Genomic DNA, 57,671 nt, shown 5'->3' with positions numbered 1-57,671 from the left:
GAGCCGGTCCGCCTGGAGGCCGAACTCAGACGGGGTGGGCAGCGCCTCATAGCTGTTGCCGCCGCACTCACCCGAATCACACACCGTGTCGAAGAGCCGCTGCACGTTGAAGGCCGCGATGCGCACGCTGCCTTCGACCGCGGTGTCGGGCGGTTGCGGCGGCACACAGGCCGCCCCGACACACGGCTCCTCCAGCCCAGGCCCCGGTGGCGTCTCACGCCCCTCGCAGGCGGACAGCGAGAGGAGGCCGGCCAGCAGGGCAGCGGCACGGAGGCGCTTGCGGTCCCGCGACGGAGGAGGGAAGGGGCGTGACATGGGGCCGCGAGATTACCGCATCGCGGGCCAGCAGGCGGGGCGTCGTGCTGCTGGCAGGCGTCCTGTCCTTCCGCGCATTGCTTCCCGTGGGGTGTTGCGGCATGACAGCGCGTGGCGGTGGGTTTCGGGCCTACCGCACGGACTGTGATCGGAGGGGAGTGCGCGACATGGTGTTCGAGATTCTGATTGGCGCCGCGGTGATGACACTCATCACCGTGCTCTTCACCGGGCCCGGCATGTGGAGCTCCACCTGGGGCTACCGGAAGCGGGAGGGCCAGGACGCGCCGAAGTCCCCCGACGAGGAGCGCAAGAAGCCGTAGTCCCCCCGCGCCCAGCGTCACTGGCAGATGCCGGGGCAGTCCGTCGCCCCCGAGCCAGGCGAGCATGCATCCAGCGGGTCATCCACGCACCGCGTCCCCGCCGACACGCAGTCGCCGTAGAACCCACCGCAGCATCCGACGTACCCCTGGGGCACGTCGCACGGCGTCGCGAAGCTCCGGCACTCGGCGTCGCCCGAGGCGGGCCTGGCGAACACCCGCACCTGTGTGCAGGCCTCGCCGTCAGCGTCGGAGCCTCCGCTGCAAGCCGTGAGCAGCAGCGGGGTCATGATTGCGAGCGCGGCCTTCATTCGTCGGTCCATGCCCGCTATCTGGCCAGGACTGGCGCGCGCGTCCAGTCCCCCGCACCGGAGGTGTCGGGGGATGAAACGTGGGGCGCGCGTCACTCCACCAGCAGCCGCTTCACCGGTGCGGGGTCCACCGCGACCATCAGCGGCCGGGTGAAGTTGCTGAACGACACCAGCGCCTGCCCGGGTGCCAGCCGCGACACCCGGCTCCAGAGGCTCTCGTCGATGCTGCCCACCGACTTCTGCATGCGGGCGATGACGGAGCTGTCGGCGATCTTGTGGATGACGAAGTTGTTGATGAGCCCCAGCACCTCGTTGGGCAGGTGCTGCGGAAGCTGGGTGACGAAGACGAGCCCCATCCACCGCTTGCGGCCCCGCTTGGCGATCTTCGCCACCTGCTCGAAGAGCACGGGCATCTGGGCGATGCGGCTGGCGGAGAGGAATTCGTGGGCCTCTTCGATGATGATGAGGACCGGCGTGACGGATTGGTCCTTCGCGTTGGCCCGCTCGTAGCGTCGCTCCTGCGCTTCCTGGAGGCCGCGCAGGATGTCGGCGATGACCAGGTTGTTGAGCTGCGGCGAGTCCGTGTCCGACAGGTCGATGACGGAGACACGCCCGGGCGTGAGCATGGACTCATAGGCCACGCCTTGCTCGTTGCCCACGTCGAAGATGCCCAGGCGTCGGAGGCGGTGGAGCTTGCTGGCCAGGGCCTTCCAGCTGATTTCGTGCCGACTGCTCTGGGCCATGACGCGCGCCATGACCCGGCCGAAGTTGCTCCTGAATTCGGTGCGGAGCATCAGTCCGCGCGAAGGCGCCTTGGCGGTGATGTCCGGGTCGGCCTCCGCGTCGTCGCTCTCTTCGAGGAGGGACGCCTGCTTCCGAGGCGTGGCACGTGATTTACCGCGCGTCTCCGACTTGCCTTCGTCACTGAGGCTGTAGATGTACGCGCTGACCACGTCCAGTACGTGGTCGATGGTCATGTTGGGGTAGCCCGTGGACAATTCGTCCACGTCGAGGACCTGGCGGCGCTCTTCTTCCGTCTGCGGGTAGATGTTGAAGTCTTCGAGCAGGAGCTTGGTGACGTCGTAGGCCTTGAGGAACCGCTCCTGCTGCGCGTCCGACATGTCGAGAATCTCGGCGAGCGCGTAAGGAGACAGGCTGGAGAACTTGAGCGAGAACGCGTGCTTGTTCCGGTGTCGCGGATTGAGGCTGTCGCGCCCGGTGAGGTGGTGGATGTGCAAGTCCTTGACGCCCTGCGGCCGCTGGCCTCGTCGTTTGAGCGCCTCCAGCATGGCGGCATGGTCGGTGGGCTGGTCCACGTGCGTGTATTCACCCTCCACGTCGAAGACGATGGTTGCGATGCCCTCCGCCTGGGCTCGGTGGATGAGCGTGGCCACTGTGGTGGATTTGCCGCCGCCCGTTGTTCCGATGATGCCCGTGTGGCGTGGAAGAATGGACTTGTCCCGGGGATTGAGCCGGGCCTCCATCTTCTCGTAACCGACCACCAGCCCCAGGCACATGTCTCCGCCGACGCCCAGCACGCGCGCGCTCTCCTCTTCGTCGAGCAGGAAGACGGGGCTCTGCGGCCGGGGACGGAAGCGCGGAGGTTTCAGCATGCCTTCGACTTCCTCTCCGACAATCTCGATTTCCGCACGCCCGTGATAGTCGAATGTGTACGCCAGCTTCTTGCCGTGGGTGACCACGCCAATGGCCATGGTGGAGTTGGCGGGCACCGCGTTCGGCTCCGCGAAGGGCCCCCGCACGACGACGCCCAGGTACGCGCGGTCGTCCTCCCTCGATTTCACCCGGACCAGTGTCTGGGACGCGAGGAGGTGCAAATCCTCACGCGTGAGCAGCACAGTGATGAGGTTGTCCTGGCTGGACGTGACGTCGAAATGGGTGAACCCCACCGCCGCTGCCAGCTCTGGATCCACCTGCGGACCGGTCTGGGCCTGGCTCCTGAGCGCGTCGAGCTCGTTCAGGGTCTTCGTGGGCGTCGGTTGAACGACCTCCCTGTCAGGCGCCCTCGGAGGCACGGGCCCAGGGGCCCTGCCATTCATGACAGGCGCTGCCGCCGTGGTGGGGACAGCGCGATGCTGACCATTCTTCCCGGGAGGCGGCCGAGCAGTTCCGTTGGGAGGACCGTGCATCGGTGGCGACGGAGGCGGCCGGCCAACGCCCATGCCCGGCATGGGGACGGGGCGCGTGGGAGCGTTGATGGGCCTGCCCGTGTCAGAACCGGCCTGGGGCCTCGCTCCTGGGCTGAAAGCGCCATTGCCTGCCTCGCGGTGGCCGGGCGGTGGGTCGCCCCAGTTACCTGGATCCTCCGACACCTCAGCCGACCGGGTCACTGCCTGTCCTGCCGCGGTGGGTTGCCCCCGGAACGTCCCGGCGCCCGGCGCGCGTTGCCCCCTGCCGTCGTCAGCCATGTTCATGGTCCCCCTGGCCTAATGGCGCTTGGTGTGCTCGTTGAAGAACTGAAGGTTCGCTCCGGCCTGGGCATAGGCGTCATGAACGAGACCCATGAACCCATCCTCACCGAAAGCGCTCCGGCACGAGGCTTCCGCGACGTCGAGCAGCATGGGGAAGCCCCGCTCGGGTCGGAGGATGCTATCCGCCATGGCGACTCGTGCCGCGAGGTGGACGTGGTCGCGATGCGCATAGAACGAGCGGGGAGGGGTCCGCTCAGATGCGCGAAACACACCGGAGATGACCTCGGGGCAGCATTCCCGCACGAACTTCGCCGCGAAATCCTGGCTGCGGTCCCCGTACTTCCAGTGCTCGATGACCCGCTTCCCATAGCGCTCGAGCGTTTCGAAGATGACGTACTCGCCAGCCTGGAGCGCATGACCAATGGTCAGAATGCCCCGCTCCTCGAGGGTGCTTGGCACGAACACGAACTTCTTCTGCTGGAGAATGAGGCGCCTGAGCACATGGATGGAGGCGCGCAGGAGGCTCATGTAGCCCGAACCCGTTATCAGCTCGAAGGAGCATGGATTGCCATGCCCGATACGCCACTCCGCTTCGGACTTGTCCACGAGCACGGCCCGTTCGGCGTAGGTCTTGATGCCGCGGCGAGCAAGCTTGGAAAGCGACTCCTTACGAGGATTGGCTGACCTGTCCATCCGCTGGTCGATGCACGCAAGTGCCTCTTGAACTGGATTGGAGCTCTGGTCCGACATCTCCTTCCGGAACAGGCGCTGGGAGAATGTGCCGCTCGTCCCTCCATAACCAACGGCGGCGATTCCAATCTGGGTGATTCCAATGGGCAGGCTCTCGTGGCTCGTCGAGATGCTGTTGACGGCCTCCACCTTCCCAGAGAAAAGCAGGCTTTGATGGACGGTGGCCAACTCTTCGGGGGTGGCTCTGTAGACTCCTGCCTCTCTTGCGCCACCGCTAGAGTTCGCGGAAATCTTCGGAAGGACTTGTTGCCGGATGATTTTCTTCACGACGCCCTCCTTGTCCACGGCATTTGCGATCTCCTTTCGGAACCGTGCCATGACGCTTGCCAGGTCGAGCCCTTGCGACCATGAGTCGAGATTGAGCGTCGTGAGCAGATCCTCTCCAAACGCGTCGAAGAAGTCGTCGTCACCGAAGAGATCTGCTCCGTCTTCGGCGTGAAAACCACCCGCCATGCCTAGCTCCTGTCTTCGCCAAGAAATTTGATGATGGAGAAACGCTGGGCGCGCTCCTGCCGCAGGAGCGAGCGGGCATATCCCCGGGCCTTGTCTTCAGGAAGACCGAAGCGGCTGGCCACTCGCAGCACGCCGTCTTCCTCGGGGGTCGAACGCAGAATCCGACGCACGAGTTCTGCTGGAGCCAGAAGCTCGAGTGCGAGTCGGTCGGCGCGCCGTTCGGCCTCCGCAATGGCTCCGGAGGCAAGGTGCCCGGACGGGTTTCTATCCATGAGCTTGACCTGGACTCCCAGCGGGACCTGTCCGAAAACCGAGGAGAGTTTTTCCTCCAGGCTCGCGTTTCGCTTTCCGTCGAGGACGGGGAGGATTCCTTCTCCAAAATAACGGAGGGCTCGCTCGCGGGGAATCACGTGGTCGAGCACGAAGTGCGCGACCTCGTGTGCCACGGTGAATCGCTGTTCGGCTTCGGAGTCACTCGTGTCGTGGAAGAGCAGGGCACTCCCTTTCCAGGCGACCATGCACCCGTATATTTCCCGGTTGGTGTCAGCAATGGAGTGCCGAATCTTTCGCTTCGACGTCCACTCCGCCACATGCGCGGTCGTGAGCCTGGGGATGGGCACCAGCTCCACGGACAGTTGGAATGGCGCTTCTTCGGCCAGGTCACGCGGATAGGAGGTGCATTCTCGCAGCCCACTGGCCGTCATGGCCTCGTCCAGCCAGTGTCCCATCATGGGCCGTCCTCGTCGTCGTGAAAGCGGTCTCTGGCCGCCACTTGGATGTGACTGGCACCGGGAGCCGTCACGCCGTCGGCGTCTTGGGCCAGGGCGGTAATGACCTCGACGTGTCGAAGCACGTGGACCAGGGCGCGTGGGTCGACCGCGAAGCGATGAGCGACCTCTATTGTCTGCTTGGCAAACGAGGCGCCGAGGGGGCGACGGCAGAGGGACATCCACTGGAGTTCTGCCCGCGAGCAACCCAGTTGGTTCGCGAGGTCAGTGGTGGTGATGCCTTCAATCTCGCGGTAGCGCTCGAACGTGTAGCCGAGCATCCAGGCTTTCTCCGTGCTCCGCCTGGCCGCAGTCTCAAGCCAATCAGGATTCGTCACCGAAAACCTCCCTTCCAAAGCGCACCAGCCACTTCATGATGCGGTCACGGTTGCGCTTCACTTCGCGCTGGATGTCGGCCGCGGGGAGTGCGCCCAGGCCGAGAACCTCGGCAAACTCCTGGGTCGACCGTTCTCCCTGGAGCACGAGTCCGAGGAACGCGCGGTCCACCCGGCAGAGGTCGGATTTCTCGATGCGTTCCACGATGCGCTTCACCTCCGCGGATTGCTCCAAACTGACTTTCGGAGACCACCCCGGAAGTTCGACAAGGGCGCCGAATTTTTCTTCACGCATCTGGCGCCTCGTCGCCGAGCGCTGCCAGTCAGTGACCGTATTCTTCGCTGACTGGGTCAGGTAGGAGAACAGGCGACCCCGTTGAGGATCGAAGCGCTCGGGCGCCTCGAAGTAGTCGAGCAACACGTCGATGGTGGCGTCACGGGCATCTTCGTAGGTGCAGCCGCGAGCGCGCTTCACGGCCCCGATGATGGGGTCGGCGAGGGCCGCGAACGCTTCCGCGGTCGCCACTGACTCTCGTTGGAGGATGCGCGCATGCAATGCGATTTCCTCGTCTCGTGTCGGATTTTCCATCCTGACTCCTCATCAGAAGGTTCCATTGGCGCGCCCAATACGTACGCGCATGTGCTCATTCGGAGCCGCACTGGCGAGTTCGACGGAAACATGCACCTGCGCCACCCAAATGGTCCCTGGCAGGCGCGTCGCGTGTCTGTACCTCCCGGGTGGTATGTTCATGGACGATAATGCAGACAGTAGAGCCAGTGCACCTGGGCTCCGTTCGCGTGCCTGGGCGAGTCAGATTTGCCAACGGCGCAGGTCGTCGCGGACTCGGCGTCTGTCAAGACACCTGCTTCAGCGACTGATGGTGTGATGCACTGCGTGGTCTCCTGTCATTCCGGTCGGTAGCGCGAGAGCTTCGCGAGACACGGGCTGTTCAGGCGTTCTGACGCGTTGCCCATACCACCCAGGTGGTAAAGACAGACCCATCCCTCCACTGCATCCTTCAGGGCGGATGCAGGCGTTGAGTGGCGCCACCCAGGGCGGCTCGGGGGGGACGTTCCGGGGGTGCCACCGACGCGGGGAGCGCCATCAGGCGCGGCAGCGCGCTTCTTCGGGAGACGGGGCAGGGGGCTGCCCGGTTCCGGACGCGGGTGCTGCCGGGGCGAGGTGCTGGCGCCGGGCGGCCTGGAGCATGAGGCCGCCCGGCGTTCAGCGTTCGGCGCGAGGTGGAGGTGCGATCAATCCCCACCTCGGTGAAGCGTCTCAGCAGCCCAGGTTGGCGCCTGGGCTCACGCCCAGCATGCTGGTGAAGCGCTGATAGTTGTCGATGCGGCTCTGCACCTGGCCCGGGTTGCCACCGTTGCACTCCAGCGAGCCATTGATGGTGCGGATGGTTTCTCCGAAGCCGCGGCCGTCGACCATGGCGCGGTGCGCGGACATGGTTCCAGCGCCGGCCTGCGTGGTCCAGAACCAGAACGCGGAGCGCCACGCGGCGTTGGGGTCCTGGGCCAGCAGGTCCGGGTTGGTGTGGAGCGGCAGCCCCAGCGCGGTGCCCGCGGCGCAGTAGTTGCCGTTCCAGGACAGCTGGATGGGCCCACGTCCGTAGTACTTCTTGCCAGCGACGCAGTTGCAGCCCGGCGGGCCCCATGAGCCGCAGTAGTCACCGCGGTTGATTTCCTCGACGTACACGTAGTGCCCCGTCTCATGGGCCGTGTTGGCGAAGAAGGCCGCCACCTCGCGCTTGCGCGTCTCCAGCGAGCCCGTGTTGGCGAAGGCCGGGAAGCTGTTCGCGGCGGCGATGAGGCTGCTGTACGTGTAGAAGGGGTTCCGGTTCGGGAACATGGCGTTGAACGTGGACTCGCTCAGGATGGCCGCCAGACCCGTGCCGGGGTTGCCTCCGCCTCCGTCGACGCGGTCAAACGTCCAGCGCTGGTTCGTGCGCTGCTCGTAGGGGTACTGCACCAGCTCCGTGCCGTTGGCCGTGCTGCCCCAGTACACGTCAATGGCCATGTCCGTGTGGCGCGCGCGGATGCTGAACTCGCTGCCCACCTCCTTCACGAAGCGGAACTGTTGGTTCGCTCCGCCGCCATAGCTCCACTGGTGGACCAGCGCGTTCGCCGCGGTGCTGACCTCCTTGATGTCCAGCGCCTTGTTGCTGTTCACGTTGATGATGCTGAAGTAGCCCCCGGACGTGGGCGTGACCCGGAAGCGCTGCGCGTTGGTGCCGTTGCAGTCCCATTGCTGCACCTTGGCGCCGTCCGCCGTGCTCGACGAGGCGACGTCGATGCACTTGCTCGTCATCACCGAACGGATGACGTAGGTGCCTTCGGTGATGGTGTCGACGATGGCGGCGGCTTCCACCTGGCCCACCGGTTCGAGGGCGGCGGGCGCTGGCTCGGCGCCACCACAGCCTCCCAGGGCGCTCAGGCCCCCACAGATTCCCAGCAGCGCCAGACTGCGTGACACGAACTTGCCGGACATGCTTGTGCTCCTTGCGGTCGAGGGGTTCTCGGGCGCTCCACGCCTGGGGCGGGCGGAGGCCTTGGCTCCGGGGGACCGGAGCCGCAAGGACTGTACGGCAAGCCGTAAAGCATGAATAACTAGACAAAGACGCGGGGCGCGAAGCGTTGAGCAGCGGACGCGCCGCGGCGGCTCAGGCTTGCGGTTGCGCGGCGGGGACGGCCTGGGGCAGCAGCGCGTCCGGGAGCTCGTCTTCCACGCCGCGCACGCGCGGAGAGGACCAGGTCAGCACGACGCTGCCCGCCAGCATGATGCCCAGGACGACGTAGAGCAGGGCGATGCCGCGGCCCGGACCGGTGCCCAGCACCTGGCCGAAGGTGCTGGCCAGGGCGCCGTCCCGCGCCATCCAGGGGTCGAAGAGCTGGTCCGTCAACGGGCCCGCGAGCAGCGCCGCGATGGGCGGGGCAATCAGGGCGAGCATCCGGCGCGTGGAGAACACGCGCCCCTGGATTGGGGGCGGCACCTTGCTCTGCCAGATGGCCTGCGAGCAGCCCATGGCCACCGGGGCGGTGAACATGAACACGAAGGCGGCGCACGCGACGACGAACACGCTGGCGGGGAGCGCCGCGGCCAGCAAGGCCAGGCCCGCGACGAGCTCCGCGCCCAGCACGCCGAAGATGCGCCGCTTCGGGCCTCCCCAGACGCCCATGGTGATTCCGCCCGCCACCATGCCGACGCCGGAGCAGGACACCACCAGGCCCAGCGTCGCCGGATCCGTGAAGCTCAGCACCAACGGGGTGATGAGCACCGTCACCAGCACGGAGACCAGGTTGACGGCGGAGCTGAAGGCCAGCAGGCCCAGCAGGCCGGGGCGCTCACGGATGAAGCGCCAGCCCAGGGCGATGTCCGTCCACAGCGACTTGCGGGCCTCGAGCTGGCCGGCCTCCTGTTCGGGCTGGGGGATGCGCACGCTCAGCAGCGTGGCCAACGCGAAGAGGAAGGTCGCCAGGTCGATGAGCAGCACGCCTTGCAAGCCAATGTTCACCACCAGCACGCCCGCCATCGCGGGGCCCAGGAGCTGGCCCGCGCTCATGGCCAGCTCCACCATGCCGTTGGCCCGGCCCAGGTTCTGCTTGGAGACCAGCAGGGGCGTGGTCGTGGAGAAGGCCAGGATGCGGAAGGTGCTGAAGGCGGCGCTCAGCGCCAGGGGCGGATAGAAGTGCCAGTTTTGAAGGGCCCACAGCCCGGCGCGATCCGCCGCGACCAGGCACCACATCAACCCAATGGCCGTCATCGCGCCCAGGTCCGCCAGCAACATCACCCGCTGGCGGTTGCGGCGGTCCACCATGGAGCCCGCGACGGGGGCGAGCAGCACCATCGGGAGGAACCCGAAGAAGGACGCCAGCGAGTACTCCGTGACGGAGTCGCTGTTCTGGTAGACGAAGACGCCCACCGAGAACTGGGTGAGCCCCGTCCCCAGCGACGAGACGAGCTGACCCAACCAGATGAGACTGAAGACCCGGGCAGGGTGTGTGACGACGTTCCTGCTTGAGAATGCCATGCCGTCAGCGGGCCTTCCGCGGACGTGTGCCGCTCGGTGTCAGATGCATCGCTAGAGTCTTCGTGAGCACGGCCAGGACGTCCATCCGGATGCCGCGTTCTTTTTATCGGGAACCGCCATCACTGTAATAATCGTTCTTATCGTTTATATGGACAAGCTGGCAACGGCGGTGGCACAAGCTGCGCTGTATCGAGGGGGCGGGCTCAAGCGTGGTGCGAGCGTGCTCCCTCTTCCGGGCGAAGCGGCATGCTGTCTCGGGGAGCCTTGGCCGGAAGCTGTCTACCGGGGGTTCTCCGTGCGCAGTCGGGTGTCGTGGCCGCGTATCAGCCCGGTCCGTGTCCAGCGCAGGAGAAGACATGACCGAGCACATCGAGCCGCGAGCTCACCGTTTCCCCACCCTGGTGGACGTGTTGTGTCAACGCGCCGAGTCCCAAGGCGACGCGCTGCTGTATCGCTTCCTGGAGACAGGAGACGTGGACGGCCCGGTGGAGGAGTGGACCTACCGGCGGCTGGACTCACGGGCGCGGTCGCTGGGGGCTCGGCTGCGCGCCCTGGGCGCGCAGGGAGAGCGGGCGCTGCTGCTCTACCCGCCAGGCCTGGAGTTCGTCGCGGGCTTCATGGGCTGTTTGTATGGCGGCGTCATCGCCGTGCCCTGTTATCCGCCGGACCCCACGCGGTTGGACCGCACGCTGCCCCGCCTTCGCGCCATCGCCCGGGACTGTGGCGCGCGCTACGTGCTCACGACGAGCACCATCCAGGAGATGGCGGAGTTCCTCACGCCGCAGGCGCCCGAGCTGGGGGAGCTGCAGTGGATTGCCAGTGACGCGGTGCCGGAGTCCGAGGCCACGGACTGGAAGCGCCCGGACCTGACGTCCGAGTCGCTGGCCTTCCTGCAATACACGTCGGGGTCCACGGGCAACCCGAAGGGCGTCAAGGTCAGCCACGCCAACATCCTCCACAACGAGTCGTTGATTACACGCGGCTTCGGGTTGCAGGAGGAGCGCTCGGTGGGCGTGGGCTGGTTGCCCATGTTCCATGACATGGGGCTCATCGGAAAGGTGTTGCAGCCGCTCTACCTGGGCTTCCCGTGCGTGCTGATGTCTCCCATCGCGTTCCTTCAGCGGCCCCTGCGCTGGCTGGAGGCCGTCTCCCACTTCAAGGGGACGTGCAGCGGTGGACCCAACTTCGCGTATGACCTGTGCGCGCGAAAGGCCCGCGCCGAGGACGTGGCCCGCCTGGACTTGAGCCACTGGGACCTGGCCTTCAACGGCGCGGAGCCCGTGCGGCGCGAGACGATGGAGCGCTTCGCGGAGACGTTCGCGCCCGCCGGCTTCCGGCGCGAGGCCTTCTATCCCTGCTACGGCCTTGCCGAGGCGACGCTCATCGTCAGCGGCGGCGTGAAGGGGACGCCCTGCGTGCAGGAGCGCTACGACACCCGCTCGCTGGAGCTGGGACGGGCGAATCCGTCGTCGGACGCGGAGGAGGGACCCACGGCGCGCACGCTGGTGTCCTCCGGTCAGGGCGCGCAGGGCCTGCGGCTGCTCATCGTGGACCCGGAGACGCGGGTGCCCCGGGCCGCGCACGAGGTGGGCGAGGTCTGGGTGTCCGGCCCCAGCGTGGCGGGCGGATATTGGGACCGCCCGGAGGAGACGGCGCATGCCTTCGGCGCGCGGCTCGCCAGCGGCGAGGGGCCCTTCCTCCGCACCGGTGACCTGGCCTTCCTGTCGCCGGCGGGCGAGCTCTTCATCACCGGCCGCCTCAAGGACCTGCTCATCGTCCGGGGCCGGAACCTGTATCCGCAGGACCTGGAGCTGACCGCGGAGCGCGCGCACCGCGCGGTGCGTCCCGGCTGCAGCGCCGCCTTCTCCGTGGAAGTGGAGGGGGAGGAGCGGCTGGTGGTGGTCTCCGAGGTGGACGTGCGCGAGGGCTTCGACGGCGCGGCGGTGGTGGGCGCCCTGCGCCGCGCGCTCGCGGACGAGCACCAGGTGCATGCGCAGACGGTGGTGCTGCTACAGGCCCGGAGCATTCCGAAGACGTCGAGCGGGAAGATTCAGCGCCGCGCCTGCCGTGAGGGCTTCCTGGCGGGCACGCTGGAGGTGGTGGAGGTGTCGGGCGAGGAGGCCGCTTTGGCGCCGGAGGCCGCGTCTTCCGCGCCGACCGCGCCCCTTCGCGAGCGCCTGGCCCTGGCGGCCGAGGAGGCCCGTCCCGCGCTGCTGGTGGACTTCCTCCGCGTGGAGGCCGCGCGGGTGCTGCGCACGGCGCCCGCGTCCCTGGCGCCGGACACGTCGCTGGCCAGCCTGGGCCTCGACTCGCTGATGGCGCTGGAACTGCACGGCCGGCTGGAAGAGGAGCTCGGTGTGTCGCTGCCCGTGGCCTTCCTCTGGCAGCACCCGACGCTGGGGGCCGCCGCCGCGCACCTGGTGGACGCGTGGAAGGGCTCCGCCGCGGCCGCCGCGCCGCCGCTGAAGGCCGGCTCGCTGGAGGGAGAGTTGCCGCTGTCTCCCGGCCAGCAGCGCCTGTGGTTCCTGGACCGGCTGGTGCCGCAGAGCGCGCTGTACAACGTCCACTTCCAGCTCCGGCTCTCCGGCGCGCTGGACGTGCCCGCGCTGGAGCGTGCGCTGCAAGGGCTCCTGTCGCGTCACGCGGTGCTTCGCGCGGCCTTCCCGGAAGTGGAGGGCCAGCCGCGCCAGCTCCTGCCGCCCGCGCGTCCGTTGGACGTGGCCCGCGAGGACCTGCGGGCGCTGTCCGCCGCCGACCGCGAGGCGCGGCTCAATCAACTGGCGCGGGCCCAGGGTGAGGCGCCCTTCAACCTGTCGGAGGACCTGCTGGTACGCGCGGCGCTGGTGGCGCTGGAGGACCAGGAGCACGTGCTCCTGATGACCCAGCACCACATCGTCACGGACGGCTGGTCCATTGGCGTGCTGGCCCGGGAGCTGGCCGCGCTGTACCGCGCGGAGGTGGCCGGCGCCGCCGCGCCGCTGGGCGCGCCCGCCTTGCAGTACGTGGACTACGCGCGCTGGCAGCGCGGGCTGGACGGCGCGCTGGATGGGCCGCGCGCCTACTGGGCGCGGAAGCTTCAGAACCTGCCGCGCCTGGAGCTGCCAACGGACTTCCCGCGTCCCCGGGAGCCGGGCTTCCGCGGCGCGCTCCACCGCTTCGCGCTGCCGGCCGAGCTGGTGGACTCGCTCAAGGCGGTGGGCCGGAGCGAGGGCTGCACCTTCTTCGTCACGCTCGCGGCGGCCTGGGCGGCGCTGCTGCACCGCTACAGCGGCCAGGACGACTTCGGCCTGGGCACCATCTTCGCGCAGCGGGACCGGGCCGAGCTGCGGGACGTGGTGGGGTTCTTCGCCAGCACGCTGGTGCTCCGCGCGGACGTGTCCGGCGCGCCTCGCTTCCGGGAGCTGCTGGGCCGCATGCGGCACACGTTCCATGAGGCCCTGGCACACGCGGACCTGCCCTTCGAGGAGGTGGTGGGCGCGTCGCGCGCGGTCCGTGGCGGCGACAACCCGCTGTTCCAGGCGAACCTGGTGCTGGAGAGCCTGCCGCCGGTGGACCTGGACGTGCCGGGCATGCAGTGGCGCCCGGTGCTGCCCGTGCCGGACGGCGCCGTGGAGGGCACGGCGAAGTTCGACCTGCAGCTCGCCGTCGTGGAGACGCCGCGGGGGCTGGAGGGCGCGCTGGAGTACCGCTCGGACCTCTTCTCGGCCGAGACGATGGCGCGGCTGGCGGGACACCTGGAGGCGCTGCTGCGGGGCATCGTCGCTGCGCCGGACGCGCGCGTGGAGGACCTGCCGCTGCTCGACGAGGCGGAGCGCCGCTCGCTGCTGGAGACCTGGAACGACTTCACGGCGCCGCTCTCCCAGGCGCCGTCGCATTGCATCCACGCGCAGTTCCGTGAGCAGGCCGCCCGCACGCCCGACGCGGTGGCGGTGGCCGCCGAGGATGGGACGCTCACCTACGCGGAGCTGGCGGGCCGTGCATCCGCGCTGGCCTTGCACCTGCGCGGCCTGGGCGTGGGCCCCGAGGTGCGCGTGGGCCTGTGCGCCGAGCGCTCGGCGGAGATGGTGGTGGGGATGCTCGGCATCCTCGAGGCCGGTGGTGCCTACGTGCCCCTGGACCCGGACTATCCCCGGGAGCGGCTCACGTACATGCTGGAGGACTCGGGCGCGCGCGTGCTCGTCACGCAGTCCCACCTGGCGGGGACGCTGCCCGTGGCCGGCCTGCACACCGTGCTGCTGGACACGGCGGAGCCCTACGCCGCGGCGCCCGCGTCACCGCTGGCACTGGAGACCACGCCCGGCAACGCGGCGTATGTCATCTACACCTCGGGCTCCACGGGCCGACCCAAGGGCGTGGTGGTGCCGCACGGGGGCGTGGCCAACTTCTTCGCGGCCATGGACGTGCGCGTGGGGCACTCGCCCGCGGGGGCCTGGCTGGCCGTCACCAGCATCTCCTTCGACATCTCCGTCCTGGAGTTGCTGTGGACGCTCACGCGCGGCTTCAAGGTGGTGGTGCAAGGGGAGGGGGCCTCGCTCAAGGCTCCAGCTCGCGCCTCGGGGGCCCGGAAGCGCCCCATGGACTTCAGCCTGTTCTATTTCGCGGACGACGCGGAGGCGTCGCGCGGGGAGAGCAGCTACCGGCTGTTGCTGGAGGGCGCGAAGTTCGCCGACGCCCACGGCTTCGCGGCGGTGTGGACGCCGGAGCGCCACTTCCATGCCTTCGGCGGCCTGTACCCCAACCCCTCCGTGGTGGGCGCGGCCGTCGCCACCGTCACGAAGCGCGTGGCCATCCGCGCAGGCAGCGTGGTGCTTCCGCTCCACCATCCGGTGCGCGTGGCGGAGGAGTGGTCCCTGGTGGACAACCTGTCCGGCGGGCGCGTGGGCATCTCCGTCGCCTCCGGCTGGCACGCCAATGACTTCGTCTTCGCGCCGGAGAAGTACGAGAAGCGCCGCGAGCTGATGATGGAGGGCATCGACACCGTGCGCCGGCTGTGGCGTGGGGAGACGGTGCGCTTCCCGGGCGGCGGCGGCGCCCAGGTGGACGTGAAGCTGCGCCCCCGGCCCGTGCAGGCGGAGCTGCCCGTGTGGCTCACCGCCGCGGGCAACCCGGAGACGTTCATCACCGCGGGCCGGCTGGGGTGCAACATCCTCACGCACCTGCTGGGGCAGACGTGGGAGGACCTGGAGAAGAAGCTGTCCCTCTACCGTCAGGCCTGGCGAGACGCGGGCCACGCGGGCGAGGGCCACGTCACCCTCATGCTGCACACCTTCATCGGCGAGGACATGGCGAAGGTGCGCGCGGTGGTGGAGCAGCCCTTCCGCAACTACCTCAAGAGCTCGGCCGACCTGATGCGGGGCCTGGGGAGCACGCTGGGCATCGACATGGATTCGGCCACGGAGGCGGACCTGGACCGGCTCGCCGGCCACGCCTTCGACCGCTACTTCGAGACGAGCGGCCTGTTCGGCACGCCGCGCTCGGTGCGAGAGCGCATCGGGCAGCTTCAGGCCCTGGGCGTGGACGAGGTGGGGTGCCTCATCGACTTCGGCATCCCCGCCGACACGGTGCTGGCCAGCCTGCCGCTGCTGGACGAGGTGCGGCAGCGCTGCGTGCGGGACAGCCGCCGCGCGGGCACGGCGAAGACGATTCCCGAGCAGCTCCGCGAGCACGGCGTGACGCACCTGCAGTGCACGCCGTCCCTGGCGCGCGCGCTGCTGTCGGAGCCCGAGTCCGTCGAGGCGCTGGGCGGCCTGCGCCGGCTGATGGTGGGCGGCGAGGCCCTGCCGGGCGCGCTGGCCGCGTCCCTGCGCGAGGCGCTGCCGGAGTCCGCCGAGCTGCTCAACATGTACGGCCCCACGGAGACGACCATCTGGTCCTCCACGGCGCGCGTGGCCACGGAGGAGACAGCGGCGGTCGTCTCCATCGGCACGCCGCTGCTGCGCACGAGCTTGTACGTCCTGGATGCACGGCTACAGCCGGCGCCGGTGGGCGTGGCGGGTGAGCTGTACATCGGCGGCGCGGGCGTGGTGCGCGGCTACCTGGGTCGACCCGAGCTGACGGCGGAGCGCTTCATTCCGGATGCCTGGGCGCGCGAGCCCGGGGCCCGGCTGTACCGCACGGGTGACCGCGCGCGGTGGCGGCCCGACGGCACCATGGAGTTCCTCGGCCGCGTGGATTACCAGCTCAAGGTGCGTGGCTTCCGCATCGAGGCGGGGGAAATCGAGGCGGCGCTCACCGCCCAGCCCGTGGTGCGCGAGGCGGTGGTGGTGGCGCGCGAGGACGTGCCCGGCGACGTGCGGCTCGTGGCCTACGTGGTGCCCGCGCAGGGCACGGCGGTGGACGCGGCCACGCTGCGCGACGCCCTGGCGCAGCGGCTGCCGGAGCACATGGTCCCCTCGCTCGTCATGGAGCTGCCGGCGCTCCCGCTGACGCCCAATGGCAAGGTGGACCGCAAGGCCCTGCCCGCGCCCAGCGTGGCGCGCGCCGCGAAGGCGGCCTTCGTGGCGCCGCAGGGGCAGTTGGAGGAGCAGATTGCCCAGGTGTGGCGCAGCGTCCTCCGCGTGGAGTCGGTGGGCGTGCACGACAACTTCTTCGACCTGGGCGGCCACTCGCTGCTGATGGTGCAGGTGCACACACAGCTCAAGTCGGTGCTGGGGCAGGAGCTCCCCCTGCTGAAGCTGCTGGAGCACCCCACCATCAGCACCCTGGCGCGCTTCGCCCGGCAGGAGCCCGCGGCGGCGCAGTCCCAGGTGGAGGCCGCGCAGGACCGGGCCAGGCGGCAGTTGGAGAGCCTCAAGCGTCAGCGTCAGCGCGGCAGGAAGTAGCGGCGCGAGGAGCGCGCGGACTACCCGCGCGTTTCAGTCAGCGCCAGCCGGATGGCGCGTGCCACGGGCGAGGCGTCATCCTCCTGCCCCTGAACCGCGAAGGGGGCGCGGGACAGCAGCGGCGGCTGGGCCATGAAGCGCGGCCGGGCTCCCCGGTGCGGCTGGGCGGAATGGACCAGGAAGGGGTGGCACAGGTACACGGTGCCGGCCTCTCCCGTGGCGAGCGTGAGCGGCCGGTGGGCCGACACGCCCAGCTTCCCGGCGAGCGCCATGAACGTCAGCCCAGCGTCTCCCTCGGGGGCCAGCACGCGGGCGATGTCCCGGTGGGAGCCCACGCGGATGCGGGTGGGGGCGTCGTCCTCGCCCACGTCGGAGAAGAGGAAGAGCATCAGCAGGGCGCGGCCTTTCGAGGCCACGTTCACCCGCCAGGAGAAAAACGAACCCGGGTCGTCACCTGGGAAGCTGGCGTCGACATGCCAGCCGTCGTCTCCGGGCGCGTCCGGGCTGGGGAAGCGGACGGGGAAGGTGCCCAGGCTGCCTCGGGGGAGCCAGCGTCCGGGCCCCACCAACTGGTCGAACGCGCCTCGCAGCCGGGGGGTGTTCGCCGCCTGCCGGAAGGGCTCCTGCGCATAGTCCCCAAGCCGGATGACCGGCTGCTTCCAGGTGGCCGGATTGTCCGGAGCACAGCCTGTGTCGCGCCAGAGCAGCTCGCGGCACGTATCCGCCAGCTCGCGGGGGAAGGCCTGGTCCAGTCGGACGAATCCACTCTCGATAAATTGCGCCACTTCCCTAGGGGAAAGTTCCACTCGGGTTGCCTCCTCGCGGTCCAGGCCCGTGGACGTCCGGCAGCGGATTCCCTGACAGATTTGCCTGTGCGGGGCCGGTCGCCCGCGGCGCGGTGCTGTATCGATTTATCATAAGAATTCATGCGCCAGATGATTGCTTCGGGGGGCGGGGTACGTGGCCCTGCTGTCCGTCAGGTGGAGCTGGCTGGCGTGTGAAGGAAACATCCAGGTTATTGCGTTTGCTGTTGGACTCCCCTGGGTATCGTCCCCGCGGACGCTGGGCCACGGATAGATTTTATGTGTATGAGTCCTCGCTTCCCCCCGGAATGAAGGTGGCGCGTGCTCCGTCCAATGGGTGCGCCATGCCTTGGGAGCGCCCTATCTGGAATTAGTTTCGCTGAGGCATTCCATGTGATTGGTTTGTTGATTCTTGAGTCAAAAGACGCTGTTCGAAGTCTTGATGATTGAGAGATTCCAGAGGCTCCGTTTGGAGTGTCCGGTTCTCGTGAGGTTGCACGAAGTGATTTTGTGATGATTGGCTTGCGCCAATACTGTTAATTGGGCATTGATCTGTTTTTCCTTGTATCGGGTCTATCGTGCTCGTTCGTCGAGGCAATGCCCGGCTTTCGCGCGTGCCAGTCAGAGGTCCGGGTGTCGTCACAAAGTGGGTTGTCGAAGGCGGGTTTTGCCGAAGTGCGTGCTCGTTTGACAGCGGTCCTTGCTCAGCGGTTGGGAGTCGAGGCGCACACCCTGGATGTCAGAGAGCGTTTCAGTCTGTATGGGCTTGATTCGCTGAAGGCCACCGGCTTCATCGCAGAGGTGGGGGCGATGCTGGGCCGTTCATTGTCTCCCACGCTTGCCTGGGAACACCCCACGTTGGATGCGTTGGCTCGCTACCTCGCGGGTGAGCAGGATGGCGCGCCTTCACATTCCCTGGCACCTTTCGCCCGGGCCCACGAGCCCATCGCCATTGTTGGATTGGCCTGCCGCTATCCCCAGGCGCCGGATCCGGAGGCCTTCTGGCGTCTGCTCGTGGGGGGGACGGATGCCATTACGGAAGTGCCGCCGGACCGGTGGGACGTCAACCGCCTCTATGACCGAGACCCCGCGGCGCCTGGCAAGGTGGTCTCCCGCTGGGGCGGCTACCTGGACCGCGTGGATAGCTTTGACCCGCTCTTCTTCGGCATTTCGCCGAAGGAGGCGCTCCACATGGACCCGCAGCAGCGGCTCATGCTGGAGCTGAGCTGGGAGGCGCTGGAGGACGCGGGTATCGCCGCGGACCGGCTGCAGGGCTCACCCACGGCGGTCTGCTTCGGCGCCGCGTGGATGGACTACGAGATGATGCTGCAGCGCTTCGGCATGAAGCGCATCTCCTCGTATACGTCCACGGGCTATCACCACAGCGTCCTGGCCAACCGGGTCTCCTACGTCCTGGGGCTGCGGGGGCCGAGCTTCTCCATCGACTCGGCCTGCTCGTCCTCGCTCACGGCGGTGCACCTGGCCTGTGAGAGCCTGCGCAGGGGCGAGTCGACGCTGGCCCTGGTGGGTGGTGTGAATCTCACCATCGCCCCCGAGAGCACGGTGTCCCTGTCCAAGCTGGGGGCCCTCTCTCCAGACGGGCGCTGCTACACGTTCGATGCACGGGCCAACGGCTTCGTGCGTGGCGAGGGGGCGGGCGTGGCGGTGCTCAAGCCGCTCTCCCTGGCGCTCGCGGACGGGGACGCCATCTACTGCGTCATCCGCGGCAGTGCCATCAACAACAATGGTGGCAGCAACGGCCTCACCGCGCCCAACCCCAAGGCGCAGGCGGAGGTCATCCGCCAGGCGTGCGTCAGCGCAGGGATCGAGCCGGCGGAGGTGCAGTACGTCGAGGCGCATGGCACGGGCACGCAGCTGGGAGATCCGCTGGAGGCGCAGGCCCTGGGCGAGGTGCTCGGCGCGGGACGGCCCGAGGGCAAGCCCCTGCTCATCGGGTCCTGCAAGACGAACATCGGGCACCTGGAGGCCGCGGCGGGCATCACCGGGCTCATCAAGACCGCGCTGTGCATCAAGCACCGCGTGCTACCGGCCAGCCTCCACTACGAGAAGCCCAATCCGCTCATTCCCTTCGAGGCGCTGGGCCTGTCGGTCCACCACACCCTGGGGGACTGGCCGGAGCCCGACCGGAAGCTCCTCGCGGGCGTCAGCTCCTTTGGTTTCGGGGGCGCGAACTGCCACGTGGTGCTGGAGGAGGCCCGCCTCCCGGAGGCGCGGCTCCTCCACCTGTCAGGTGAGACGGCGGAGGCGCTGCGGGGCGCCGCGCGGGGGCTGCTCGACCGCGTGACGGCCCGGGAGCACCTGCCGCTGGGCGAGGTGCTCGGCGCGGCCGAAGCGGACGCGGGCGCGCATGCGCACCGCCTGACGGTGACGGTCCGGACCCGGAAGGACCTTCGGGTGGGCCTGGAGCGCTTCCTGGAGGGAGCGCCGCGGCCGGGTGTGTCCGTGGGGATGGTGGCGAAGGACGCGGTCCGCAAGCCGGTGTTCGTCTATTCGGGGCACGGCTGCCAGTGGCCCCGCATGGGCCTGCCGCTGCTGGACGCCGAGCCGGTGTTCCGGGAGACCTTGCTGCGCTGCGACGCGCTCATCCGGGAGTACGAAGGTTGGTCGCTGCTGGAAGTGCTGGCCGCTGATGACGCGGCGGCGCGGCTGAGCCGGCTCGATATCGGGCTGCCCGCGATTGTGTCTGTGGAGGTGGCCCTGACGGACCTCTGGCGCTCGTGGGGCATCGAGCCCGGCGCAGTGGTGGGGCACAGCATCGGTGAGGTGTCGGCGGCGTATGCGGCGGGCGCCCTGGACCTCGAGGACACCCTCCGCGTCGTCTGCGCCGAGAGCAGGCTGATGCACACGCAGGCGGGCAAGGGCAGCCTGGCCGTCGTCGGCGTGCCCTGGACGGAGGCCGCCGAGCTGCTCGTGGGCTACGAGGGGCGGTTGTTCCGCGCCATCGACTCGGGCGCGGGCTCCACGGTGTTGTCGGGGGATGTGGACGCGCTGGTGGAGGTGCTCGCGTCGCTGCAGCAGCGCGGAGTCTTCTGCCGGCAGGTGGACATCGACGTTCCGGTGCACAGCCCCCGCATGGACGTGCTGGCGGACGCCCTCTCCGAGGAGCTTCGGGGCATCCGCCCCCGCCCGACGCGTGTTCCCCTGATTTCGTCCATCACCGGCGCGGAGTTCGACGGCAAGCGCGCGGACGCCTCCCACTGGGTGCGGAACATCTCGTGGCCCACGCTCTTCACTGGCGCGCTCTCCCACGCCATCCAGGAGGGCTACGACACCTTCCTGGAGGTCAGTCCGCACGCGATTCTGCGGCACCCCATCGACGCGACGCTGAAGCACCTGGGGCGGCAGGGCCGCGTGGTGCCCTCCCTGCGGCGGCAGGAGGATGAGCGGGCCACGCTGTTCGACTCGCTGGGTGTCCTCTACGTATCGGGACAGTCGGTCCAATGGGACGTGGTCGCAGCGCATGCGGCTGACGGTGAGGGGGACGCGGTGCACCTGCTGCCCCTGTCGGCGCGGAGCCCGGAGGCGCTCAAGGCGCTGGCCGCGGAGTGGCGCGACTTCCTGGGCAAGGAGTCGGGCGCGCCGCTTGACGACGTCACCTACACCGCGAGCGTGCGCCGGGGCCACCTGTCCCATCGGCTGTCGGTGGTGGGCGGCTCGCGACGGGAGCTGGCGGAGGCGCTGGACGCCGTCACGCGGGGGGCGCTCCCGCCAGGCGTGAGTGAGGGACGGGTGAGTCCCGAGGGCCGGGCCAAGGTGGCCTTCGTCTTCCCGGGGCAGGGCTCCCAGTGGCTGGGCATGGGGCGTCTGCTCCTGCGCGAGGAGCCGGTGTTCAAGTCCGCCATCGAGGCGTGCGAGCAGGCCATGCGGCCGCACGTGGACTGGTCGCTCACGGCGGAGCTGCTGGCGGACGAGCAGCACTCGCGTCTGCAGGACATCGACGTGGTGCAGCCGGTGCTCTTCGCGATGCAGGTGGCGCTGGCGGCGCTGTGGCGCTCCTGGGGCGTGGAGCCGGACGCGGTGGTGGGGCACAGCATGGGCGAGGTGGCCGCCGCGCACGTCGCGGGCGCGCTCTGCCTGGAGGACGCGGCGGCCGTCATCTGCCTGCGCAGCCAGCTCCTGCGCCGCAAGAGCGGGCAGGGGGCCATGGCGGTGGTGGAGCTGGGGCTGGAGCACGCCCGCGAGGCGCTGGCTGGCTACGAGACGCGGCTCTCTGTCGCGGTCAGCAACAGCGCGCGCTCCACGGTGCTCTCGGGTGACACGGACGCGCTGGAGTCGCTGCTGCCGAAGCTCGAAGGCCAGGGGGTGTTCTGCCGCCGGGTGAAGGTCAACGTCGCCTCTCACAGTCCGCAGATGGACTCGCTGAAGGACGACCTCTTGCGGGTGCTCGACGGTGTCGCGCCGCGGAGCGCGCCCGTGCCCATCTACTCCACCGTGACGGGGCGGACGAGCGACGGCGCGGGCTTCCACCCGGCCTACTGGGTCAGCAACCTGCGCGAGCCGGTGCTGTTCCACGGCGCCGTCGAGCAGCTCCTGTCGGATGGCTTCACGGTGCTGGTCGAGGTGAGCCCGCACCCGGTGCTGCTCGCGCCCATCGAGGAGACGCTGCGCGAGTCGAAGCAGGGCGCCATCGCGCTCGCGTCCTTGCGGCGACAGACGCCCGAGCGCCGCAGCCTGCTGGAGTCTCTGGCGGCGCTGTACGCCTGGGGCTGCGCGGTGGACTGGAAGGCGCTGCATCCGGCGAAGGGCCGTGTCGTCGCGCTCCCAAGGTATCCGTGGCAGCGAGAGCGCTTCTGGCTCCCGGACGAGGTGGAGGTGGAGTCGCAGCCGGGGGGCAAGACTGCCGCGGACGGGAAGGGACATCCCCTCATCGGTGGTTCGCTCTCTTCGTCCGTGCAGCCCGGGACTCACTTCTGGGAGCGGACCGTGAGCACGGCGGCGTTCCCATATCTGGCTGACCACTGCGTGTGGGGGGACGTCGTCTTCCCGGGCGCGGGTTACGTGGAGATGGCGCTGAGCGCCGGCGCGGAGGTGCTGGGCGAGGCGGGGCTCGTGCTGGAGGACGTCTCGTTCAACGAGATGCTCGCGCTGGAGCCGGGCCAGTCGAGGCGCGTGCAGGTGGTGCTGAGCGAGGAGGAGGCGGGTCGCGCCACCTTCCAGATTGCCAGCCGCGCGGAGGGCGAGACGGCCTGGCGCAAGCACGCGGCGGGCACGGTGCGGCGGGAGGCACGCGCGGACGCGGCCGTTGAAGCACCGGAGGCGATCCGAGCGCGCGTCACGGTAGAGGTCTCCGCCGAAGCGCACTACCAGCGTCGGCGGGCGCAGGGCCTCATGTATGGCCCGACGTTCCAGGGCCTGCGGGGTATCTGGCGCGGCGAGCAGGAGGCGCTGGGACGCCTGGAGGTCTCCGACACGGTGGCCTCGGAGGCGGGGGCGTACCGGCTCCACCCCGCGTTGCTGGATGCGGGGCTGCAGGTGGCGGTGGAGCTCCTTGCCCCGCTGACCGCGACGTCCGCGCCAGCGACGCACGTGCCGGTGGGCATCGGGCGGATGCGCTTCTTCCAGCGCCCCGGGCGCGCGGCCTGGGCGCGGGTGAAGGCCCGTGAGGAGGGGGCCGCGAGCGAGCGCGAGCGCACCTTCGACTTCTGGTTGCTGGATGCGCAGGGCCAGGTGCTGCTGGAGCTTGAAGCGCTGCGCCTGTACCGCCTGGATGCGGGCGCCTCCGCCCGCGGGGAGCTTGGCGCGTGGCTCTACCAGGTGGCCTGGGAGGAGCGTCCGCTGCCGACGGAGCTGGCGTGGCCCGAGCGCACGGCGGGGAGCTGGTTGATTCTCCAGGACGGCGGCGGCGTGGGGCAGCGGCTGTCCGCGCAGCTCCGGAGTCGGGGTGAGACGTGCGTGCTCGTCGCGCCCGGTGATGCGTACCGACTGACCGGGCCGGGGAGCGCCGAGGTGGAGCCCCGGAGTCCGGAGCACTGGCGCAGGCTGCTGACCGAGCTGTTGGGCGCGGGCGTGCCGCCATGCCGCGGCGTGGTGCACCTGTGGAGCCTGGACATGGCCTCCACGGAGACCCTGACGCCACAGGCGCTGGAGGACTCGCGGCGGCTGGGGACCACCAGCGTGCTGCACCTGGTGCAGGCGCTTTCGGATGCGGGCTGGCGGGATGCGCCCCGGCTCTGGCTGGCCACACGCGGGGCACGCTCCGCGGGCAAGGCGGCGGAACGTGTCGCGGTGGCGCAGGCGCCGCTGCTGGGGCTGGGGCAGGTGTTGGCGGTGGAGCAGCCGGAGCTGCGCTGCACCCGCGTGGACCTGGAAGGCGGCGCGGACGTCGCCGCGGATGCGCTGCTGCGGGAGCTGTCATCGACCTCGTTCGAGGACCAGACCGCGTGGCGGGGCGGCACGCGACTGACCGCGCGGCTGTCTCGGGCGGCGGAGGCGTTGTCCGCACACGAGCCGGCGACGCTGGTGCGCGAGGAGGGCACCTGCCTCATCACGGGTGGCCTGGGCGGGCTGGGGCTGGAGCTCGCGCGCTGGCTCGTTTCCCTGGGCGCACGTCACCTGCTGCTGATGGGCCGCCGCGCTCCCTCCGCGGAGGCGGAGCAGGCGCTGGCGGCGCTTCGTGAGGCCGGCGCTCGGGTGGAGTTCTTCCAGGGCGACGTCGCGCGGCCGGAGGACGTGGCGGGCGCGCTGGCTCGGGTCGCTGAAGTGATGCCCCCGCTGCGTGGCGTGTTCCATGCGGCGGGGCTCCTCGAGGACGGCCTGTTGCTCAACCTCACCGAGGCGCGCTTCGCCTCGGTGTCGGCACCGAAGGTCCTGGGCAGTTGGAACCTGCACGCGCAGACGCGGCACCTGCCGCTGGAGCACTTCGTGCTGTTCTCCAGCGTGGCCGCCTCGCTGGGCACGCCGGGGCAGTCGAACTACGCGTCGGCGAATGCCTTCATGGACGCGCTGGCCCAGGCTCGCCGGGCGGAGGGGCTGCCCGCGTTGAGCATCAACTGGGGCACCTGGACACAGGTGGGCCTCGCGGCGGCGCAGTCCATCCGCGGTGACCGCCTGGAGGCTCGTGGCCTGGGCGGCATGGCTCCGGACAAGGCGCTGGCGGTGCTCGGCATGCTGCTGGGACAGGCGCGGCCGCAGCTCAGCGTCATGGCCTTCGAGCCGCGCCAGTGGCTGGGCTTCTATCTGGCCGCGGCGCAGTCGCCCTACTTCACGAAGCTGGCGCAGGAGCCGTCCAGCCAGCCCGCCGTGAGCGCGGGCAAGCGCCGGATTCGAGAGCAGCTCGAAGCGGCCCGGGCGTCCGAGCGGCGCGGCCTGCTGGATACGCACCTGCGCGAGCTGATTGGCGGGGTGCTGCGGATGGCGCCCGCGCGCATCGAGCCACGGACACCGCTGGTGACCTTCGGGCTCGATTCGCTGATGAGCATGGAGATTCGCAACCGCCTGGAGGCGGCGCTCGGGCTGAAGCTCAGCGCGACGGTGGTGTGGACCTATCCGACGGTGGCCGCGCTGGCGCCTTTCCTGGCGGAGAAGTTGTCGCTCCCGCTGGAGGACGCCCCCTCCGCGCCCGAGCCCGCGCCGGAGGTGGCGGCGGCGAAGGCCCCGGCGGCGGACGCGACGGCCAGCGAGATTGACGACCTGTCGGAAGAAGAAGTCGAGCGGCTGTTCGCTCAGAGGATGGCGCAAGGCTCATGACGACGTTCGCGGAGAAGATCGCGCAGTACTCCCCCAAGCGGCTCGCGCTGCTGGCCATGGACCTCAAGTCCCGGCTCGACGCGGTGGAGGGCAGCCGGTCGGAGCCCGTGGCCATCATCGGCATGGGCTGCCGCTTCCCGGGCGGAGGGAACGACCCGGCTTCGTACTGGAACCTCCTGTGCAACGGCGTGGACGCCGTCACCGAGGTGCCGTCCTCGCGGTGGACCCGCGAGGACATGGCGCGGATGGACCCCGAGGCCCAGGAGAAGCTGGGCGCGAAGTGGGGCGCCTTCATCAACGCGGTGGACCAGTTCGACGCGGACTTCTTCGGCATCTCTCCGCACGAAGCGCACCGGATGGACCCGCAGCAGCGCATCCTCCTGGAGGTGGCGTGGGAGGCGTTGGAGAACGCGGGCCAGGACATGGCTCGGCTGGCGGGGAGCCGCACGGGCGTGTTCGTGGGCGTGTACAGTGACGACTACGCGCTGTTGCAGGTGGGCAACCCGTCCGCCCGCGACTCCAGCAGCGTGACGGGCGCCATCAACTGCGTGGTGCCGGGGCGGCTGTCGTACCTCCTGGACTTCCAGGGCCCCAGCCTGTCCGTGGACACCGCGTGCTCGTCCTCGCTGGTGGCGCTGCACCTGGCCGCGCAGAGCCTCCGCCAGCAGGAGTGCTCCATGGCGCTGGCGTGTGGCGTCAACCTCATCCTGTCGCCGCTGTCGTCGAGCCGGGTGTCTCGCGCGCAGGCGCTCGCGCCGGATGGACGCTGCAAGACCTTTGATGCCCGCGCCAACGGCTTCGTGCGGGGCGAGGGCTGCGGGGTGGTCGTCCTCAAGCGGCTGTCGGATGCGCTGGCGGCGGGGGACACCGTCCTCGCGCTCATCCGGGGCTCCGCCGTCAACCAGGACGGCAAGTCAGCGGGGCTGACGGCGCCCAACGTGCTCGCGCAGAAGGCGCTCATCCGCCAGGCGCTCCAGAGCGCGAACCTGGAGCCCGCCGACATCGACTGCGTCGAGGCCCACGGCACCGGGACGTCGCTGGGGGACCCCATTGAGATGGAGGCGCTCCACGAGGTGTATGCCCAGGGGCGCACCGCGGAGCAGTCGCTGGTGGTGGGCGCGGCGAAGACGAGCATTGGCCACCTCGAGTCGGCCGCGGGCATCGCGGGCATCATCAAGATGGTCCTGTCGATGCAGCACGGGGCCGTCCCGCCGCTCGCGCACTTCCAGCGGCTCAACCCGCGCATCGACTTCGGGGGTGAGGCCCTCACGGTTCCCACGAAGCTGCACCTCTGGCCCGCGCGGGAGACGCGCAAGCGCAGGGGCGCGGTCAGCTCGTTTGGAATCAGCGGCACGAATGCCCATGTGATTCTCGAAGAGGCCCCCGTGGCCGCGCCCGCTGCGCCTTCTCGTGGGGCGTATCTGCTGCCGCTGTCCGCGCGCTCACCCGCCGCGCTTCAGGCGTTGGCCCGGAAGTACGCGGACGTCCTCGCGTCGTCCCCGGAGGTGTCGCTCCGGGATGTCTGCTTCACCGCGGCGCTGCGGCGGACCCACCACGAGTACCGGACGGCGGTCGCGGGGGACTCGGCGGAGGCGGTGGCGCGGCGGCTCCGTGAGTTCGCCTCGGAGGGGCCTGCTCCGGCGGCGACGGACACGGACACCCGGCGCAAGGCGGTCTTCGTGTTCCCGGGGCAGGGCTCGCAGTGGGTTGGCATGGGGCGGCAGCTCCTCGAGCAGGAGCCTGTCTTCCGTGAGGCCGTGGAGCGCATCGACGCGGCAATGCGGCCCCACGTCACGTGGCGTCTGGTCGACGTGCTGCGCGCACCCGCCGAGGACTCCCGTCTCCAGGACATCGACGTCGTGCAGCCGGTGTTGTTCGCCATGGCGGTGGCGCTGGCGGCGCTGTGGCGCTCCTGGGGCGTGGAGCCGGACGCGGTGGTGGGGCACAGCATGGGCGAGGTGGCCGCGGCGCACGTCGCGGGCGCGCTCCGCCTGGAGGACGCGGCGGCCATCATCTGCCTGCGCAGCAAGCTGCTGCGGCGCATCAGCGGCCAGGGCGCCATGCTCGCGACGGAGCTGGCCCTGGAGGACGCGCGCAAGACGCTGGCGGGGCGCGATGACCGCGTGGCCATCGCGGTGAGCAACAGTCCAACCTCCACGGTGCTGTCGGGGGAGCCCGCCGCGCTCGAAGCGATTCGCGCCGAGCTGGAGTCGCGCAACGTCTTCTGCCGCTGGGTGAAGGTCGACGTGGCCTCGCACAGCCCGCAAGTGGACCCGCTGCGTGACGAGCTGCTCTCCGTGCTCTCCGCGGTGCGGCCCGGACGCGCCAGCGTGCCCATCCTCTCCACGGTGACCGGCGCCACCAGCGACGGCTCCGGCTTCGATGCCGCCTACTGGGTCCGCAACCTGCGCGACCCGGTGCTCTTCTCCTCGGCGGTGCTGCGACTCGCCGAGGCTGGACACTCCGTCTTCCTGGAGATGAGCCCGCACCCGATTCTGCTGCCCGCCGTGGAGCGGTGCCTGCAGCACGCGGGCCGCGAGGGCGTGACGCTTCCGTCACTGCGCCGCGACGAGGCCGAGCGGACGGCGCTGCTGGAGTCCGTGGGCGCGCTGTACCGCGCCGGGGGCCCCGTGCAGTGGAAGCGCCTCTTTCCGGAAGGCGGGACGTCGCTCCCGCTGCCGACCTATCCCTGGCAGCACAAGCGGTACTGGCTGGACGCGGTGGTCACGCCCGTGGCCGCGATGGTCGAACCCGTGACGTCCCTCAAGGGTCGGCCGGTGAACGTGGCTCACGGCGTCGATGGCCAGGTCTTCGAGCTTGAGCTGGGGAGCGACTCGCTGCCGTGGCTGGGCGCGCACCGGTTGGGCGGCGTCGCGGTCGTTCCTGCCTCGGCGCTGGTGGAGCTTGGGCTGAGCGCCGCGGCCGACGCGCTGGGCACAGGGGGCAGGGCGCTGTCCGGCGTCGAGTTCGAGCGGGCGCTGGTGCTGACGGAGGCCACGCGGCGGCTCGTGCAGGTCCACCTCTCTTCGGAGGCAGGGGGCCGGCACGAGTTCCACGTCCACAGCCGCGCGGTGGGAGGGGCCTCGTCCGAGGCGGGATGGGTGAGGCACTGCCGGGGCCACGTCCAGGTGCTCGGTGCCTCGATAGGCGCGTTGGCGTCTATCGACGCAATCCGCGCGCGCTGCGGGGAGCATGTCCCGGGCGCGGCGGTCTACGGTGAGCTGGAGCACTGCAACGTCCAGTACGACGAGGCGCTGCGGACGCTGGGCGAGGCGTGGCGGCGGCCGGGGGAGGCGCTGGGCCGGGTGGTGCTGGGGGCGGAGCGAACCCAGGAGGCGTCCCAGTATCAGCTTCATCCCGCGTTGTTGGACGCCGGCCTCCAGACGTTGGCGCTCGCGCTGGCGGCCGAACCGGGGCAGGCGGCGCTCTTCATGCCCCTGGGCATCGAGTCGTTCGAGTGCGCCCCTGGCGGTGCGGACGTCTGGTGGGCTCACGTGTCGATTTCCCCCGCGTCTCGCCCCGAGGAGCGGCTGGGCACGCTGTCCCTGCTCGACGCGGATGGCCGCCCGGTCGCGGTGGCGCGCGGCGTCCGGTTGCGGCACGTGGCCGCGGAGCGGCTGCTCGAGGTGTTGGGGGAGGTCCGCGCGCAGGACTGGTTCCACGATGTGACGTGGGAGCCGCGGCCGGTGGGGACCGCCCAGCCGGTGCCTGCCGACTGGCTCGTGTTCGCCGACCGGGGTGGCTGGGGCGCGGCATTCGCCGAGGAGCTGCGGCGTCAGGGTGCCTCATTTGTCACGGTGACCTCGGGAGAGGCCTTCCAGCGCCAGGGAGCGCGAAGCTTCGTGGTGGACCCGCGGCGGCCGGAGGACATGGCGCGCCTGCTGCGAGAGCTTCCAGCGCTCCCGGCAGGGCATGAAGGCCGGGCGCTCTTCCTGTGGGGCCTCGACGAGACGCTGGATGGGAAGACGGCGGCTCCCGCGTCCACGGTGGCGGCGCTGCACCTGGTGAAGGCCCTCATGGGCGTGCCAGGGCGTGCGCGGCTCTGGGTGGTGACGCGGGGCGCGCAGGTGACGGGCGTGGGGACCGAACGGGTGTCGCTGGCCCAGGCACCTCTGTGGGGCATGGGCCGGAGCGTCTCGTTGGAACAGCCGGGCGTGTGGGGCGGCCTCATCGACCTGCCGCCGACGCGGTCGCCGGATGAGCCCGCCTCGGTGCTGCGGGAAATCTCCGCGTTCGGCGCGGACGGCGAGGACCAGCTCGCCTTCCGCGAGGGACGTTCACTGGTGCCCCGGCTCATCCGTGGAAGGGCAGGGACGGCCGAGGAGGCGCTGCGCCTGCGCTCGGACGCGACGTACCTTGTCGCGGGAGGCCTGGGCGGGCTGGGGCTGAAGGTGGCGCGGTGGCTGGTGGAGCGGGGCGCGCGGCACCTGGTGCTGCTGGGCCGCGGTGGGGTCTCCGGTGCGAACGACGCGGCGTCGGTGCGGCGCCGCGAGGAGCTCGAGTCGATTCGGGCGCTCGGCGCGACTGTCACGCCCATGGCCGCGGACGTGGCGGACCGCGAGCGGATGGCGGCACTCCTGCGCGACACGGCGGCGACGCTGCCTCCGCTGCGCGGCGTGATTCATGCCGCCGCGCTCATCACGGAGTGCCGGCTGGAGGACCTGGATGTCGCCGCCACGGCGGCGATGATGCGTCCCAAGGTGCTCGGAAGCTGGGTGCTGCACGAGCTGACGCGCGGGCTCGAGCTCGACTTCTTCGTGATGTTCTCGTCGACGTCCACGCTGTGGGGCGCCTCCGGCCTGGCGCACTACGCGGCGGGCAACCAGTTCCTGGAGGCGGTGGCGCACCACCGCCGGTCCGAAGGGCTGCCCGCGACCACCATCCATTGGGGCACGTGGGACGAGATTGGCGGGGAGCGCGCCGACGACGCACGAGGCTACGCCCGCTTCGGGTTGCGGCCCATGGCCTCCACGCGCGCGCTCGATGCGATGGGGCAGGTGCTGCGTTTGGGCGTGAGCCACAAGACGGTCGCCTCGGTGGATTGGTCCGTGCTCAAGCCCATCTGGGAGGCGCGGCGTCGCCGGCCCTTCCTGCTGCACATGGGCGCGGCTTCGCATGCCACGGGCGGTGGCGCTCCCTCGCGGGCACGGTGGCTCGCGGAGTTGAAGGCGCTCCCTGTCGACCGCCGGTTCGACACGCTCGTGCAGCGCATCCAGGGCGAGGTGGGGCGCATCCTCGGCTTCGCACCCACCGACCTGCCCCCCGCGGACCGTGGCTTCTTCCAGATGGGGATGACGTCCCAGATGTCCGTGGAGCTGCGCAACGTGCTGCAGCGCGGACTCGAGAAGGAGCTGCCCGCGAGTCTCGCGTTCGACCACCCCACCGTCCTGGCGCTGGCGAAGCGTCTGGCGGGGAGCGTCACCGCGGTGGACATCCCGCTGCCCACGGTGGCGGCGGCGCCCGTGCAGAAGTCGGCCCCGGTGCCTTCGGACACCGGTGACCTGTCGGAGCGGCTGGCGCAGGTCTCAGAGCTGTCGGACGACGAAGTCGAGCGGTTGATTGCCCAGAAGCTGAGCTGAATCGGACGGCTGCGATGAGCAAGGAATTCTACGAGAAGATCTCGAGCCTCTCTCCCAAGAGGCTCGCGTTGCTGGCGCTCGAGCTGCACGCGGAGGGTGAAGCCCTCAAGCGCGCGCGCTCGGAGCCCATCGCCATCGTCGGTGCGTCCTGCCGCGTGCCCGGTGGCGCACGGACCCCCGAGGACTTCTGGCGCCTGCTGAGCCAGGGCGTGGACGCCATCACCGAGGTGCCGCGAGCGCGGTGGGACGCGGAGGCGCTCTTCGACCCCGACCCGAGCAAGCGTGGCCGCACGTATGCGCGCTGGGGGGGCTTCATCGACGGCGTGGACCAGTTCGACGCCGCCTTCTTCGGCGTGTCGCCCCGGGAGGCCTCGCGCATGGACCCGCAGCAACGGATGTTGCTGGAGGTCGCGTGGGAGGCGCTGGAGCGCGCGGGCCAGCCGCCGGACCAGCTCGCTGGAAGCAAGTCTGGCGTCTTCCTGGGAATCATCGGCAGCGACTACGCGCAGCTCCAGGCGCGGCAGCTCGGCGATGCGCCGGACATCTACCACCTGACGGGGACCTCGCTGAACGCGGCGGCGGGCCGGCTGGCGTACACGCTGGGCCTCCAGGGGCCGTGCATGTCCATCGACACGGCGTGCTCGTCGTCGCTGGTGGGGCTCCACGTGGCCTGCCAGAGCCTGCGCAACCGGGAGTGCGACCTGGCGCTCTCCGCCGGCGTCAACCTCATGCTGATGCCGGACCCGACGGTTGCTCTCTCCAGCAGCCGAGGGCTGTCGCCGGACGGACGGTGCAAGAGCTTCGATGCCTCCGCCAATGGCTTCGTGCGCGCCGAGGGCTGCGTCGTCCTGGTGCTCAAGCGGCTCTCGGATGCGCTGGCCAACGGGGATGAGATTCTGTCGCTCGTCGCGGGCTCGGCGGTGAACCAGGACGGCGCCAGCAGCGGGCTCATGGTGCCCAACGGACCGGCGCAGGAGCGGGTCATCGAACAGGCGCTGGCGAGCGCCGGGCTCAAGGCCTCGCACGTCTCCTTCGTCGAGGCGCACGGGACGGGGACCTCGCTGGGAGATCCCATCGAGCTGCAAGCGCTGGCGCGGGTGCTGGGCGCGGGACGGCGCGCGGACGCGCCCCTCTACGTGGGTTCGGTGAAGACGAACGTCGGGCACCTCGAAGCGACGGCGGGCCTCACGGGCGTGCTGAAGACGGCCCTGGCGCTGCGCCACGAGGTGATTCCTCCGAACCTGCACTTCCACCGCCTCAACCCGGACATCGTCCTGGACGGGGCGCCCGTCGTCATCCCCACGGCGCCCCAGCCGTGGCCCCGCTCCGAGCAGCCTCGCCTCGCCGGCGTGAGCGCGTTTGGCATCAGCGGCACCAATGCCCACGTCATCTTGCAAGAGCCGCCGGTGCAGGCCCCACGGCCCGCCGTCCCCGCTCGGGGCGCGGAGCTGCTCGTGCTGTCAGCGCGCGGCCCGGAGGCGCTCCAGGCCATGGCCGGCAGCCACGCGCATTGGCTCGCCACGCATCCAGAGGTGTCACTCCGCGACGTCTGCGCCACGGCGGCCCTGTCGCGCTCCCACCATGAGCACCGCCTCGCGCTCGCGGGCCACACGCACTCTGAACTCGAGGAGAAGCTGGGCGCCTTCGCGCGTGGAGCGCCCGTGCCGGGCGCGGCCACGGGGCGGGCATCGGTGCAGACCCGGCGCCGGCTCGTCTTCGTGTTCCCGGGACAGGGCTCGCAGTGGCTGGGCATGGGCCGAAGGCTGCTCGCGGAGGAGCCGGCGTTCCGAGCGGCGATGGAGCGCTGCGACGCGGCCATCCATGCGTGCGCGGGCTTCAGCGTCCTGGGGGCGCTGGCCGCCGAAGAGGGCGAGGGGCGCCTCCATGAAATCGACGTCATCCAGCCCGTCCTCTTCGCCATCGAGGTGGCGCTGGCGGAGCTGTGGCGCGCCTGGGGCGTCGAGCCGGACGCCGTGGTGGGGCACAGCATGGGCGAGGTGGCCGCGGCGCAGGTGGCCGGAGCGCTGAGCCTGGAGGACGCGGCGAAGGTCATCTGCCGCCGCAGCCGGCTGCTGCGAGGCGTGAGCGGGCAGGGCTCCATGCTGCTGGTGGACCTGACGCTGGAAGAGGCGAAGCAGGCCCTGCACGGCTGGGAGTCGCAGGTCTCCGTCGCGGTGAGCAACAGCGTGCGCTCCACGGTGTTGTCGGGCGCGCCCGCGGCCTTGGAGGACGTCGCCCAGAGGCTCAAGCAACGGGACGTCTTCTGCCGCTTCGTGAAGGTGGACGTGGCCTCGCACAGTCCGCAGATGGACCCGCTGCGGCCCGACTTGCTCGCCGCGCTCCAGGACCTCGCGCCGCGCGCGTCCCGTGTGCCCATCTGCTCGACGGTGACGGGGCGGATGACGGATGGCGCGGAGCTCCGTGCCGGCTACTGGGCGGACAACCTGCGCGAGCCGGTGCTGTTCTCGACGGCCATCGAGAAGCTCGCGGTCGACGGCCATGACATCTTCATCGAGCTGAGCCCGCATCCCATCCTCCTGCCCGCCGTGGAGCAACACCTGCGGCACCTCGGGCGCGAGGGGACGGTGCTGCCCTCGCTCCGTCGTGACGAAGACGAGCGCGGCGCGATGCTGTCGTCCCTGGGCGCGCTCTACGCGGTGGGGCACGAGGTGGACCTCAAGCGCCAGCACCCGGTGCGAGGCCCGCTCGCGGCGCTGCCCACGTACCCGTGGCAGCACGAGCGCTTCTGGATTGAGTCGTCCACGCGCACCCGTCGTGCCCTGGACGCGGGCCACCACCCGCTGCTGGGCACGCACCTGTCCCTGGCGGGGCAGGACGGCGCGCACCTGTGGCAGACGGAGCTGTACGCGGACAGTCCTTCCTATCTGTCGGACCACGTCGTTCACGGGGAGGTCGTGCTCCCCGGCACCGGCTACCTGGAGATGGCGCTCGCGGGAGCCGCCGAGGCCTTTGGACCGGCACGGCTCGCGCTGGAGGACGTCATCTTCCAGGAGATGATGGTGCTACCTCGGGAAGAGGCGCTGTCGGTGCAGATGCGCGTCATCCCAGAGGCGGATGGCACCCGTCGCTTCCAGGTCTTCAGCCGTCCGGTGGGAGGCGCCGGGGCCTGGACACTGCACGCCGAAGGGCGGCTGGGAGAGCGCACGGCAGCGGAGCCCTTCGCGCTCGACGAGGCGCGGGCGCGGTGCCCCGAGCTCCTGGAAGGCGAGCAGCACTACCAGCTCATGCTGGAGCGGGGCGTCGACTTCGGCCCCAGCTTCCGTCTGGTGAAGGAGCTGTGGAAGGGGGAGGGCGAGGCGGTGGCACGCCTGGAGTTGTCACCTTCGGTCTCGGCGGAGCTGACGGCGCACCAGCTCCATCCGGCGCTGCTGGATGCCTGCCTGCAAGCCATCAACGGCGCGGGGCTGGGGGACCGCAGGGGGGAGACCTTCGTCCCGGTGGCGGTGGACACGCTGCGCATGCACGGGCGACCTGGACGCGCGCTGTGGAGCCACGCTCGCGTCCGGCCGGGCACGGGCAGTGGCCCGGGCTCGGTTGAGGCCGACGTGACGTTGCTGGACGCGGAGGGCAACGTCCTGATGGAGGCCCGTGGCCTGATGGCGCGCCGTCTGGATGCGGTGCGCCGCCGGTCCGCGGATGAAATCGACCGGTGGATGTACCGGGTGGACTGGCAGGAAGAGCCACGCGAGGCGCCCACGGCCGTCCCGGAGTCCGCGCCGGGCGCCTGGCTGGTGCTCGCGGACCGTGCTGGTTTCGGCGAGAAGTTGCGCGCCGTGCTGAGCGAGCGCGGGGAGCGTTGCATCCTCATCTCCCACGGCGATGAGCCCCGGCTCGTCGAGCCCGGCCACTACGTGGTGGACCCGTCGCGGGCGGAGGGCTTCACGCGGGTTCTCGATGCGGAGTTCGGCGCCGGACGGCCCGCGTGCCGTGGCGTCGTGCACCTCTTCAGCCTGGACGTGCCCGGCCTTGAGGCTGGAACGGATGCGCTGGTGAAGGCGCGCACGCTCGGCGCGGCAAGCGCGCTCCACCTGATACAGGCCCTGGTCGCGTCGGGCTTCCGGGACATGCCCCGGGTGTGGCTGGTGACGGAGGGCGTCCAGGCCGTCAAGCCAGGTGCGCAGGTGGCTCATGTCGAGCAGGCGCCACTCTGGGGCCTGGGACGGGTGCTCTCGTTGGAGCACCCCGAGCTCCGGTGTTGCAGCGTGGACCTGGGGGCTCGCGACGAGGCCCAGGCCCGGGTGCTGGCCGATGAACTCCTCGCGTCGAGCCTGGAAGAGCAGGTCGCGCTCCGGGGCCCCGCGCGGTTCGTGGCGCGGCTGTCGCGCATGGAGCGCGGCACCGCGGCGCCAGCGGAGTTTCGAGCCGATGCCACGTACCTGATTACCGGTGGCCTGGGCGGCCTGGGCCTGAAGCTCGCGGAGTGGCTGGTGGACCGTGGCGCCCGCCACCTCGCGCTGCTGGGCCGCAAGGGCGCGTCCGTGGAGGCGCAGCCGGTGCTGGAGGCGCTGCGTGCCGGCGGCGTCGAGGTCCGGGTGTTCAAGGCGGACGCGGCGGCGCGCCCGGACCTGGAGCGGGTGCTGGGGGAAGTGGCGGCGGAGATGCCTCCCCTCCGGGGCGTCTTCCACGCGGCGGCGGTCCTCGATGACGGCGTATTGGTGAACCTCACCGCCGAGCGTCTGCGCACGGCGATGGAGCCCAAGGTCCACGGCGCCTGGCACCTGCACACGCTGACGGCTTCGGCGCCACTGGAGCACTTCGTGTTGTTCGCCGCGGCGGGTTCGCTGCTGGGCTCTCCGGGACAGGGCAACTACGCGGCGGCCAACGTCTTCCTCGATGCGCTGGCGGCGTACCGGCGTGGGCTCGGCCTGCCGGCGCTGAGCGTTGACTGGGGCGCCTGGGCCGGCGTGGGCCTGGCCGCGGCGGCCGAGGCGCGCGGGGAACGCATCACCCAGCGCGGCGTGGACACCATGCCGCCGTCGCAGGCGCTGGAGGCGCTGGGCCGCATCCTGGGCAGCCCACTGCCACGCGTGGTGGTGATGCGCTTCGACCTGCGGCAATGGAGCGAGTTCTACCTGACGGCGGCGCGCTCGCCCTTCCTGTCACGGCTGGCGCGTGAGCAGGCCAGCAGCGCGAACGTTTCGTCTGTTCGCGGCGCCTTCGTGGAGACGCTCCGGGCGGCGGAGGTGCTGCAGCGAGCGCGGTTGCTGGAGACGCACGTGTGTGAACAGGCCGGCCATGTGCTCCGGCTGGCGCCTTCGCGCATCGACCCGCAGGAGCCCCTGGGCAGCATGGGGTTGGACTCCCTCATGGGGCTGGAGATTCGCAACCGGCTCGAAGCCAGCCTGGGGCTGCGGCTCCCCGCGACGCTGGTCTGGCGGCATCCGACGGTGGCGGCGCTCGTCGCGCACCTGGCTGAACAACTGCAACTTCCCATCACGACCCAGGCCGAGCCGCCGCGGGATGAAGCCGCCGCGCTCGAAGCCGCCATCGTCAACAACGTCAAGCAGCTCTCGGATGACGAAGCCGAGGCGCTCCTCGCGGAGAAGCTCGCCGCGCTGGCTGATTGAAGAGATTCCCACATGGCAAATCGCACTGACGAGTCGAACGAGCTGTCTCCCGCCAAGCGCATGCTGGTGGCGCTGGAGAAGATGCAGTCGCGGCTGAGTGCCGTGGAGGGCGCCGCGAAGGAGCCCATCGCCATCGTGGGCATGGCGTGCCGCTTCCCGAAGGCGGACGATGTGGAGGCCTACTGGCGTCTGCTCGAAGGGGGCGTTGACGCCGTGCGGGAGATTCCGCTCGACCGGTGGCCCCGGGAGGACGTCTCAGGTCTTGGGGAAGGCGCGATGCGCTGGGGCGGCTACCTGGACGCGGTGGACGGCTTCGACCCGGGCTTCTTCGGCATCTCTCCTCGCGAGGCCGTGCGGATGGACCCCCAGCAGCGCCTGCTGCTGGAGGTGGCGTGGGAGGCGCTCGAGGACGCGGGCCTGGACGTCGACAAGCTGTCGGGCAGCCGCAGCGGCGTCTTCATCGGCGCCTGCAATGACGACTACCACTGCATGCAGGTGGAGCAGCCGGAGACAGGCGACGCGTTCAGCGCCACGGGCGTCGCCGCCAGCGTCCTCTCCGGCCGCCTGTCCTATCTCTTCAACCTCCAGGGCCCGAGCCTGGTGGTGGATACGGCGTGCTCGTCCTCGCTCGTGTCGCTCCACCTGGCTTGCCAGAGCCTGCGGGCGCGCGAATGCAACATGGCGCTCGCCGGCGGTGTGAACCTGATTCTCTCGCCGCAGTCCGTGCAGCTCGTGGCCAAGCTCCAGGCGCTCGCGCCGGACGGCCGGAGCAAGGCTTTCGATGCCTCGGCCAACGGCTTCACCCGCGGGGAGGGCTGCGGCATCGTCGTCCTGAAGCGGCTGTCGGATGCGCTCGCGGACGGTGACCACATCCTGGCGACGATTCGTGGCTCGGCCATCAACCAGGATGGCAAGTCGACCGGGCTCACCACGCCCAACGTGCTCTCGCAGCAGGCACTCATCCGTCAGGCGCTGGACAGCGCGGGGCTGAAGCCGGAGCAGGTGAGCTACGTGGAGGCGCACGGCACCGGGACGCCCATCGGTGACCCCATCGAGGTGGAGGCGCTGCGCGAGGCCTACGGCGCGCCGCGCGCGGATGGTGGCGTGTGTGGCATTGGCTCGGTGAAGACGAACCTGGGACACCTGGAGTCCGCGGCGGGCGTGGCGGGCATCATGAAGGTCGTCCTCGCGATGCGTCACCAGCGCATCCCGGCGCACCTGCACCTCAAGCAGGTGAACCCGCGCATCCAGATGGAGGGCAGCGCGCTCACCATCCCCACGCGGCTCACCCCGTGGGAGACGTCCGGACAGCCCCGCCGCGCGGGCGTCAGCTCGTTCGGCATCAGCGGCACCAACGCCCACGTCATCCTCGAAGAGGCACCCGCTCCGACGGCGAAGGAGGCGCTGCCACCCCGGCCGGAGCTGTTGCCCCTGTCCGCGCGCAGCCGTGAAGCCCTCCAGGCCCTCGCGGAGCGTCATGCGGAGCGCCTGGGCCGGGAGGGGGCGGTGCGCCTCTCCGACGTCTGCTACACGGCGTCGTCCCACCGCACCCATCACACCCACCGGCTGGCGGTACTGGCGGACGCTCCCGAGCGCACCGCGGAGCGGCTCCGGGCCTTCGCGCGAGGCGAGCTGCCCGAGGGCACCTGGACGGGCCGCAAGGCGTTCGGCGCGCGCCGGAAGGTCGTCTTCGTCTACCCGGGGCAGGGCGCGCAGCGGGCAGGCATGGGCCGGGCACTGATGGAGCAGGAGCCGGTGTTCCGGGACGCGCTCGTCCAGGTGGACCAGGCGCTGCGGCCCCACCTGGGCTGGAGTGTGCTCGACGAAATCGCCGCGGACGAGCAGCGCTCGCGCCTGGCGGAGATCGACATCAACCAGCCAGTCCTCTTCGCCGTCGAGGTGGCGCTGACGGCGCTGTGGCGCTCCTGGGGCATCGAGCCCGACGCGGTGATGGGCCACAGCATGGGCGAGGTCGTCGCCGCGCACGTGGCTGGCGCGCTGAGCCTGGAGGATGCCTGCCTCATCATCTGCCACCGCAGCAAGCTGATGCGGAGCCTGGGCGGCCGCGGCGCGACCATGGCGCTGGTCGAGCTGTCGGCGGAGGAGGCCGAGGAGGCCATCCGTCCCTGGAGCGGCAAGCTCTGGCTGGGCGGCCTGAATGGCCCCCGCGCGCAGGTGCTGTCGGGGGAGCCGGAGGCGGTCCAGGAGGCAGTCGCGGCCCTGGGGCAGCGCGGCGTCTTCACCCGCTGGGTGAAGATGGACGTGCCGTCGCATACGCCGTTGGTGGAGGTCATCAGCCGCGAGCTGGAGGGCCGCGTGGCGCGCATCTCCCCGCGTGCCGCGCAGGTGCCCGTCTGCTCCACCGTGACGGGTGGGTTCCTGGAGGGCGCGAAGCTGGACGCCGCCCACTGGGGCAACAACCTCCGCCTCCCGGTTCGCTTCGAGGCGGCTACACGGCAGCTTTTGGCGAGCGAGCACACCGTGTTCATCGAGGTGAGCCCGCACCCTGTGCTGCTCCCGGCCGTCGAGCAGACGCTGGGCGCCGTGGACACGGAGGGCGTGGTGCTGGCTTCCCTGCGGCGTGGAGAGGACGAGCGGCACTCACTCCTGTCCTCGTTGGGCGCCCTCTACGCTGTGGGCCACCGTGTCGCGTGGAGCCGGCTGTACCCGGGCAAGGGGCTGCTCGTGCCGCTGCCTACGTACCCCTGGCAGCGCGAGCGCTTCTGGATGGAGCCGGTGTCCCGCGCGGCGCGGACGTCGAGGTCCACCACCGGGCATCCGCTCATCGGTGAGCGCATCGACCTGTCCGCGCAGGGGGATGTCACCCGGCTGTGGCAGGTGCAGCTGGGCCCGAAGCACTTCCCGCTGCTGTCGGAGCACCGCGTCCAGGGCGTGCCCGCCTTGCCCGCGGCGGCCATGGCCGACATGGCGCTGAGCGCGGCCAGCCAGACGCTGGGGGCACCCGTCTCCCTGGAAGAAGTGAGCTTCAGCGCGCTCATGGCCTTCCCGGAGGACGCGGAGCGGGTGCTCCAGTTGTGGCTCTCCGCGGAGCGTTCGGGGACCCACACGTTCCGGCTCTTCAGCGCGCCCGTGCTGCGGGAGGCGCCGACGGATGAGTTGAACTGGACGCTCCATGCGGAAGGCACCCTGCGCCCGGGCGACTCGACGTCTACGGAGCCCGCTGGCCTGGAGGCGCTGCGCGCGCGGCTGAGTACCCCGGTGTCCGTGGAGGCGCACTACCAGGGGCTGCGCGACATCGGCCTGGACTACGGCCCCAGCTACCGCGTCGTCACGGAGCTCTACCGCGCGGACGGTGAGGCGCTGGGCCGCGTGCAGCTCGCGGGCGAGCGGACAGCGGAAGACGCCCGGTACAACCTGCACCCCGCGTTGCTCGACGGTTGCTTCCAGGTCCTCGCGGCGGCGCTGGGCGGGGTGGACGGCGAAGGCGGCGTGTATGTCCCGTCGTCCTTCTCCCGGCTGCGCGCCCTGGCTCCGGCGGAGGCCGCGCTCTGGAGTCACGTTCGCATCGTCAACGGGGCTGCTCCGGGGGCGAGCGCCATCGAGTGCGATGTCACCCTCCTGGATGACGTGGGCCGGGTGGTGGCGGAGGTGCAGCGGCTGGTCTGCAAGAAGATCTCCGCGGCCAGTACGCCTGTCGATGAAGTGGACCGGTGGATGTACTCCGTCCAGTGGCAGCCGCAGCAGCGCGTGGCCCGGCAGGACGCTGGCGCCGCGCGTGGTGCGGGCCGGTGGCTCGTCTTCGCGGACGCGCGTGGCGTCGGACAGTCCCTGGTCCGGGGGCTCGCGGAGTACGCCGAGGCCTGCGTCGTGGTGGAGGCGGGGCCTGCCTACGCGCGGCTGTCCGAAGACCACTACCGCGTCAACCCGTCGCGCCTGGAGGACTTCCAGGCGCTCCTCCGAGACGCCTTCAGCGAGCAGTCGCCGTGCAAGGGCATGGTGCACCTGTACGGGCTCGACGTGGCGTCCAGCGTGGCGGAGCCAGACGACTTCGCGCAGGCCGTGACGCTGAGCGGGACCAGCGTGGTGTCCCTGCTCCAGGCGTGGGCCCAGCGGGGCTGGCGCGACGCACCGCGCCTGTGGCTGGTGACGTCGGGCTTGCACGTCCTCGCCCAGGACTCTGCGCCGGGCGCTCCGGGGGCCGCGCCGCTCGCGGGCCTCGCGGCCGTCATCACGCATGAGCATCCGGAGCTTCGCTGCGCCCATGTGGACCTGAGCGCGCAGCCGTCCCCCGAGGAAGTCACGTCGCTGGCCGGGGAGCTCCTGGCGGACGGCGCGGAGGACCGGGTCGCGCTGCGCGGGAGTCAGCGCCACGTCGCCCGGCTGGGGCGGAGTGTCGCGGGTGGCAAGGCGACCGAGCCACGTGAGCTCTCGGCGGAGGGCGCGTATCTCATCACCGGCGGTCTGGGCGGGCTCGGGCTGGAAGTGGCGAAGTGGCTCGTCCAGCGAGGCGCCCGGCACCTGGCGCTCACCGGACGGAGCGCGCCCAGCGACGAGGCGAACCGGACGCTGGAGGACCTCCGTGCAAGCGGCGCCGACGTGCGCGTCTACACGGCGGACGTCACCCGCGCCGATGAGGTGACGCGTCTTCTGGCTTCAATGGATGTGGAGCTGCCGCCGCTATGCGGCCTTGTCCACGCGGCGGGTGTCATCGCCGACGGGGTGCTGGCGCAGCTCGACGCCGAGCGGCTCCGCGCGGTGCTGGCTCCGAAGGTCCAGGGCGCCTGGAATCTGCATGCCCAGACGCTGGGCCGCCCGTTGGACTTCTTCGTGATGTTCTCCTCCGCGGCGTCGATGCTCGGCTCGCCAGGGCAGGGCAACTACGCGGCGGCCAACGCCTTCATGGACGTGCTCGCGCACCACCGGCGTGCGGCGGGGCTCCCCGCGTTGAGCGTCAACTGGGGCCCCTGGGCCGAGGTGGGCCTCGCCGCGGTGGCGACGAACCGGGGCGACCGCCTGGCCCTGCGCGGCGTGGGCAACATGCCACCCGCGCAAGCCCTGGACGCGCTGGGGCGCCTGTTGGCGAAGGACGCCGCCCAGGTGGCCGTGGTGCCGCTCGACCTGCGGCAATGGCGTGAGTTCTACCTGAGCGCGGCGCAGTCTCCCTTCCTCTCCGGGCTGATGCAGGAGCGGGTGAGCCCGCCGGCGTCACGCAGGGGCAGCGCGATGCAGCTGCTCGCGGCGGCGGAGCCTTCCCTGCGGCGGGGAGTGCTGGAGGGCTACCTGCGCGAGCAGCTCGGGCGCATCCTCCGCATGGAGCCGGCGCGCATCGACCCCGAGCAGCCGTTTGGAGACCTCGGGATGGACAGCCTCACGGGGCTGGAGCTGCGCAACCGGCTCGAGTCCGGGCTGAAGCTCACGCTGTCCGCGACGCTGGCCTATGCCTATCCCACGGTGCGGACGCTGACGGCGCACCTGTTCGGAAAGCTGGAGCCTGTCCTCGACGAGGGAGCCCGCGTCCCGGTGCGCCCGGTGGCGAAGGAGGCGCAGGCCGTTCCGGTGGCGGGCGCGACGGCGCAGGGCCCCGAGTTGCTCGCCATCGTCGGCATGGGCTGCCGCTTCCCGGGCGGCGCCAACGACCCGGAGGCGTACTGGCGGCTGCTGAGTGAAGGCGTGGACGCAGTCCGCGAGGTCCCCGCTGACCGCTGGAAGAGCAGCGCGGACGCGGCGGAGCACAAGGGCACGCGCTGGGGCGGCTTCCTGGACCGCGTGGATGGCTTCGACCCGGAGTTCTTCGGAATCGCGCCACGCGAGGCCGTGGCGATGGACCCGCAGCAGCGCCTGCTCCTCGAGGTCGCATGGGAGGCGCTGGAGGATGCGGGCCTGCCGAAGGCGCGCCTGTCGGGAACTCGGACAGGTGTCTTCGTCGGTGTCTGCGGCAATGACTACGCGATGCTCCAGGCGGAGCGCGACGTGGAGGGTGACGTCTACTCCGTCATCGGCTGCTCCAACAGCGTGATTGCCGGGCGGCTCTCGTACCTGCTGGACCTGCGGGGGCCGGCCCTGTCGGTGGACACGGCGTGCTCGTCTTCACTGGTGGCGCTGCACCTGGCTGGCCAGAGTCTGCGCAACCGCGAGTGCGACGCGGCGCTCGTGGGCGGCGTCAATCTGCTCCTGTCCCAGCGGCCCAGTTCCTGGCTCTCCAAGCTGACGGCGCTGTCTCCGGATGGGCGCTGCCGGACCTTCGACTCACGGGCGAATGGCTTCGTCCGGGGTGAAGGCTGCGGCGTCGTGGTGCTGAAGCGGCTCTCGGATGCGCTGGCCAGCGGTGACAACGTCCTGGGCGTGATTCGCGCCTCGGCGGTGAACCAGGACGGTGGCTCCACCGGCCTGACGACGCCCAACGTGCTGTCGCAGCAGGCCCTGATTCGCGAGGCCCTGACGGCGGCCCAGGTGTCGCCCAGGGACATTGGCTACATCGAAGCCCACGGAACCGGGACGCCACTCGGCGACCCGATAGAGGTGGAGGCGCTTCGGGAGACCTACGGCCACCGGCGCGAGGATGACTCGCGCTGCTTCCTCGGCTCCGCGAAGACGAACATCGGTCACCTGGAGGCGGCGGCCGGCATGGCGGGCCTCATCAAGGTGCTCCTCGCGCTCCGTCACGAGGCCATCCCGAAGCACCTGCACTTCAAGGCGCTCAACCCTCGCATCTCCATCGAGGACACGCCCTTCGCCATTCCGACGCAGCAACAGCCCTGGCCGGCCTCCCAGCGGCGCCGTTACGCGGCGGTGAGTTCCTTCGGCATCAGCGGGACGAACGCGCACGTGATTGTCGAAGAGGCGCCGGCGTCTTCGCCCGTGTCCGAGGCCACCCAGACGGCCGCGCGCCTGCTCACGCTGTCCGCGAGGAGCGATGGCGCCCTGCGCGCATTGGCCCGCTCGTACCACGCACTCCTGGCTCAACCCCGGGACGTGGCGCCGCGGCTCGAAGACCTCGCCTACACCGCGGCGCTGCGGCGCAATCCCCACGAACACCGGCTCGCGGTGGCTGGCCGCACGGCGGCGGAGTGGGGCGAACAGCTCCAGGCGTTCCTCGAAGACGGGGCGCCGCCGTACCTGACGACGGGCGTCGCGGAGGGGCGCCGGGAGCAGGTCGTCTTCATCTTCGGTGGCCAGGGCTCGCAGTGGCGGGGCATGGGGCGCGACCTCTTCGCGAGCAACGAAGCCTTCGCCGCCGCGCTGCGCGAGGTGGATGCGGCGCTGGCTCCGCACACCCAGAACTCCATCATCGACGCGCTGATGGCGGACGGCCCCGAGTCCCGTCTGGGGGAGACGGAGGTGGCCCAGCCCGCCATCTTCGCCATCCAGGTCGCGCTCGCGGCCGCATGGCGTGAGCTGGGCGTCGGCCCGGCCGCGGTCGTGGGGCACAGCGTGGGCGAGGTGGCCGCTGCGCACGTCGCCGGCGCGCTGAGCCTGGCCGAGGCCGCTCGGCTGGTGGCGCACCGCAGCCGCATCATGCAGAAGGCGACGGGCCAGGGTCGCATGGCCTCCGTCGAACTGTCGCCCCAAGAGGCCGAGCGCGAGCTGGCGCCCTACGTGGACCGGCTGTCGGTGGGGGCCATCAACGACGCCCGGAGTGTCGTTGTGTCGGGTGAGCCGGCGGCGCTCGGCGCGCTGCTCGAAAGCTTGCGTGCGCGAGGTGTCGCCACACGGGACCTGGGCGTCAACTACGCCTTCCACAGCCACCAGATGGCACCGCTCCAGGCCGAGCTGACCCAGGTCCTGAGTCACGTCGAGACGCGGCCGACGTCCATCCCGATGTTCTCGACGGTGAGCGGCGAGGCCGTCGACGGCACGTCCCTCGACGCGGCGTACTGGGCGAGCAACGTCCGCGAGCCGGTGCGGTTCTCGGCGGCGGTGGAAGCGTTGCTGGCGGACGGGCAGCGGCTCTTCGTCGAGCTGGGGCCCCAGCCCGCGCTCGGCCGGTACGTGTCGCAGGCGCTGGGACGCCGCGAGCTGGAAGGCGCTGTGGTGCCGTCGCTGCGCAAGGGGCGGGACGGCCAGACGGTGATGCTGGGCGCGCTGGGCGGGCTCTATGTGAAGGGCTACCCCGTGGAGTGGAGCCGGCTCTTCCCGGAGGGAGGCCGGGTCGCGGCGCTGCCGCTCTACCCATGGCAGCGCTTGCGGTACTGGATTGACGACGCTCCCGTGACGACGTTGACCCGGACCTCCGTGGCCCGGGGCGTGGACACGTCGAGCGCCCCGCGTCCGGATGACTGGGTCTACGACATCACCTGGCATGCGCGTGAGCGCGAGGCACCGTCGTCGCGCGCGCCCATGAACGAAGGGACCTGGCTCGTCTTCGGGGACCGCGAGGGCACAGGTGCCGCGCTGACGGCCCACCTGGAAGCCCAGGGCGAGTCGTGCTGGCTGGTCGTCCCCGGTGAGGTCGCGGTCGTCGAAGGCCAGAAGGTGCGGTCCATCCACCCGGACAACGCCGAGCACTACGCGCGGTTGCTCCAGGACGTGGGCCTGGTGAAGGCCGTGGTGCACCTGTGGGGCGCGGACAGCGTGTCCGGCGCGGAGCCCACGCTCGCGGAGGTGGAGTCCGCACAGAAGCGAGGCGTCCACACGGCGCTGCGGCTGGTGCAGGCACTGGTGAAGGCACCGTCCGCGAGCGGCGCCCGTTTGTGGCTGTGCACGCGGGGGGCCCAGCCGGTGGGCGACGTCACGAGCGGCTCGCCCATACACGCGCCGCTGTGGGGCCTGGGCCGTGTCCTGGCGCTGGAGCACCCGGAGGTCTGGGGCGGGCTGCTGGACCTGGACCCCGCCGCGCCGGAGGGCGAGGTGGAGGCGCTGTGGCGTGAGCTGTCCGGAGCGGATGGCGAGGACCAGGCGGCCTTCCGCGGTGGCACCCGCTACGTGGCTCGGCTGGTTCCCGCGGCGCCTGCCGCAGGCGGTGCCCGCCTCACGCTTCGCGCGGATGCGACGTACCTCGTCACGGGCGGATTGGGCGGATTGGGACTCCATGTGGCGCGCTGGCTCGTCTCCCAGGGGGCGCGTCACCTCGTGCTGCTGGGCCGGAAGGGACTGCCGGGCCGCGACGCGTGGGCCGCCATGCCCCGCGACAGTGACGTGGGCCGGCAGGTCGCCGCCATCGAGGCCATGGAAGCGGAGGGCGCCGTCGTCCACGCCCTCAGTTCCGATGTGGCGGATGCGGTACGCATGACGGAGGTCATCGACGCCGTCCAGCGTGGCCCGGCTCCGCTGAAGGGCGTCATCCACGCAGCGGGCGTGTCCACGCAGGTGTCGCTGGAGGCCATGGACGAGGCGGAGCTCGCCTCCATCCTGCGCCCGAAGGTGGCGGGGGGCTGGGTGCTGCACCAGGTCACGCAGGGGCTGGACCTGGACTTCACCGTCTATTTCTCTTCGGGCTCGGCGGTGTGGGGTTCGGCGCAGATGGCGCACTACGCCGCGGGCAACCAGTTCCTCGATGCGCTGGCGCACCATCGCCGCGCCCAGGGCCAGCACGCGCTGAGCATCAACTGGGGGCCGTGGGCGGCCGAGGGCATGGTCGCCGAGGAAGGGCTGCGCTGGTTCGAGCGCATCGGCGTGCGCGGGGTCACCGTGGAGAGCGGGCTCCAGTTGCTCGGAGCGCTGCTCGCAGCGGACGTGACGCAACGGAGCGTGGCGCGGATTGACTGGAGCCTCTTCAAGTCCGTGTACGAGGCGCGAGCGCCCAGGCCGCTCCTGGAGGCGCTCGGTGCGTCGTCCTCCGCGCCCACGCCGGTGGCGTCAGTGGACGGCAGCGAAGCACTGGCGCAGTTGCGCAACGCCACGCCAGCGCGGCGCAAGGAGCTGGTGACGTCGTGGGTGCGTGAGGAGGTGTCCCGGGTGCTGGGCTTCGCGTCCAGCGCGGCGGTGAAGCTGGAGCAGGGCTTCTTCGACACGGGGATGGATTCCATCACCGCCGTGGAGCTCCGGCGCCGGCTGGTGGCGCGCTTCGGTGTACAGCTCCCGTCCACCATCGCCTTCGACCGTCCGACCGTCCTGGCCCTCGCCACGTATCTGCTGAAGGACGTGCTCCGGCTGGAGGTGGAGGCGACCGAGGAGACGGGCCGCGTCGTGAGCAACGCGACGGAGCCCATTGCCATCATCGGCATTGGCTGCCGCGTCCCGCGGGCCTCGGGCCCCGACGCCTTCTGGAAGCTGCTGGAGGGCGGCGTGGACGCCATCCGCGAGGTCCCCACCTCGCGCTGGAAGGTGGACGAGTACTACGACGCGCGGCCGGGCGTCCCTGGCAAGACGTACACGCGCTGGGGTGGCTTCCTGGACGACGCGGATCAGTTCGACGCCCAGTTCTTCGGGATTGCGCCTCGCGAGGCCTCGAACATGGACCCACAGCAGCGGCTGCTGCTGGAGGTCGCCTGGGAGTCGTTGGAGCACGCGGGGCTCGCGCCCGCGCGGCTGGCCAACACCAAGACGGGGGTGTTCGTCGGCATCGGCAGCAACGAGTACGCGATGCTCAACGGCGTGGGCAGCGCGTCGGCGGCGGGCGACGCCTATATCGCCACCGGCAACGACGCGAGCTTCGCCGCGGGCCGGCTGGCCTACCTGCTCCGCTTCCAGGGGCCGGCGATGAGCCTCAACACGGCGTGCTCATCGTCACTGGTGGCCGTGCACCTCGCCTGCCAGGCCCTGCGTGGTGGCGAGGCCAACCTGGCGCTGGCGGGTGGCGTCAACATGACGCTCGCGCCGCACTCCACCATCTATCTGGCGCAGCTCCGGGCCCTGTCGGCGGACGGCCGGTGCAAGACGTTCGACGAAGCCGCCGACGGCTACGTGCGCAGCGAGGGCTGCGGCATGGTCGTCCTCAAGCGCCTGTCGGATGCGAAGCGGGATGGTGACGACATCCTCGCCGTCATCCGTGGCTCGGCCGTCAATCACGACGGCCCCAGCAGCGCGCTCACCGTGCCCAACGGGGATGCCCAGCAGCAGGTCCTCCGCGCCGCCCTGGCCAACGCGAACGTCGCGCCTTCCGACGTGGACTACATCGAGGCGCACGGCACGGGCACGTCGCTCGGTGACCCCATCGAGGTCCGCGCCGTGGCCAACGTGCTCGGCGAGGGCCGCGCGCCCCAGCAGCGGCTGATGATGGGCTCGGTGAAGACCAGCGTTGGCCACCTGGAGGCCGCGGCGGGCATCGCCGGGCTCATCAAGGTCGTCCTGGCGCACCGGCATGGCGTGATCCCGCCGCACCTGCACCTCAAGAAGCTCAACCCGCACATCGAGCTGAACGGCTTCCCGCTGGACATCCCGACGCAGGTCACCCCCTGGCCGGAGCGGACGCGTCCACGAATCGCCGGTATCAGCGCCTTCGGCTTGAGCGGCACCAACGCGCACATCCTCGTGGAGGAGGCGCCGCGGCCCGAGCCATTCAAGGCGCAGTCCGAGCGCGGCGCGCAGGTGCTCGCGCTCTCTGCGAAGACGAAGGGTGCGCTCGCGCAGCTCGTGGGCCGAGTCGGGGAGCACCTCGCCCAGCGGACGGAGCTATCGCTCGCGGATGTCGCCCACGCGGCGAACACCCAGCGCACGTCCTTCTCCCACCGCATGGCGCTCGTCGTGGAGACGGCGGAGCAGGCCCGGGAGCGGCTGCAAGCCTTCGCCCGAGGGGACGAAGTGCCCCGGCTGGCCCAGCACCGCTTCGAGGGTGAAGCGCCCAAGGTCGTCTTCGTCTTCACGGGACAGGGCGCGCAGTACGCGGGCATGGGCCGTGAGCTGTACGAAACGGAGCCCGTCTTCCGCGCGGCCCTGGACCGGTGCAACGCGCTGCTCGAGGGCGAGTGGAGCCACTCCCTCCTCTCGGTGATGCACGGGACGGACGCGCGCATCGACGACACCGGGTACACGCAGCCGACGCTCTTCGCGCTGGAGTACGCCCTGGCGGAGCTGTGGCGCTCCTGGGGTGTCGAGCCCTGGGCGGTGCTGGGGCACAGCGTGGGTGAGTACGTGGCCGCGTGTGTGGCGGGCGTGCTGGAGCTCGAGGACGCGCTCCGGCTCATCACCCGGCGCGCGCGGCTCATGCAGGCGCTGCCTCGCGCCGGGGAGATGGTGGCCATCACCGCGAGCGAGGCGGTCGTCGCGCAGGCCCTGGCGCCGTACGCGGACCGCGTGTCGATTGCCGCGGTCAACGGACCCACGGACACCGTCATCGCGGGCGAGCGTGAGGCAGTGGAGGCCCTCTCCGCCGCGCTTCAGGCGCAGGGCTTCAAGGCTCGGCGGCTCACCGTGTCCCACGCGTTCCACTCGCCGCTGATGGAGCCGATGCTGGATGCGTTCGAGAAGGCTGCGGGAGCACTCGCCTTCCGGGCGCCGCGAATCCACCTGGCGTCCAACGTCACGGGGCAGGTGCTGGAGGAAGGCACGGTGCTCGACGCCGGGTACTTCCGCCGCCACGTCCGTGAGGCCGTGCGTTTCCACGACGGCCTCATGGCGCTGCGGGCCCTGGGCGGCACCGTCTTCGTGGAGGTCGGCCCGCATCCGACGCTCACGGGCATGGCGCTCAAGGGCCTGGGGGACGACGCGGGCACCTGGCTGCCGTCGCTGCGCAAGGGACAGCCCGAGCAGGCGCAGATTCTCTCCAGCCTGGCCGCGCTCTACACCCAGGGCGTGGACGTGGACTGGAGCGCGCTGAACGGCGAGCGCCGCCGGACCCGTGTCGCGCTGCCCGTCTACCCGTGGCAGCACCAGCGGCACTGGCTGGATGCCCCGAAGGCGTCCCGCACACCCTCGACGCTCACCACGGCGCAGGCGCTCGTCGGCCAGCGGGTGCGCTCGCCCTTGAGCAAGTCTCTGGTCTTCGAGGGCCGCTACAGCGCGCGGTCGCTCCCGTTCCTGGAGGACCACCGGCTCTACGGCACCATCGTCGTGCCCGGCTCGTGCCACATCGCGCGCATCATCGCGACGGCGGCGCAGTCGTTCGGCGCGGGGCCGTACACCATCGAGAAGTGCGTCTTCTCGCAGCCCATCGTGCTCGCGGACGATGAGGAGCAGCTCGTGCAGCTCGTGCTCGCGCCCAAGGGACAGGGGCGGTACGACTTCGAGCTCTACAGCCTCTCCGCCACCGCCGATGAGGAGACCGAGGGATGGCTGCTGAACGGCACGGGGACGCTGTTGAGCGGAGACGGGCCCGCGCGTCCCGCGCCCCTCTCGCGACAGGACATCGAGGCGCGCTGCGCGCGTCAGCTCGACGGCGGGCTCTACGAGCGCAACTGGGACATCGGCTTCAACCTGGGGCACGCGTTCCGCTGGATTGAGCGCATCCACAGCGGAGGCCGCGAGGCGCTGTGTCAGATGCGCCTTCCCACGGAGCAGGACGACCGGAGCCTGTACGTCCACCCGGGCCTGGTCGACTCCTTCCTGCAGGCGATGGGAACGGACCTCATCCGCGAGGACGCGATGCTGAGCACCGTCTACGTCCCCATCTCCGTGGAGCGCCTCCGCTTCCACGCGCAGCCCACCGGCCCCGTCTGGGCCTACGCCGTGCGCAGGGACGCGGAGGAAGCCGTCGGCGAGGTCATCACCGGCGACGTCCTCGTGGTCGACGCGGAGGGCCAGGTACTCATCGAGATTGAGGGGCTGAAGCACAAGCGAGCGCCGCGCGAGGCCCTGATGGCGGTGCTGCGCCACGGCCAGCGGGACTCCCTCTACGAGCTGGGCTGGAAGCCGCGGCCCGCGTCCGAGGCGACGCCCGAAGCTGGTTGCTGGATTGTGTTCGCTGACACCGCGGGCACCGCGGAGGCGCTCGCGGAGCGCATCCAGAAGCAGGGCGGTCGCCCGGTACTGGTCCATCCGGGAGCGGCGTTCGTTCGTCATGGTGAAGGCCGCTTCACGCTGGATGCGCAGCGGCCCGACGACTACGCGCGGCTGCTCCAGGAAGCGGTGCTTCCCGGCGAGCCCCTCGGCGGCATCGTCCACCTCTGGGCGCTGCGTGGGCCCGGTGGCGAGGAGGTGGAGGCCCTGCGAGCGGCGCACCAACTGGGGGCGGGCAGCGCGCTCTCCCTGGCCCAGGCGCTGGCGAACTCCGCCCTCACCGCGCGCATCTGGTGGGTGACGCGGGGCGCCCGCGCGCTCGACACGCGTCCCACGCCGCTGGCGATGGAGCAGGTCCCCCTCTGGGGCCTGGGCGCCGTCTTCTCGCAGGAGCACCCCGAGCTGTGTGGCGCGCTCATCGACCTGGACCCCTCCGCCCTGGGGGACGCGGCCGACGCCATCTGGCGCGAGCTGGGCGCCACCGACGGTGAGCGGCAGGTGGTGATTCGCGAAGGGCAGCGTCACGTGGCCCGCCTTCGCGAATCGCGGGACGTGACGCGGACGGAGCCGCTCCGCCTGAACCCGGAGGCGAGCTACCTGCTCACGGGCGGGCTCGGTGGATTGGGCCTCTCGTTGGCCGGGTGGATGGTGGAGCGGGGCGCCAGGAGCCTGGTGCTCCTCGGACGCGGCGGCCCCAGGCCCGAAGCGCAAGAGGCCATCCGCGCGCTGGAGACGGCGGGGGCGAAGGTGCTCGTGCTCCAGGCGGACGTGTCGAAGCAGGAAGACGTCCGGCGCGCCTTGGCGGAAGCGGAGTCGCTTGCGCCGCTGCGCGGCGTGGTCCACGCGGCGGGGGTGCTGGACGACGGCGTCCTCCTGCAACAGGACTGGAAGCGCTTCACCCGGGTGCTCGCGCCCAAGGTGGACGGCGCGTGGCACCTGCACACGTTGACGCAGGGCAAGCCGCTCGACTTCTTCGTCCTGTACTCGTCTGCGTCGTCGCTGCTGGGCGCGCCGGGGCAGGGAAGCTACGCGGCGGCCAATGCCTTCCTGGACGCGCTGGCGCATCACCGGCGTGCCCTGGGGCTCCCGGCGCTGAGCATCAACTGGGGCCCCTGGGCCCAGGTGGGCATGGCCGCGGAGCTCGCGTCCCGCTACCAGGCGCAGGGAGTGGAGGCCTTCACCCCGGCCGAGGCGCTGGAGGCTCTCGGCAAGGCTTTCTGCCGCGCGCAGCCGCAGCTCACCCTGTTGCAGGTGCAGTGGTCGCGCTACCTGGCGCAGTTTCCCCGGGACGCGGCGCCCACGCTGCTCGCCGACGTCGCGGGCCAGGTGCGTGCCGAGCCCGAGGCGGACGGCCCGTCGGCCTCCGAGCTGCGGCGCCGGCTCGACAGCGCGGAACCCCGCCAGCGCATGGCGCTGCTGCTGGAGCACGTCCTGGACGCCGCGGTGCGGGTGCTCGGGCTGGAGTCCTCAGCGCCACTGGAGCCACGGCAGCGGCTGTTCGAGGTGGGAATGGACTCGTTGATGGCGCTGGAGCTGCGCAACCGGCTGCAGAAGACGGTCGGTGCGTCGCTGCCTTCGACGCTCGTCTTCGACTACCCGACGGCGGAGGCCATCGCGGCCTACCTGCTGGGCGAAGTCTTCGGCCAGGAGCCGCAGCTGGCCGCGGAAGGGCAGGGGGAGGCCCAGGACACGGTGCTTCTCGACCGAATCATGGAGCTATCACCGGATGAGCTCGCCGCTTCGCTCGAAGCGAAGCTCGCCGCACTGATGGAAGAAGGATCATGAGCAACTCGCCAAAGACAGCCGAGCCCTCCGCGTTGCAGCGCGCCGCGTTGCTCGTGGAGAAGATGCAGGCCCGCCTCGAGGTGGTGGAGCGCGCCCGGACCGAGCCCATCGCCGTCATCGGAATGGGTTGCCGTTTCCCCGGTGGCGCGGTTGATGGACCGTCGTACTGGCGGATCCTTCGAGACGGCGTGGACGCGCTCCGCGAGGTGCCCGAGTCCCGCTGGGACGTGCAGGCCTACTTCGACGCGACGCGCGGGATGCCGGGGAAGATGTACGGTACCCGCGGTGGCTTCCTCGATGACGTGGAGCACTTCGACGCCGAGTTCTTCGGCATCGCGCCCCGGGAAGCGGCGAGCCTGGACCCGCAGCAGCGCATCACCCTGGAGGTCGCGTGGGAGGCACTGGAGAACGCGGGCGTGGCGCCCGGTCAGCTCATGGGCAGCAAGACGGGCGTCTTCATGGGGGTGATGTCCAGCGACTACATGGCGCGCCTGCTCAAGGAGAATGACGCGACCCGCTTCGACGGGTACATGGCGACGGGCAACGGCTACAGCTTCGTCCCGGGGCGCATCTCCTACGTGCTGGGCCTGCAGGGGCCGTGCATGCCAATCGACACGGCGTGTTCGTCCTCGCTGGTGTCGCTCCACCTGGCCTGTGAGAGCCTCCGGCGCGGCGAGTCCAACCTCGCGCTCGCGGGCGGCGTCAATCTCATCCTGTCCCCTGAGACGACCGTCTGCCTCTGCAGCATGCAGGCGCTCGCGAGCGACGGTCGCTGCAAGACCTTTGACGCCGCGGCTGACGGGTATGTGCGAGGCGAGGGTTGCGGCATCCTCGTGCTCAAGCGCCTGTCGGACGCGCAGCGTGACGGCGACGACGTCCTCGCGCTGATTCGTGGCTCCGCCGTCAACCATGACGGGGCCAGCGGCGGCCTGACGGTGCCCAACGGACCGTCGCAGCAGGCCGTCGTGACGAAGGCGCTGGAGAACGCGCGTGTGTCGCCGGCCCTCGTGGGCTACATCGAAGCCCACGGCACGGGGACGCCGCTGGGTGACCCCATTGAGCTGCGGGCCCTGGGGGCCGTGCTGGGCAAGGGACGCCCGGAGGACCAGCCCTTCTTCATCGGCTCGGTGAAGACGAACATCGGCCACCTGGAGCCAGCCGCCGGAATCGCAGGTGTCATCAAGACGATTCTGTCGCTCCAGCACCGGGAGATTCCGCCGCACCTGCACTTCCATACGCCCAACCCCCATGTGGAGTGGGACCGCATCCCCGCGCGTGTCCCCGTCGAGCGGGTCCCCTGGCCGGCCCTCCAGGGGCGGCGCATCGCGGGCGTGAGCTCCTTCGGGTTGAGCGGCATCAACGCGCACGTGGTGTTGGAGGAGGCCCCCTCGACCACGTCCTCGCCCGTGCCCACGGAGGACGGGAAGGCGCAGCTCGTCGTCCTGTCCGCGAAGACGGCGCCTGCGCTGGCCGACCTGGCCAGGACGTGGAGCACCTTCCTGAGGGGCGAGGGCGTGGGGACGCTCGCGGACCTCAGCTACACGGCGGCCCTGTGCCGCACGCACCATGACCACCGGCTCGCGCTCGCGGCGAAGTCCTCACAGGAGTTGGTCGCGCAGCTCGACGCGTATGCCGCCGGAGAGAGTCACCCCGGCCTGTCCGTGGGACGCCGGAGCAACAGCCAGAAGGTCGTCTTCGTGTTCCCCGGGCAGGGCTCGCAGTGGCTCGGTATGGGACGGCGGCTGTACGCAGAGGATGCGACGTTCCGCGAGGCCATCGACCGGTGCCACGAGGCGCTGGGCCGCTATACGGACTGGTCGCTGCGCGAGCTGTTGACGAACCCCGAGCAGCAGCCGCGCTGGAATGACATCGACGTCATCCAACCGACGCTGTTCGCCTTGCAGGTGTCGCTCGCGGCGGTGTGGCGCTCACTGGGGCTGGAGCCGCACGCGGTGGTGGGGCACAGCATGGGCGAGGTCGCCGCGGCCCACGCCGCGGGTGCGCTGACGCTGGACGACGCCGCGCGCATCATCTGCGAGCGCAGCAAGCTGCTCCGGCGCGTGAGTGGCAAGGGCGCCATGGCGGTGGTGGACCTCTCGCGCGAGCAGGCGGAGGCGGAGCTGCGGGGCGCGGAGGACCGGATCGCCATCGCCGTCAGTAACGGCCCGAAGGCCACGGTGCTCTCGGGCGACCCGGCCGCGCTGAAGGAGGTGCTGGAGCGCCTGGAGCAGCGCGAGGTCTTCTGCCGCTGGGTGAAGGTGGACGTGGCGTCCCACAGTCCGCAGATGGACCCGCTCCGGCAGGATTTGCTCGAGCGGATGGCTGGCATCCGTCCCACGGGCAGCACGGTGCTGCTCTACTCGACGGTGACGGGTGCCCCCATTGACGGCCGGGAGCTGAGCGCCGCGTATTGGGTGCGCAACCTGCGACAGCCCGTGTTGTTCGCGGACGCGGTGCAGCGTCTCATCCAGGATGGGAACGTCCTGTTCATCGAGCTGAGCCCCCATCCCATCCTGGTGCCCTTCGTGGATGCGATGCTGCGCGAAGGCGACGCCTCCGGCCGAGGCCTGGTCGTCCCGAGCCTCCTCCGGGAGCAGGAAGAGTGGCCGACGCTGCTCGCGTCCCTGGGCGCGCTGGCCACCCGAGTGGACCGCGTGGACTGGCTCCGGCTGCATCCGGACAAGCGACGGCGCGTTGCACTGCCCGCGTATCCCTGGCAGCGGGAACGGCACTGGCTGGAGCTGGGGCCCACGCGCGCGGCGCGAGGCCACTTCGCGCGCTCGGGGGGGCATCCGCTCCTGGGCACCTCCTTCACGACCTCCGTGCAGCAGGAGACCCGCTTCTGGGAATCCACCCTGAGCGCGAGCGAGCCCGCGTTCCTCGCGGACCATCGCGTGGCGGGCTCGGTGGTGGTTCCAGGCGCGGCCTACCTGGAGATGGCGCTGTCCGCGGCGCACGCGCTGTCGGGCGGCGCAGCGCATGAGCTGGTCGACACCTCCTTCAAGGAGGGCCTGCTCCTGCCCGAGGGCCAGGAGCGCACCGTCCAGTTGGCGCTGCACGGCGAGCAGGGCCGCACCCTCACGTTCCAGCTCTCGAGCCAGAAGGCGGAGACGGAGTCGAGCGCGCCAGCGGGGTGGATGACCCACGTCGTGGGCCAGCTCCGTCTCCTGGAGACAGGGCCGTCGCCGCGGGCGCCCGAGCCGTTGGAGGTCATCCGCGAGCGCTGCCCCGACGTGCTGACCCAAGCGGCGCACTACGAGACGCTGGCACGCAACGGCGTGGCCTACGGGCCCGCGTTCCAGGGCGTGCAGCAGGTCTGGCGGGGGCGAGGGGAGGCGATCGGCCACCTCCGCCTGCCGGAGTCGTTGGCCACGCGGGCCTCGGCGTATCGAGTCCATCCCGCGTTGCTAGACGCCTGCTTCCAACTGGTGTCCGCCGCGGTGCCTCCGGAGGACGTGCCACGGGACGCGGGGCCCGCTGTCCCGGTGGCGCTCGAAAACCTGCGGCTTCACGCCCTGCCCGAGGCGGAGGCCTTCTGCCACGTCCGGATGCGGACACCCGAGGGCACGCGCCGAGGCGTCTACGCGTTCGACCTGGTGCTGCGCGATGCGTCCGGCACGGTGCTGCTGGAGGCGCTGGGGCTGCGGGTTCAGCAGCTGGATGCTCCCGTGGCGGACGCGGAGGGCAGGGACCTCTTCTTCGCCCAGGAGTGGCGCCATGCCCCCGCCGTCGAGCCGCTCCAGGCCTGGGGCGCCGAGGCGGGCGGGCGCTGGTTGCTCATCGCGGAGGGCAGTGAGCTGGCGGACTCGGTGGAGTCACAGCTCCGCGCGCGCCAGGGCGAAGTCACCCGTATCGACCTGGGTGGCTCCAGGCCGGGCCGCCGCGCCGTGGATGTATCGTCGCCGATGGCCTTCGATGAGGTGCTGACGGAGACGTTCGGCACAGGGGCCGCCGCGCGCGGCGTGATTCACCTGACGGGCCTGGAGTCAGGCGACGTGGACCCGTTGATGGGCTGCGGCGGCGTGCTGCACCTCGTGCAGGGGCTCTCCCGGATGGGGCTGTCGAGTCCGCCTCGTTTGTGGATGGTCACGACGGGGCTCCACCATGGTGCGGACAGCCGCTCCGCCGCGGACGTCGTGCAGGCTCCGTTGTGGGGCCTGGGGCGCACGCTCGCGCAGGAGCACGCCGAGCTGAAGTGCACGCGGGTGGACGTGTCCGCGCGCATGAGCATCGAGGACGCCGCTGGCGCGCTGGTGCGCGAGCTGCTCGTGGCGGACGCGGAGGAGGAACTCTCCCTCCGCCCTGATGGGCGGCATGTCGGCCGCATCGTCAGTGGCGAGCCCGGCAGGGCCTCCCATGAAGCGGTCGTCCCCGCCGAGGGCCAACCCTTCCGGGTCGAGCGTGATGCGCAAGGGCGCCAGGAGTACCGGTCCGCGGTCCGCCGTCCGCCGGGGCCTGGAGAGGTCGAACTCGAAGTCGGCGTGGCGGCGCGTCCGGGCCTGGGCAGGTCGTCAAACCCGGAGCGCTGGGACGAAGCAGGTGCCACCGCGTGCAGTGGACGCATCGTGGCCGTGGGCGAGGGCGTGAAGGACGTCACCGTGGGCGAGGAGCGCCTCGCGCTGGTGACGTCGGGCCTCGGGTCGCATCTGTGCGTGCCCGCTGGGAACACCGCGCTGCGCCCGCCCTCGGCGTCGCACGAAGAGGCCGCGGCGCTGGCGGCGACCGTGCTGCCTGTCTGGTACGGCCTGTTCCACCTGGGACGCGTGGAGAAGCGAGACCGTGTGTTGGTCCTCGGGGCCACGAGCGGACTCGGGCGAACGGCCATCCAGTTGGCACGGCGCATGGGGGCGGAGGTCTTCGCCGAAGCCACGGCGGACGGCCAGCGGGTCTCCCTGCTGGAGCTCGGCGCCGCCCACGTCGTGGACCCCGCGGACGCTTCATTCGCCACAGCGCTGCTGGATACGACGGGAGGCCGAGGGGTGGACCTGGCCGTCATCGCGCCGGGCGCTGTCGGCCACGGTCCGAGCCTCGCCGTGCTGGCGGAGGGGGCTCGCGTCATCGACTTGCGAGGGACGTCTGAAGCGCCCTCGGCCGGGGCTGCGAACGTCGCGTGGTGCGTGGTCGACGTGCACACCTTCGCGCGCCGCAAGCCCGACCGGTTCGCCCGGCTGTGGCGCGAGGTGAAGGACGCCTTCGAGGCCGGGGGCCTGCCTTCAGCCATCGAAGAGGTGAGCACGCTCACCCTGAATCATCCCGGGGCGCGCGTGGTGGTGCCGGCCACGGGGGCTCGACGGCTCCGCGCGGATGGGACGTACCTGGTGACGGGCGGCCTGGGCGGACTGGGCTTCGCGGTGGCGAAGTGGATGGTGGAGCAGGGCGCGCGTCACCTCGTCCTCCTCGGGCGTGACACCACGTTGACGCCCGCGCAGCAGGCGGACGTGGCCACGCTCGAAGCGGAGGGGGCGCGCGTGCGGGTGATGGGCGCGGATGTGTCCGACCGCGCTCAGGTGGCCCGGGTGTTCGCGGAGATTGCCGAGGGGGGCACACCGCTGCGAGGCGTCATCCACGCGGCGGGTGTGCTGGATGACGGCGTCCTGTTGCAGCAGACGGTGGAGCGCTTCCGCCGGGTGATGGCGCCCAAGGTCCGCGGTGGTTGGAACCTGCATGTCTTGACGCGCGAGCTGCCGCTCGACTTCTTCGTGCTGTACTCGTCGGCGGCCTCGCTGTTTGGCGCACCAGGGCAGGGGAACTACGTGGCAGCCAATGCCTTCCTCGACGCGCTGGCCCATCACCGCCGGGTGCTGGGGCTGCCAGGCCTGAGCATCAACTGGGGGCCCTTCTCCGAGGTCGGCCTGGCCGCCGCGCAGTCGAACCGGGGAGTGCGCCTGGCGCAGCGGGGCT

General features: G+C 70.8%; 17 protein-coding genes (2 of these 17 cut by a window edge). 7 read left to right on the top strand and 10 right to left on the bottom strand.

What is annotated here, in order from left to right; translation table 11 throughout:
• Window positions 1–315, bottom strand: partial view of an endonuclease/exonuclease/phosphatase family protein gene (locus tag HV824_RS03065; protein WP_176422622.1) — the beginning only. 681 nt of this gene lie to the left of the window's left edge; the window shows 315 of its 996 coding nt (coding positions 1–315); it begins with the start codon at window positions 313–315; its stop codon lies off the left edge, out of view.
• A gap of 167 nt (window positions 316–482) precedes the next feature.
• On the opposite strand from HV824_RS03065, the gene HV824_RS03060 reads away from it, so the two are divergent.
• Complete coding sequence (locus tag HV824_RS03060) at window positions 483–635, top strand: hypothetical protein (protein WP_176409876.1); 153 nt, start codon at window positions 483–485, stop codon at window positions 633–635.
• Between the two features lie 17 nt (window positions 636–652).
• Here the strand turns inward: HV824_RS03060 and HV824_RS03055 are convergent, their stop codons facing one another.
• The 8 genes from HV824_RS03055 to HV824_RS03020 form a co-directional block, all read right to left on the bottom strand.
• The gene (locus tag HV824_RS03055) at window positions 653–955 is read right to left on the bottom strand and encodes a hypothetical protein (protein WP_176416695.1); all 303 of its coding nucleotides are present in this window, start codon (window positions 953–955) and stop codon (window positions 653–655) included.
• Between the two features lie 80 nt (window positions 956–1,035).
• Entirely contained in the window at window positions 1,036–3,375 is a 2,340-nt protein-coding gene (locus HV824_RS03050; protein WP_176422621.1) for an ATP-binding protein, read from the bottom strand.
• Window positions 3,376–3,387: 12 nt separating this feature from the next.
• Complete coding sequence (locus tag HV824_RS03045) at window positions 3,388–4,575, bottom strand: hypothetical protein (protein ID WP_176422620.1); 1,188 nt, start codon at window positions 4,573–4,575, stop codon at window positions 3,388–3,390.
• Between the two features lie 2 nt (window positions 4,576–4,577).
• Window positions 4,578–5,306 (bottom strand): ImmA/IrrE family metallo-endopeptidase, encoded by a 729-nt coding sequence (locus HV824_RS03040; RefSeq protein ID WP_176422619.1) that lies wholly within the window; start codon window positions 5,304–5,306, stop codon window positions 4,578–4,580.
• Window positions 5,303–5,623 (bottom strand): hypothetical protein, encoded by a 321-nt coding sequence (locus HV824_RS03035; RefSeq protein WP_176422618.1) that lies wholly within the window; start codon window positions 5,621–5,623, stop codon window positions 5,303–5,305. Before HV824_RS03035 ends, HV824_RS03040 begins: the two co-directional genes overlap by 4 nt.
• Window positions 5,624–5,666: 43 nt before the next feature.
• Window positions 5,667–6,266, bottom strand: coding sequence for an RNA polymerase sigma factor (locus tag HV824_RS03030; RefSeq protein WP_176422617.1), 600 nt, complete (start codon window positions 6,264–6,266; stop codon window positions 5,667–5,669).
• A gap of 690 nt (window positions 6,267–6,956) precedes the next feature.
• Entirely contained in the window at window positions 6,957–8,174 is a 1,218-nt protein-coding gene (locus HV824_RS03025) for a glycoside hydrolase family 19 protein (protein WP_176416701.1), read from the bottom strand.
• Between the two features lie 172 nt (window positions 8,175–8,346).
• Window positions 8,347–9,714: an MFS transporter gene (locus HV824_RS03020; RefSeq protein WP_176416702.1), complete on the bottom strand. Its 1,368-nt coding sequence runs from the start codon at window positions 9,712–9,714 to the stop codon at window positions 8,347–8,349.
• A gap of 356 nt (window positions 9,715–10,070) precedes the next feature.
• On the opposite strand from HV824_RS03020, the gene HV824_RS03015 reads away from it, so the two are divergent.
• Window positions 10,071–16,535: a MupA/Atu3671 family FMN-dependent luciferase-like monooxygenase gene (locus tag HV824_RS03015; protein ID WP_176416703.1), complete on the top strand. Its 6,465-nt coding sequence runs from the start codon at window positions 10,071–10,073 to the stop codon at window positions 16,533–16,535.
• 20 nt (window positions 16,536–16,555) lie between these two features.
• On the opposite strand, the gene HV824_RS03010 is transcribed toward HV824_RS03015, so the two are convergent.
• Complete coding sequence (locus HV824_RS03010) at window positions 16,556–17,341, bottom strand: phytanoyl-CoA dioxygenase family protein (RefSeq protein WP_176416704.1); 786 nt, start codon at window positions 17,339–17,341, stop codon at window positions 16,556–16,558.
• Between the two features lie 594 nt (window positions 17,342–17,935).
• Between HV824_RS03010 and HV824_RS03005 the strand changes: the two genes are divergently transcribed.
• The 5 genes in view from HV824_RS03005 to HV824_RS02985 are tightly spaced (at most 14 nt apart) and all read left to right on the top strand, a layout consistent with a single transcriptional unit that may run on beyond the window.
• Window positions 17,936–25,045, top strand: coding sequence for a type I polyketide synthase (locus HV824_RS03005; RefSeq protein ID WP_255207710.1), 7,110 nt, complete (start codon window positions 17,936–17,938; stop codon window positions 25,043–25,045).
• A complete protein-coding gene (locus HV824_RS03000; RefSeq protein WP_176422615.1) occupies window positions 25,042–30,624 on the top strand; it encodes a type I polyketide synthase in 5,583 nt (1,860 codons plus the stop codon). The genes HV824_RS03005 and HV824_RS03000 overlap by 4 nt, the downstream gene beginning before the upstream one ends.
• A gap of 14 nt (window positions 30,625–30,638) precedes the next feature.
• Window positions 30,639–36,212 (top strand): type I polyketide synthase, encoded by a 5,574-nt coding sequence (locus HV824_RS02995; protein ID WP_176422614.1) that lies wholly within the window; start codon window positions 30,639–30,641, stop codon window positions 36,210–36,212.
• A gap of 12 nt (window positions 36,213–36,224) precedes the next feature.
• Complete coding sequence (locus HV824_RS02990) at window positions 36,225–51,770, top strand: type I polyketide synthase (protein ID WP_176422613.1); 15,546 nt, start codon at window positions 36,225–36,227, stop codon at window positions 51,768–51,770.
• On the top strand, window positions 51,767–57,671 hold the 5' portion of the coding sequence (locus tag HV824_RS02985; protein WP_176422612.1) for a type I polyketide synthase. 545 nt of this gene lie beyond the right edge of the window; only the first 5,905 of its 6,450 coding nucleotides appear in the window; its start codon is at window positions 51,767–51,769; its stop codon lies beyond the right edge, outside the window. Before HV824_RS02990 ends, HV824_RS02985 begins: the two co-directional genes overlap by 4 nt.

The organism is Myxococcus sp. AM009 (genome assembly GCF_013372605.1).
Classification (GTDB): Bacteria; Myxococcota; Myxococcia; order Myxococcales; family Myxococcaceae; genus Myxococcus; species Myxococcus vastator.
This window is presented reverse-complemented; position numbering and strand designations above follow the sequence as displayed.

Coding starts and splice junctions, on each gene's coding strand:
- HV824_RS03060 (WP_176409876.1), top strand. CDS start 483: ATGGTGTTCGAGATTCTGATTGGCGCCGCGGTGATGACACTCATCACC.
- HV824_RS03055 (WP_176416695.1), bottom strand. CDS start 955: ATGGACCGACGAATGAAGGCCGCGCTCGCAATCATGACCCCGCTGCTG.
- HV824_RS03050 (WP_176422621.1), bottom strand. CDS start 3,375: ATGAACATGGCTGACGACGGCAGGGGGCAACGCGCGCCGGGCGCCGGG.
- HV824_RS03045 (WP_176422620.1), bottom strand. CDS start 4,575: ATGGCGGGTGGTTTTCACGCCGAAGACGGAGCAGATCTCTTCGGTGAC.
- HV824_RS03040 (WP_176422619.1), bottom strand. CDS start 5,306: ATGATGGGACACTGGCTGGACGAGGCCATGACGGCCAGTGGGCTGCGA.
- HV824_RS03035 (WP_176422618.1), bottom strand. CDS start 5,623: ATGCTCGGCTACACGTTCGAGCGCTACCGCGAGATTGAAGGCATCACC.
- HV824_RS03030 (WP_176422617.1), bottom strand. CDS start 6,266: ATGGAAAATCCGACACGAGACGAGGAAATCGCATTGCATGCGCGCATC.
- HV824_RS03025 (WP_176416701.1), bottom strand. CDS start 8,174: ATGTCCGGCAAGTTCGTGTCACGCAGTCTGGCGCTGCTGGGAATCTGT.
- HV824_RS03020 (WP_176416702.1), bottom strand. CDS start 9,714: ATGGCATTCTCAAGCAGGAACGTCGTCACACACCCTGCCCGGGTCTTC.
- HV824_RS03015 (WP_176416703.1), top strand. CDS start 10,071: ATGACCGAGCACATCGAGCCGCGAGCTCACCGTTTCCCCACCCTGGTG.
- HV824_RS03005 (WP_255207710.1), top strand. CDS start 17,936: ATGCCCGGCTTTCGCGCGTGCCAGTCAGAGGTCCGGGTGTCGTCACAA.
- HV824_RS03000 (WP_176422615.1), top strand. CDS start 25,042: ATGACGACGTTCGCGGAGAAGATCGCGCAGTACTCCCCCAAGCGGCTC.
- HV824_RS02995 (WP_176422614.1), top strand. CDS start 30,639: ATGAGCAAGGAATTCTACGAGAAGATCTCGAGCCTCTCTCCCAAGAGG.
- HV824_RS02990 (WP_176422613.1), top strand. CDS start 36,225: ATGGCAAATCGCACTGACGAGTCGAACGAGCTGTCTCCCGCCAAGCGC.